The organism is Lacibacter luteus, assembly GCF_004118265.1.
GTDB classification, from domain to species: Bacteria; Bacteroidota; Bacteroidia; order Chitinophagales; family Chitinophagaceae; genus Lacibacter; species Lacibacter luteus.
In genome coordinates this window covers 461,371-519,041 of the sequence record NZ_SDHW01000001.1, presented here as the reverse complement: position 1 = coordinate 519,041, position 57,671 = coordinate 461,371, and the positions used below count along the sequence as shown (strand labels likewise).

Genomic DNA, 57,671 nt, shown 5'->3' with positions numbered 1-57,671 from the left:
TCAGCAGTATACACGATTACTTTAAATGCCTTGATCCTAACAGTTCAGCAACTATCACTGTTTACGTTGACCAGCCAACTGCCAATACTGACCAGTTATGGCAGGACTTAGGTAGCTCAACCGCAAATGTTGGTGATGTTTTTATTGAAATTCAGCAAGGCTCTTATACACGGGTATTTGGTTTTTATCCCTCTTCTCCTGTAAATGAAAACAGCACTCAAACTGCAACGGGAGTATTGCTTGATAAGAGTAACAAGTCTTATGATGTGGCATTGACATTTGGTGTTAACAGCACACAATTTGCAAATATTCTAAATTATGCCAGGCATAGCTTAACTGTTTTCCCAACTTATCATTTTTTTTATAATAACAATGTGGATTACGCTGTAAATATCTTGTTATTGGGCGGCCTTCCTATTAACAAGCCATACGCATACTGGCCGAATATCGGCACTATTAACAGTGCCGGGCTGTTAGGTGAAATATTAAAGGAAACGCAGGTCAACTCTGCGATCCTTACTCAAGGTGGTTCTTCGAACTCATTTAGTACAACGTGCCCATAATTTTTGATGAACTTATAAAAAAATGGCCGTGACAATTGTTGCGGCCTTTTTTGTTATTCAATATAGCTCATGGATTGCACAGGAGAGCCACAGATAAAAAGAGCTATGGCAGGCCCTGGAAAGTAATGATGATGTTGTAAGTGTTTTTGGTTTGGGCAAGGGTTTTTCTGTTGGATTTATACTGCCGATACGCTTTATCTTGGTAGTAAAGTGGGAGTATCCTGCCTTTAACAACGAAGGGTGTGGGCACTAAACAATAGGCAATGGGTAATTGCCAAGGCCGGGAAGGCGGTGAGGCTGGAAGGGAGTTTTAACATCCATTATAAGTGCTCTCTTCACTAACGGAAACAAAGCTGCAAAAGACTCCACTGATTTAGAAAAAAACAGGGGGAAAATACTCCTTTGGCGGTATTGGAATTGCCTCTATTTGTAAATATCTTGTTCTTTCCCAAAACTCTGCATTATGAAGCAACTCTATCTTGCTTTTGTATTTCTGTGTTTTATTTCCTCAACAAAAGCACAATCAGTTATTCAATTTACAGTTAATCAACTCCCGTTACTGAAAGCGGATGCCGGCAAAGACAGTACTGTTATTAAAGGCAGTTCGATCGTATTAGGAGGAATTTCACCAGCAAGTGGAGGTTCCGGTACTTACACTTATGCATGGTCGCCAGCTACCGGACTTGATAAAACGGATATTTCTCACCCAACGGCAACCGTTAACCAGGATATTACTTATACGTTAACCATTAATGATGGTTTGGGTTGTATAAAAACTTCGGCAGTGAATCTGAAAGTTTCATTTGCTACATCTGTTGATGAATTTTCTGCTTTGTATGGTTTGCGCATATTTCCAAACCCGGTAAGTGATCGTATTTATATCAGAACAAGCAGAGCATTCGCTGATAAATTATTGTTGCTTGAATTGTATGATGTGCATGGCCGGAAAGTGTATGCAAGACAGGTGAATGGAACTGCAACGCTCAATCAAACGATTGAACTGGGTTCGTTTTCGAAAGGGCTTTACCTGCTGAAGTTTACGAGCACAAAGATCAATACTGCTTATAAAATAATTGTTCAATAATACCTAAACCACAAGAAGATGAGAAAGCAATTTGTTCATTGGTTATTTTTTTGTTTGGCATTGGTGAGTGCGGGTGTTGTTGAGGCGCAAACAAAAGATTTTACTTTAAAACTAGATAATTATCGTGGAGACGTTCAGTGGGAACAATCGTACGATAAAATAACATGGACCAATATTACAGGCGCTTCAACCGCTAACTTTACGACACAGCCCTCTAAGACAACTTATTACAGAGCTAAAATTACTGAGCAAGGATGTTCTCCCATATATAGCGGTGTTAAAGCGGCGTTTATCCAGGATAAAGCTATTATAAGTGCAAGGTTAATAACGGGCAAAATAGTATTGCCTTCCGGCTCAGTAATAAACCCTGAAAGTTTAACTGCATTTTCTACGCTGGATAGTTGTAAGATAAGACAGGATAGCAGTTTTGAATTACTTATTGCCGACACAATAAAAGAGAATTTGTTATTTGCAGTAGATGGTAAAGGAGATATTTTAATGTTAGGTTATTTTATAGGTAGCCAAACACAATACTTAATTACTACAGAATCAACTGGTATTGCCCTTTTAATGATCTACCCATTTCAAAAACCAATTGCAACAGAAAAAAAGCCAACGCTGATAAATCAATTTAAGTCAGATACGTCGTTTCAAAAATTACAGGATGAAATAAATAAAGTGATAAAAGGAAGCGGAAAGCTTTTTTCAGAAACCAATAAAGATCTTGCTGACGCTTCTTTAGTTCTACTTAAAAGGGATTATAATAAAATAAGACTTCGTAATGCGGAAGGGAAACCACAATTCCGCATTACCGGTTCTACTGTGGCGGTTGACAATTTGGGAAGTTATACTTTTGTAGGTGGTATTTACAAAATGCCGGAGAATATCAATGTAAAGCCGTTTATGGTTGCCGGATCGATCTTGTATAACTCAAGTTTTTTAAAATATGGGAGGCCAGCCGAATATAAATTAGACAAGGATGATATGGATTTTATCAGAACATTTGATTTGAGTTCATTCGGTTATCAAAACACCAAATACGAAATAAGGCTCAGAAGTGGTCTTGCTTTTGACAATTCAGATGAAGATAAACTTGCATTGGATGAAAACACGTACGAACTAACAATGACCTTGTTTGAACTTATTAGCCCTGATATTTCTAACATTACCAACAATGATTGCAGAAGTGCGGTTATCTCAAGCTTGAAATCACATATCAGTTCAGCTGTTGCATTGAATCCTAAAACAAATTTAATTAAGGATGTGTACGATCCGTTTTTGACTGAAACTTATACAACCCTGGTGGATTGCAATAATGATGTGAATCCTTTTTTCAAATTTTTTAAATACGTGTTTAAAGTCATTAACCTGTATAAACAGTTAGAAGGGTTGGAAAAAGTTTCTTTTGGTTACTTTGATTGGGTTAATGGTGATAAAAAACGAGACTACTGTTCTATATTGTATGAAAATAAAGCAGTCGATTGTTTCATCGTGAAGAGCCAGACTTCTCTAAAACAGGAATACTTTACCGGTGATTCCGTAAAGATTGAAATTCTGACCGAAGCAGATCCAAAGTATTATCCTTACGAAACAGGAAATCCAAAAAGTGTTGACTTTTATTGGATTGATTTGAAAGGCGGAGGTGGTTTTGAAAGAGTTCCTTCTGGCCCTGTGTACCAAGGGAAAACAAATCTTTCAGGTAAAGCCAGTATTAATTGGTTTATGCCTTGCACTGCTGGAGAAGTAAAAGCTGGTGTGACATTTGGAATATCGCATCCCTACACGCCACCAGATAACTTATTTGCAACAAAAACAGTAATTCCCGATTTAATTACGGTAAGTTCGAATAATGAGCAAGTTGGATCACCATCCAAGGACTTGGAATACCCCTTGTTTATCTTTGTTAAATATGGAAATGGGCTCACTGATATTTTACCGAAGAGTTACTATTCTGTAAGTTGGAAAAATATTAAAGGGACAGGAAGTGTACGGGAAACCTCTCCTGATAATATCAGTTACTATTGGAAATTGGGGCCTGAAGAAGGAGAACAGGTAATGGAAGCAACCATTACTGCCAAATATTGCAATTGGCCTATAAAAAGCAATGTAATTATATTCAAAGCTACAACTGCTCTCGACACTTTAGCTATTCTGCAATCTCAAACATGGAAATCTACTGAAGCTTTATGGATGAATTTTCAATTAGGAGCCTGGAATGATTTTTCGGACGATGTGGGGCCGTGCGGAACTATATCTTATCAAATGGTATTTGAAGAGATCTACACGACATTTGTTCCTTCCGGCGATTTTAAATGGAGTTTTAAGGGTAGTTATAAAGGAGATAGTTTAGTAAACGATTCAACTTGCCAAATAGTGCGGGTAGAGTGGAATAATAAAACAGAGGCAATACCCCTTGCCTGGAAATGGGAGTATATCCCTTCCTTAAAAATAGTGAGGGTTACAAATACAGATGATGATGATGCTCTGGATTTGGTTAAAGGCGAAAATTTTGATTTTCAAATTATCTCATTAACAGAAACTGAAATTGAAATACTCGGCACAATGCCTTATAGCGGTGCTGTTACCCGCTTAAAACTCAGGCCTAAGTAAACAACGATTACCAGAAATTTCTATATGGAGCTTAGATAGAAAACAATGCTTACGGTTGTGTGGGCTGTTTTGTATTACGATTTTGATTTCCGTTTAGCTTTTTTCTTCTCCTGCTGTTGATACAATTGGTGTACTGCATCGATAAAGAGCAGGCTGTGTTCGTAAAAGAAAATACGGTTGTGGCGGTCGAGGCCTTTTTCCACTTCATCCATGTGATCGCTGGAAAGAACACCAATAGTGAGCATCCAGAGTTCTTCTTTAATGCCTTCCGCTGAATAGTAGCGGATATAATCCTGAATGATTGCCCATAGTTGCTGTTTGGTGGGGTTTTCTGTAAGCTGTTGTTTGTAGTTGCGGAGGGTTTTGGGGAGAGTGCTCATGGGATGTTTTTTGAGATGATGAGAATAATGGTTGCTCACAGATTACACAGAAGATCACGGATGAAATACAGTTAAGGAGTACCGGCTTTTTTGCTCAATATTGTTGTCTTCCCGAGGGTACGAGGGAACTGCTGAAGTGCAAAGGCCAGGCAGATTTCTCCTAACGTCGAAATGACAAGAAGAGGGGGGCTGTTGCTCACGGATTACACTGAAGATCACTGATGAAATACAGTTAAGGAATGCCGGGGAAAGCGGTGATGATATTGCCTGCGGGGCAGGTGATGACGGTGATGAACGAAGTGGGTGTGCCGTTCCGTTCATGACCGATAATGGTGCCTGTGTCTTTGGTGCGGTAATGATTTAATGTGCCGTGTACGGGTTGTGTTGTTTCTTCTTTTGCTTCTTTGATGTGTTGAATGATGTCGTGGATGGGGATGGCGAATTTACCTGTACCTGGATGTCTTTCGATGCGGTAGTAGTGCCTTTCAATAATGTGTGCAAATGCTGTGATGCTGAGATAATAGCTTTTTTGTTTTAGGCGGCTTGAGTTTGGTAACTGAGCAAATAGGTCATGACTCATTTGGGTGAGCCATTGTTGTGTGTCGGAAAGGAGGAAGAGGAGTTTGATGAATTCTTGTTCGGAGTAAGTCATGGGAAAATGTTATGAGTTAAGAGTTATGGGTTAAGTGTGGTGACCACGAATGCCCTCCTGCGTTAAAACTTCGGAGGACGGGGCACTAATTGACACGAGGCCACTGATGAACGCTGATTAACACAGATGTTATTTGTTTTTCTTTTTGGGTTTTGGTTTGTGTTTGATGCTGTGCTGGTTTTGAAACCATGCGGCTTCGATGAAAATCTCCAATTCGTAGTAGAACCAGAGGATGCTGTCTCTTTCTTTGGCATCTTCGAAATGGGTGTTGTTGGTGGTAAGGGCTATCTCGGTGAGTGCGGCGAGTGAACGACGGATCTCGTGGAGATGATAAGCGCCGAAAAATTTTTGGATGAAGTTGCCGGCTAGTTTTGCTTCCTTTTTGCTTAAACGGACAGGTGTGTTGTTGAATTGCGGGGGAAGTTGATGGTATAGCATTGGTTATTTTTTAGTAGTCAGCAAAGAATATGACAAACTTAAAAACAATATTTTACATTGTCAACTTTTAATATGACAATGTTCAAAATTATTTTCAGCACATTGTGCTGTGAAAAAAACAGATTTAAACAAGAAGATCGGACAACGAATTATTGACCAGCGGACAAAGAAGGGTTTTACACAGGCAGATTTAGCAAGAGCCTGCGGTAAAGACAGGCAGGCTATTGAGAAATTGGAAAGCGGAAAAGTAAACCCTACACTTTACACACTTTATGAAATAGCCAAGGCATTGGATATTTCCATTACCTCACTTGTTGATTTTAAAACAAGTTGATGATTTTTTATTTATTTTAGACCTGCGCCAGCATTGTGAAACTGCTAACGTGAACCACCGGAACAGCCAGAGCTAACCCAAACTCCACGCTACACCCCGGACAATTTTATTTTGATTGCTGCGCAGGAGAAGAGTAGGGATGATGTGCCGGGATACTACAAGAAAATTTTAGTGATAATGTTTTTTAATGCAAGTTTCAGTGCTTGTAGGTTTAAAAACGTTTCGAATGGATAATGAAAGAATTGGTTATGCGAACAATGGCACAAAATGTTGAACAATAAATAGTAATCAATAGCACTAATTTTTTAGCTGTAGCGTCTAATAGCATAAATATTTTTGTTAGCGGTAATGCAGCGACAACCCAAAATAATTAAATCATACTATAAATGTCAGTTATCCATTTTTTGAACGTACTTGAAGGTGATTGCAATATTATTCAACACGATACACGCAGAGTTTCTGTTATTGACGTTAGCAATGCTTATAACGACATAGACACCGAAGAAGAAAGACGGGTGAAGGCTTCAGAAGTGAGGAAAATTATGAGATTAAGAACTCAAGTTCCAACTGATAAAATTGACTATGGGCAAAAGAAAACGCCCGACAATCCAATTCTTTACTTAAAGAAGTATGGAATTAGTGATATTTTTAGATTCATCATTACACACCCTGATATGGACCATCTGGATGGCATACAAGATTTGTATTCAGAGTTCAGCATTACTAATACATGGGATACAGATAACAAAAAATCAATTGATGCCGATGCAAATTTTGCAGGCTATAACAAAGAAGATTGGCAATTCTACAGAAAACTAAGAAACGGGCAAGTAAATACAACCAAACGACTCACATATTTTGCTAAAAATGATAATCTTTATTACAATGAAGACAATCTAAAAATTTTGTGTCCAACCCCTGAACTGTTGAGAAACGCAAATGAATGTGGAAATTATAACGACTCTTCCTATGTCTTGCTTTATACGCCGCCTAAATCCAACGGCGGCAAATGGAAGTTTCTATTTGCTGGCGATAGCGAGGACAACTCATGGGAATATATTTTATCTAACCATAAAGAAGATGTAGCAAATGTGGATGTTCTATTTGCACCACATCATGGCAGAGATTCTGGAAGGAGCTATGAGTTTTTAAAAACAGTAAAACCTAAGGTCACTTTATTTGGGAATGCGAGTTCCAAGCATCTTGCATATAGCTCTTATGCTGCATCATTAAGAATAACCAACAATCAAGCTGGATATATTATAATGGACATATCACCTGAAAAAGTAGTTCTATACGTAAAGAATTTTGAATTTGCTCGCAATTTTTTGCATAATCGAGGTTGGAGTGAACCAGTTTATAATTCTAAATTTCAAGCATACGGTATTATACAATACAACGCATAAAAATGACATTCAAAGCTTACGACATATTCTCTTCTTTAGTTCCAGGTTTCATCATGTTACTTGGATTACTTTACTTTTTGAACATACCTTATGACAAAGATTTTGTTATTGGGTACACAGCATTGGCTTTTTTGCTAGGCTACGTCTTAAACACTATTGGCAGTTGGCTTGAACATTTTTATTTTTTTACATGGGGAGGCAAGCCATCGTCACAACTTCTTAGTGGCAAAAAAGTATGGAAAATAAGAGTTTATAATCATGTGCAAATTCATCAGCATCTTTCTCAAAAAACAACTAATGCAAATGCTACTAATGACGAATTGTTCTCGATCGCTATGAGAAATGTCAATGGACAAAAGGATTCGAGAATAGAAGACTTTAATGCTATCTACGCATTTTCAAGAACCTTACTTACTACTGTTATTATTGGGAGTATTTTAATTATGACAAAAAATTATTCTGACTGGAAATATTATGCTGTCTTGATTCCGATTATTCTAACATTGTGGCTTCGCTGTAAACAACGTGGCTACTATTATGCAAAAGAAGTATTGAACGTTTACTGTAAAATAAATAATATATAAAAGAAGCACTACCGCTAACATTGAATTGGCAATATGGCGGGGCGACGTTTTTATTTTCAACTTTTTTTCGATAATCACCTTCAATTTCAACAGACGAATGGTGCCGAACAGAAGAATAAATGTTTAGCTTTAGAATCTTTAATCAGCAACGACAACGGACTGGCAGAACTCAGAATCAAGCCACCTTCCCAATCCTTTAACGTTAGCTTTAATGCAATTGATCCCTTAACTTTATCAGTATGGAAATAGAAAAACATCGAGACTTTAGCAAGTTAAGACTTAAGGAAATTTCAAACCGTATGTCTCAAATACCCCAGTTAAAAGACTCATCCCTTTGCGTATTTGCAACAGGAAGCTACGGACGTTTAGAAGCTTCTGAAAATTCAGACATCGATTTATTTTTGATTGACACTGATGACATAAAACAAACAAGCAATTTAAATAAAACAATAATTAACCTCTCTGGCGCAGGTCTCTGACCTGTGTCCAAGCGTTACTAATCCAACAACAGCATACTATTGCAAAATAAGTAACGGATAAGTACAGGTCGGGAGACCTGCACCAGTAAAAAACGAATCGGTTTACATTAACTTCTCCCGTAACAGTACAGGATGTTCCTTTCTCCCAAGCAACTTATTTTTATCCGATTGCTAAAGTTTGCTGTATGAAACGTTTCTTCTGTGTTGTTCTTCTTTTTGTATTGGCCGTACCAGCGTTCGCTGCCCCAACAAATAACTACAACTTACTCATTGCTCCCGGCACCTTATCCGAAACATCGGTGGTGGTATTGTGGGATAAACAGTTTCGCAACACTGCTGTTGAATACGAACTGCAGCTCAATGGCAAACTGCATGGATCAACTACCAAAACAAATTATAGAATCACCGGGTTGAAACCCGGTGCAAGTTATACCGTTTCACTTCGGTTGAAAGCCGGAACGGGTTATACCGTTTCGCTCCGGTTGAAAAACGAAAAGAGCAAAGCACTGTTTGCATTACACTTTACAACAGCAGCCAAAGGAAAGGTTTACAATATCCTCGACTTTGGCGCAAAGAGCGATTCAACGTTCATCAACACAAAACAAATTCAAAAAGCCATTGATGCCTGCACAGCAGGCGGCACGCTGTATATTCCCAAAGGCAACTTTGTTACGGGCGCACTGTTTTTAAAAAGTAATATGACCCTGCATATTGCAGAAGGTGCTGTGTTGCAGGGTTCCATTGATACAAGCGATTACCTGCCCCTCATCAAAAACCGTTTTGAAGGTTGGGAGATGGACACTTATGCAAGTCTCATCAACGCCGGTACGCTCAACCGTGATGGTTCGTACAATGTAGAGAACCTGCGTATTACCGGTGGCGGCACTATTAAAGGCGGTGGTAAAAAACTGGAGCTTGCCTGCAAAGCCGCAAGAGGCATCCGCAGCAGGGGACGTTTGATCTTACTCATGAATTGCCGGAACGTCAGCATCGATCATCTTACATTAACAGAGCCGCCTTGCTGGACATTGCATTATGTGTACAGCAATAATATCAGTTGTCATGATCTAACGATTAAAACACATGGCATTCACAATGGCGATGGCATTGATCCTGATTCTTCCATCGACTCCTATATTTTCAACTGCATATTCGATACAGGCGATGATTGCATTGCCATCAAATCAGGCAAAAATCCCGAAGGTTATTATGTGGGCAAGCCAACGGTGAATGTGCGTATCAGCGATTGTGACTTTAAACGTGGTCATGGTATTTCCATTGGCAGCGAAATGAGTGGTGGTGTTAGTGGTGTGCTGGTGCAGGATTGTAAAGCAGGTGCTTTGCTGCATGGACTGCAGATCAAAGGCACGAAAGACCGTGGCGGTTATGTAAAGAATGTAACGGTGCTGAATTGCCAGTTACTCAAGATCACTATTTTTTCTGCGGTGAATTATAACAACGATGGGGAAGCGGCACCCGTGTTACCTGTGTTTGAAAATTTTGTGTTTAAGCATATTGATCTGAGCCAGGCGAATACAAAAGAACCGGTGATCAATATCAACGGGTTCAGCGATCCTGCACATAAATTAAAGCATGTTGTGTTTAGTAATATCAAACTTCCTGCAAATGCAAAAGTAGTGATCAACGATGCAGAGCAGGTGAGGTTTGAAGAGGTGAAGATGGTGGATGCTGGGAAGCCGGTGTATGAGGTGAAGAATAGTACGGGGATTGTGTATTAGGGAGCATGAGAAAACCCACCCCCGAACTGTGTTCCTAACCATCGCTATGCTTGGTTACCTCCCAGGAGGGGAGAAACGCCACACTCCGCTGTGGCAAATGGGTTTAGGTTTTTTAAAATGTTTCTTTATCGAAGGATGCAGAAGACTTCAATGTAGTTCCATTCTGTTTGTCATCCCGAGGCACGAGGGATCTGTTGGGCAGTAGTACAACAGTGGGCAGATTCCTCCTTCGTCGGAATGACAAAAAGTGTTGGAGGAGACTGTAACCATTAGGAAAAAAATAAGGCCATGAATTATTAATATGAAGATTCAACAGATCATAAAATCATTCTTTACAATTTGTTTGTTACTGCTTGCGATATTCAGCCATGCGCAACAAACAAAATCCGACAGCAATGTGCATGTGTATTTGCTCATTGGTCAGAGTAACATGGCCGGACGTGGACAAGTTGATGCAGAAAGCAAACAGATCGATCCGCAGATCATCATGCTCGATTCACAAAACAAGTGGCGGCCTGCAACTGATCCTGTGCATTTCGATAAACCCATTGCAGGCGTTGGCCCGGCGATCAGTTTTGCAAAACAGATGAAAGGCAATAACAAGAACATCAAAATTGCATTGGTGCCTTGTGCATGGGGTGGTTCGCCCATAAAAGTATGGGAACCGGGCGCAAGTTATTTTGCAGCACATCTTTATGATGATGCTATTGCAAGAATAAAGATGGCAATGCAAACAGGTGTGCTCAAAGGCGTACTCTGGCACCAGGGCGAATCGGATAATGATTCTGCAAGAGCAAAACTTTATGTAAAGAAACTGGTTGCATTGGTGAATCGTTTACGCAGCGATCTGCAAATGCCCAACCTTCCTTTTGTTGCAGGTGAGATCGGTTATTTCAACAAAGTAAATTTTATCAATAAAGAAATTAATCGTCTGCCGATTGAAGTTGCCAACACTGCTGTTGTTTCTGCAAACAGTTTGGAACATAAAGGTGACAGTCTGCATTTCAATACAGCAGCTGCAAGAGAGTTGGGTAAACGTTATGCAACAGCCATGCTTCAACTGCAGCAAATGAAAACAACAGCAGTTCAAAAACCAGCAGCTGTTGTGTTGTGTTTTGATGATGCGGAGATCAGTCATTATACCATTGTGGCACCGCTGTTAAAGAAATATGGTTTTGATGCCACCTTTCTTGTATGTGAAATGCCTTTGAAAGCAAAAAGCGATACGCAGTATTACATGAACTGGCAACAGATCGCTGCTTTACACAACATGGGTTTTGAAATTGGTAACCACACCGGTCATCATAAGAACATGACCAAACTCAACCGTGAAGAAATGAAACGGGAGATCGGCTATATTGATTCCATGTGCAAACGATACAGTATTCCCAAACCCATTTCATTTGCTTATCCCGGCAACCGTGCCGATTCGTTGTCGCAAGTGGTATTGAAAGAAATGGGTTACCGTTATGCAAGGGCAGGAGGAAGCAGGTATTATCATCCTGCAACTGATGCGGTATTGGAGTTGCCCACCTTTACAATGGGTTCAACAGAAAAACTGCAGGAACGTACATGGAAAGCATTGAAAGAAGTGAAGCCGGGGCAGGTATTGTTATTCACCATTCATGGTGTGCCGGATATTGCCCATCCTGATTATACAACCTCGGTTGAAGTGTTTACGCAGTATCTTGATTTTATGAAGGAACGGGGCTTTAAGGTGGTTGCGTTGAGGGATTTGGGCAAAGAGTAATGATGTGTTGTAGTAAAGGAATACCGGCAGACGGAAATGCTACAATCGAAGCGTCTTTGCGAGCCTTGTTGTTTGGCGAAGCAATCTGACTTTGATATTTCTTGATTGCGTGAGATTGCTTCGTTCCTCGCAATGACGGGCTTCGTGGGGAGCTTTGTTTATTGATGAGGTTTATGATGTTGCTCAATAGAACGTCATCCCGAGTTTAGAACTCCGACTGTAACGTAGGAGGATACGAGGGATCTCTACGTTCTTTGTGAGTTGATAGTTTGTCGGGTTGATTGCAATGGAACAGTTTGCGAATGTAGAGATGTCTCCTCTCGTCGACATGACGGGCTTCGTAAGGAGCTTTGAATTGACGGGATATTTCTTCTTTATCGGTTGTTGTCGCCACCAACCGAAATGTATTTATAGAAGTGATTGGAGGAGACTTCAACCACTAAGAAAAAACAGGAAACATAACAAGTGGTTCGTGAAGACACGAACCATGGCAAAGGTTTGTTATTGCTACGCATGAAGCGGTTGTCATGAAAAAAGCTGCCGTGGTTTGTTCACAATCCTCCTCTGGTGCAGGTCTCTGACCTGTGTCCAGTCGTTACTAATCTTACCACAACATTCTATTCCAAAATAAGTAACGGATAGGTACAGGTCGGGAGACCTGCACCAGTAATGTTTGTTATTGCTACGCATGAAGCGGTTGTCATGAAAAAAGCTGCCGTGGTTTGTTCACAATCCACGGCAGCTTTGTATAACGAATTAGTTTGCGGGTAAGCAGTGCTTTTATCCTTTACTGAATGATCAGTTTTTCTGTATTCTGTTCACCCTTGAGCCAATACATTGCTTTTGCAAGATGGCTTACATTTAAACGATGTGTACCCGGCTCGAGGTAACGGGTTAACAGTAAATATCCCTGCATGTTGTACAGGCGGATAGTTTGAGCGTTACCGGTAACCGTTAATTGAACCTGCCCGTTCTGCACCGGTGTTGTTACAATATGAATGGCTGCTGTTTGTGCTTCAATCCGTATTGTTTTTACTTCACTGTAGAACGTTTTGCCATCCAGATCCTGTTGCACAATCCGGTAATAATTGATTCCGGCAGAAGCGTTGCGATGCAGGTATACATAGTTTTTTACTGTATTGCTGTTACCTGCTGCTGCAACAGTTGAAAGAGTCGTCCAGTTCATTGAATTGAAACTGTGTTGTACCTGAAACGTATGGCCGTTTTGTTCCATTTCAGTCACCCAGTTCAGTAATACATTTTCCCCCTTTTGGCTTACTGCGAACGAACGAAACGTAACAGGTAGCGTGGCCGATACTGTTTGAACAACAAAGCCACTGAAGCCGTTTACTGTAAACGTTACTTCCCAGGCAGAGGCCGTTGCATTCCATATAATGTTTGCATCATCCGGATCGATTACTATTGCAGAGCTGCTGTAAGAAGCCGGCAGACCAGTACCGTTTCCGGAAACGCCGCTGTATTTGCCGATACGCAAATTGGATTTACCTAGGTTGTCGGCAGGGCCTGTTGGCAATTTCATGCCACTGTTGGGATGTGCATTGAAATTGTCGAATTCGGTTTGGGTAAAAAACAGTGTTACTGTACCTGTGGCGGTGCCTGCATTTGTTGTGGGTGTTATTTCGTAATGACGTTGTACAAATGGGATGGATGCATGGGTTGGAACACTGCTTTCAATCCACACTTTGTTGGCAACTTCACCGCTTACCGGGCTTGCTCCTGAGGCAACCACGGCTGTCATTAATTCGCATGTGCCGTTTGAATAGTTATAGTTGTTTACAGGTTGTGTTATCGCTTGGTTGGTTGTTGGTAACGAGTAAGAGCCGGAGCCGGGAGTTAATGCGGGCTGTGTAATGGTAAACGATCTTTCTGCAGTACAACCAATATTGTCTGTTACGGTACAAGTCCATGTACCTGCTGTTAAACCGGTTACGGTTACGGTACCATCACCCGTTGGGTTTCCGGGTGTCCAGTTATAGGCATAGGCGGCAATACCACCTGTTGCAGTATTGACTGTTGCAGAGCCGGTAGCTCCGCCAAAACAGGCCAGGTTGGTTTGTGAAGCAGCGGTAAGCGATGGTGTTGATGCTGTTAGTGTGGCAGCATTGCTGGTTGTAGAGCAGGTGCTGTTTGTTGTAACACAGCGATACGTATATCCATTCATTCCGCTGGTTACCCCTGTTATAGTCAGGGATGAAGTGGTGGCAGTTGAATACACGCCCCCGTTTGAAATATTTGAAAACCCAGAGCCGCTGTTTACCTGCCATTGGTAACCTGTTGCGCCGGTTGCAGTAACAGCAAATGAAGTATTGTTTCCGTTACAAACAGAAGCGTTCGACGGCTGGCTTGTAATGGTTGGGTTAGCGCATGCCGGTGTTTCAAACAACCGGAAGTTGTCGATCAATGTTTCTTCTGCTGCACTGTTGCTGTGCAATTTTACCTGCAGTTCCAGGGTTGTTCCCGTGCCGATAATGTTGGCTGTAAATTCTGCAGCAGTTGTGGTTAAACCTGTTCCTTCTCCCTGCGCAACTGAATCGCCGGTAGTTTCAACAGCTAAAGTACCATTGCCTGCGTTGTTGATAGACGGGAAAAAACGGATAAGATCTGTCCATGCACCTCCATCGATCCGGTATTGTACAATCAAATAATCATAAACAGAAGTGCCGCCGGAATTGACTATTCCAAATCCATCAAATGCTGTAGTAGTGCCTACTGCAAACAAGCCCTTAAATGTTAAACCTGTTTTGCCTGAGATATTAATGGATGACCATGCAATGTTTTGATGTGCAGTGATTGAATTGTTAACACAGGTAGGTCCTTTGTCTACATCTTCTGATGCCCAGAATTTGGAGCCGGAGAAACCAGTATAAACAGTTCCTGTTCAAATAGAAGAAGTAACTACCCGGTTAAAATAGGCTGTTGCCGGCGGCCCGCCACATAAAACGGTAGTGGAAGGAGTTCTGGTTCCGCTGGAAGGTGAACCGGAATCTTCAAAATCATCTGACCAGAATTGCGTTTGAGCAGAAAGCTGCATGTGTGAGAACACAAAGAGGAGTAACAAGCCGAATAACCGAAATGGATTTTGCATGCTATTGGATTTTTTAAATGTGGAACAATTGAGCTGCTGAATAGACTGAATCTGCATTCAGTTTTGTATACTATCCGAAACAATCAATTGCGGGATGGGTTAAAAATAACTGCTGCCTGTTGTTTATGAAAGTGTGTTTGTGTTCAATATATCGTTATTTTTTAAATGTATTGGTAATTGACTAACCCAACTAAGTGTTTTACTCTGTTGGAAATGGAATCAAGTCTTTGCAATTTTTGAAGAGAGGGTAATTGTTGGTAAGAAAGGACGAGGTGAAAGAAACAAAACGGTGTGCAACAATCGTTAAATCTGGCGTTGCAAACTCAGGATAGCGTTCACCAATTTCCTTTGTTTGAGTAGTGATGATGACAGATAAAGTGAATAGAAGACTGAATCGAACGGAGTAATGTGTTATTGAGAAAGCGCTTTCTTGTTTTTACATCATTGCTTACAAAGTTGAACTGGTATGGCATGCCTAAGATCATTCACAGCCCATTGCTTCGGCACAACTCCTGCACAAAGACTGCTCCGCCTGGTTAATGTATTGAAAAGATACCCACTATTCATTGCAGGATGCCGCAGGATAGCTTAGCATTCCTGTGCGTTAAATTTACATGCTGTTTTAAACGATTGTGTATGCTGAAGATTACGAAACTGCTGTTTTGCTCTTGTCTCTTTTTTCTTTTTGTGAATGATGGTTGGTCGCAGACCAATCAGTTAACTGTTTCAGAAAAAACATCTTCCTTTACTTTATTTACTTCTTCGTCTGTTGCTTCCATTTGTGTGGATGAACAAGATGCAAAAGTGGTGAGCATTGCTGCCAATGCACTTGCAAATGATATTGCTTTAATAAGCGGTCGGCAGATGCAGGTATTGTCAGCTGTTCCAACAAAAGATTTTTCCATTGTGGCGGGTACGGTTGGGAGTTCAGCTTTGATAGATGAACTGATCAGATCAAAACAACTCGATGTGTCGTCCATCAACAACAAGTGGGAGAGTTTTCTGATTAAAACATCCGGTAACAAACTCATTATTGCAGGAAGCGACCGCAGAGGAACGGCTTATGGTATTTTTCATTTGTCGAGAATGTTGGGTGTGTCTCCGTGGGTTTGGTGGGCCGATGTAACGCCGCAAAAGAAAAAGCAGTTGTACGTTTCCGGTAGTTATGCGTCGAAAGAACCTTCGGTGAAGTATCGTGGTATTTTTATTAATGATGAAGACTGGGGATTGTTTCCCTGGGCAAAACGCACAATTGATACCGATGTACAAAACATAGGCCCGAAAACTTATGCCAAAGTGTTTGAGCTATTGCTGCGTTTGAAAGCAAACTATATCTGGCCGGCGATGCACGACAGTACGAAAGCATTTTATTATTACAAACAAAATCCGAAGCTGGCCAATGACTATGCGATTGCAGTTGGCGGCAGTCATTGCGAACCGATGTTGCGTAACAACGTAGGTGAATGGGAGCATGGCTATGAAGAAGAATATAAACGCAAACCCGGTGAATGGCGTTACGATGTAAACAAGAATGAGATCTATACCTATTGGGATGATCGTATTAAAGAAGCGGTGAATTATGAATCGGTAGTGACAATTGGTATGCGTGGTGTGCACGATGGTGGTATGCCCGGCCCGAATGATCCGGGTGAAAAAGTAAAATTGCTGGAAACGATCATCAGCGATCAACGTGGAATTTTGCAAAATCATTTTAAAAAGCCTGCAGAAAAACTACCGCAGATATTTGTTCCTTACAAAGAAGTGTTGAGTTTGTACCGCAGGGGTATGAAACTGCCTGATGATATTACCATCATCTGGCCCGATGAAAATTTTGGTTATATCCGTCAGCTGAGTACACCCGAAGAACAAAAACGCAGTGGCGGCAGTGGCGTGTATTATCACTTGTCTTACTTAGGTGGCCCACATGATCATACATGGTTGTCAACAACAGCGCCTTCATTGATCTCTTATGAAATGACGAAGGCTTACCAGTTTGGTGCAAATCGTTTGTGGGTGGTGAATGTTGGCGACATTAAACCTGCCGAACTGGAAACACAGTTCTTCTTAGATCTTGCATGGGACATCCATGCATGGACACCTGAAAAAGCACAGCAGTATGTGTTGCACTGGGCAACGCAGAATTTTGGAAACACATTAGCGCCTGAAATTGCAGCGGTCAAAAATGAATATTATCGTTTGGCACAGGAAGGTAAACCGGAGTTCATGCGTATGCTCACCTATGTGCCTGCTGCAAGAACAGAACGTTTACTGGCGTATGAAAAACTGTTTGCAAAAACAGAAGCACTCAAAAAGAAAATTCCGCAACAGTTGATGGATGCATTTTTTGAATTGATCGAATACCCGGTAAAAGGTGCAGCTCTCATTAATCAAAAAATCATTTATGCGCAGATGAGTTATGAATTTCCTGCACAGGCAAAAGAGTATTCGTTAAAATCGAAACAAGCGTATGAAACAATCAAACAATTAACACTGCACTACAATACCGGTATTGAAAACGGAAAATGGAATGGCATGATGAGCGATATGCCACGCAACCTTTCGGTGTTTGGTATGCCTGCTGTTGCTGCACCTGAAGTGCTGGAAGGCGGCGTAAATAAAACCGTTGTTTACGACAGAAGATATTTAGACAGAACAGTTGACTCCTTTGGTGTGCAAACAGGCAAAGCTTCACTGCTGAGTTTGTATGCTGGTGATTATAAACTGAAAAAAGAAATTGCAACAGAAAAGATCATTACTGTTGCAGGTTTAGGTGCTGGTGGAAAAAGTATTGCACGTTATCCGTTTACAGGCACTTCATTCAAAAAAGAAGAATGGAGCAAAGCGCCGTATGTTGATTATACATTCAACGTAAAGCCGGGTAGTTACAAGTTGGTGTTGAAATGTTTGCCAACGCATGCGATTCATAAAGGAAGAAGCCTCGGACTTGCAGTATCCATCAACAATGCTGAAGTACAATTTGCAGATATTGATAATCCGCAGGAAGATAAGCGATGGAAGACTGATATTTTAAGAGGTTATACCGAAGCCGTGTTGCCGTTGAGTATAACGAAAGAAGGAGTGACAACGGTGAGGGTTTATTTTTTAGATACGGGATTGGCGTTGAGAAAAGTGGAAGTGGAGTAAGTTGAACCACTAAGCCACAAAAGCACAAAGGAACACAAAGACTTTGTGCTGCTTAATGTCTTTCTGTCTTTGTTGTTCAAAAAAATGATACTAAAAACGATACGATGAAGAGAATTTTCAAACTTGGGTTACTCGTAACTCTTAACTTATTACTCATAACTTCTTTGCATTCGCAACAAAAGCAAATTCAATTCCTCTCTGGTACGGATGCTACACATACGGTGCAATGGGATTTCTTTTGCACGGCTGGTCGTAACAGCGGCGAATGGAAAAAGATACAGGTGCCGAGTTGCTGGGAGCAGCAGGGTTTTGGTAATTACAACTATGGTCGTGATTACAAAACCAATGGAAAGAATTTTCGTTTTTATGATGAGAAGGGAATGTACAAGTATCAATTCAACGTGCCTGCTGCATGGAAAGGAAAGAACATCAACATTGTGTTTGATGGGAGCATGACGGATACAGAAGTAAAGATCAATGGTAAGAGCGCAGGTGAAATTCATCGTGGTTCATTTTATCGTTTCAAATATGATATCAGTTCTTTATTGAATTATGATAAACCGAATACGCTTGAAGTAACAGTGAGCAAGATGAGCAGCGATGCCAGTGTGAACAACGCAGAACGCCTCGCTGATTATTGGGTGTTTGGCGGCATTTTTCGCCCGGTGTTTTTAGAAGCAACACCAAAACAATTTATCGACTATGTGGGAATAGATGCAAAGGCTGACGGTAAGTTTGGAATGAAAGTATTGATGAAGAATATTAGCGCTACATCTATTTTGACAGCCGATATTCTTGACAGCAAGGGCAATGTTGTTAAAACAATTCTTGGGAAAGCACTTCGTGGAGATTCTATTACAATACTTGAAGCTAAGTTGGATAACGTTAAACAATGGACAAGCGAAACTCCAAATCTTTATTCTGTCAGAGTTACATTATTAGCCGGAAAAGAAAAGTACCAAGTTGTTGAGAAGTTTGGTTTCCGTACCATTGAAGTGCGTCATGGTATGGGCATTTACATCAATGGTGTGCAGGTGAAAATGAAAGGTGCTAACCGTCATTGCTGGTGGCCTGAAACGGCACGTAGCTTAAGCAACGAACAGCAGTTGATGGATGCCTTGATCATCAAAGAAATGAATATGAATGCTGTGCGTTGCAGTCATTATCCACCGGATAAATATTTTTTGCAGTTGTGTGATTCGTTGGGCATTTATGTAATTGATGAATTAGCCGGTTGGCAAAAAGCATACAGTACAAAAGCCGGTACACCATTGGTAAAAGAAATGGTGACAAGAGATCTGAATCATCCTTCGATCATTTTCTGGAGTAATGGTAACGAAGGTGGACATAACAAAGAGCTGGTAGATGATTATGCACAATATGATTTCTCGAACCGTACGGTTATTCATGCGCATCATCGTCCGGGTAATGCCATTAACGGAATTGATTGCAATCACTACGAAGATTATTACAGCACTGAAAAAATATTGAACGATTCATTGATCTACATGCCAACAGAAATGTTGCATGCGCAGGATGATGGTGGTGCAGGTGCAGCTATGCAGGATTTCTGGAACCTGCATTGGAAATCGCAGAAGAGTGGTGGTGTGTTTATCTGGGCATTGGTGGATGAATCGGTTGTTCGTACCGATCTCAACAATATGCTTGATGCAAATGGACTGAATGCCAACGATGGTATTCTTGGTCCGCACAGAGAGAAAGAGGGAAGCTATTATGCATTGCGTGAAATATTTTCACCCATTCAATTAAAACTGCCAGCACAATTACCTGCAACATTCAACGGCAGCATTGAACTCGACAACCGTTTTCATTTCACCAATACCAAACAATGCAGTTTCTATTGGGCATTGGTTGATTTCAGTAAACCATTCGATCGTTTTGATGGATACATCGTCAAACAAAAAGGAACCATTACATCTCCGGATATTGCTGCAACAAAGCAAGGCACACTGCAATTACAATTACCTGCTGATTATAAAAACTATGATGCCTTGGTGATTGTTGCAAGAGATCAGTTTGGAAAAGAGATCTACAAATGGACAAGCGAGATCAAAACAAAACAGGTACAGCTGAGTGGTTTTGTTACAGCAACGAATGAAGCAGCAACCATTAAAGAAACCGATACGGTTTATGCGATCACCGGGGGTGATGTAACAGTTGTACTCGATAAAAAATCAGGCAATCTTGTTACAACAAAAAATACATCGAACGATTATGTGCTTTCATTCAACAATGGTCCTGTGCTGGTAAAAGGAACGGCCACAGTTGCATCATCAAAAGCATACAAAGAAGGCAATGATGTTGTTGTTGAGTTTACATATACCGGCGATCTGAAAACAGTGAAATGGAAAATGAATGCAAGCGGCTGGACAACGATGGAGTATGAATATGCGGTGCAAGGTGATCTTCCATTTACGGGTATCAGTTTTAATTATCCGGAAAATTATGTGTTGGGTGCACGTTGGTTGGGTAAAGGCCCTTCACGCCAATGGAAAAACCGTATGGCCGGTACACCTGTAAATGTGTGGCAGAATGTTTACAACAATACGCATACGGGTTATTCGCCGGTGGTATATCCGGAGTTCAAAGGTTACTATGGTGATGTTACATGGATGGAGTTGAGTACGGTAGAAGGCAAACTCTACATTGCCTCGCCTGATAATGGTTTGTTTGTTCGTCTCTTTGATTTTTATGCGTTGAGTGCGGCAGCCAAACCACATCCTGAAATTCCTGTTGGTAATATTTCCTTCTTAGATTGTATTCCGCCAATAGGAACCAAGCTGGCAACAGGATTAACTACCAATACAAGAGTGTACGGGCCAATGAGTGAACTGAATCATGTGAGCGGCAGTAAGAAACGTACATTGTATTTTTATTTCGGTTTGCCAAAGACAACAGATTCAAAAGAGAATTACAGTCGGCCTGCAATTGATAATGTATTCTAAGGATCACTCAACAACCTAAAAAAAACTATGACAAAAAGGAAAGAACAAGTAAATCCAACTCGTGCAGATAATATCTTTAAAAAAATGGCTTCTGCACCTACAGAAATGAAGCTGTTTATGTTTTTTGCGTTAGCGACTGTAATAACTCAATTTGTAGTGATGTTTTTTTGTCCGTTTGAAATAAGACTTGCTTACGCAGAAAAGATGGGAGTATCAACAAGTGGCTCGTATATGTTTTCCTTGATATTTGTGTTCTTGCCAATTTCTTCTGATTTCAAGATTAGGCTTGCTGTCATACGATGGGGTATCTTGTCACCGTTAATTTTTGGAGTTTTTCTTTGCTGCTTAATGTATCTAAATATTATACATGATGGCGGGAGATTTATAAAGTCGGGTTATTGGGGACTGGTATGGTCAGTTGTTATACCAATTCTTTGGACTCTTTTGATTTTATTATCTCCTCGAATTAATAAATTTTACGAAAACTTATCAAATTCAGTTGTTAACCCCGTCAGCGGTTTTAAATAAAATAGTACGAATGAAACTTAAAACTTCTTTTCTTCTTTTCGCTTTTTTCTTTCTTAGTGCCTCTGTGGTTCAATCACAAACCATCAACCGTGAAGCAGTCGTTAAACGGCACAATGTAAAAGTGAATAAGATCGATTCGCTTTCTTCGCTTACTGTTGGTAATGGCAATTTTGCTTTTACTGTTGATGCAACAGGTATGCAGAGTTTTCCTGAAGCATATGCCAAAGGAGTTCCATTAGGTACACAATCTGCATGGGGCTGGCACAGTTTTCCCAACACAGAAAATTTAAACGTAAAGGATGCATTAAAAACCTACGACCTGGAAGGAAGAAAAATTTCTTACACGGTTCAGGTAAAGGAACCGGAGCTTGGCAGAAAGACCGTTGATTATTTCCGTGTGAATCCACATCGTTTGCAGTTAGGCAATATTGGATTGGAAATAAAGAAGAAAGATGGTTCGCTTGCAATGGCAAATGATATTCAACAGATCAAACAGGAACTGAATGTTTGGTCAGGAATTATCACGAGCAGTTTTAAAGTAGAGGGTGTGCCTGTGAAAATAACAACAGCTGCACATCAACTGCATGATGCTGTTTCATTTCGTATCGAATCGTCGCTGTTAAATAGTAACCGCATTGCAGTACGTCTGCGTTTTCCTTACCCAAATGGTCAGTTTAAAGATGTTGGCGACAATTACAAAAGCGATGATAAACATTCATCATCCCTTACAAGCAGTACAGGTTCTGCACTCATCAAACGCACACTCGATACAACCAACTATTATGTGGATGTAAACTGGACTTCTTCTGCAACCATCAAAAAAATAGCTGCCCATTATTTCGTATTGCAACCAACAGCAAAAGGTTCCTTTGAATGCAGCTTCAGTTTTTCTGAAAAGAAACCTGTAACCACCATCACCAACTTCTTCAAAACAAAACAAAGCAGTGAAGTGAGCTGGAAGAAATTCTGGCTAAGTGGTGGTGCAGTTGATTTTTCTGCTACAAAAAATCCACGTGCATTTGAAATGGAAAGAAGAGTGGTGCTGTCGCAATATCTCACCAAAGTAAATTGTTCATCTGCTTATCCGCCACAGGAAACAGGTTTAACGTATAACAGTTGGTTTGGTAAACCACACCTTGAAATGCATTGGTGGCATGCGGTACATTTTGCACAATGGGGGAGACCTGAGCTGATGGAAAAAAGTTTAGACTGGTATTTCTCTGTTGCAGAAAAAGCAAAGCTCATTGCCAAACGCCAGGGCTTTGAAGGTTTACGATGGCAAAAGATGACGGATAACAATGGTGATGAAGCGCCATCGTCAGTTGGTGCATTTCTTATTTGGCAGCAGCCGCATTTTATTTATATGGCGGAGATGTTGTATCGTCACAATCCAAATAATAAAACACTCAACAAGTACAAAGAGTTGTTGTTTGCTACGGCTGATTTCATGGCATCATTTCCATCATATAATGAAGCAACAAAAAAATATAATCTCGGTAAAGGATTAATTCCTGCGCAGGAATGTTTTGATGCTGTTTCTACTTTCAATCCTACGTATGAATTATCGTATTGGAGCTGGGCATTGGAAGTGGCGCAGCAATGGCGCATACGTGCAGGTCTGCAAAGAGAAAAGAAATGGGATGAGATCATTAACAATCTTGCACCGTTGCCACAGATCAATGGAGTTTATCTGGCTGCAGGCAACACACCTGATTGTTATGAAAAAGGATCAAAGTATTTAACGGATCATCCGGCAGTGCTGGGTGCTTACAGCACTATTCCTGCTGCAAATGGTTTGGATACGGTTGTGATGAAGAAAACATATTTCACTGTGTTGGAAAAATGGGATTGGAATGAAACATGGGGTTGGGATTATCCGCTGATGGCCATGACGGCTGCACGTTTACACATGGGCGAAGAAGCGGTGAATGCATTGCTGATGCCTGTGCGTACGAATACATATTTGATCAACGGACATAATTACCAGGATGATCGTTTGACGATTTATTTACCGGGCAACGGTGGTGTATTAAATGCAGTGGCGTTGATGTGTACCGGTGCTGATGCAGATAAAGGAATTAATATTGGCTTTCCGAAAAGTTGGAATGTGAAATGGGAAGGGTTGAGGAAAATGTTTTAATAATAGAAAAAGGAAACCTAAGCATGAAATTGAATTACCGATTAATGAGTTTGATCCTTGCTCTGCTATCATTTAATACGAACAACAATGTAACAAAAGAACCTGTTCTCATTTTTAAAGATGATTTTTCTGCTGCAACCCTCTCCGACAAATGGATCATCGAAGCAAGTGAGAACGATAAAGATCCTGCAACAATTGTAAACGGGCAATTGCAATTGAATACGGAATCAGGAATAACCGTTTGGTATAAAAATGAATTAAAAGGAAACATACTAATTGAGTTTGACAGGATCGTTGTGATTGATGGAGGAAAGCATGACCGGTTGAGTGATCTCAATCAATTCTGGATGGCAACTGATCCACAAGAGAAAATGTTTACACGCAAAGGAGGTTTTCGTGAATACGATAGTCTGCAAATGTATTATGTTGGCATGGGCGGCAATTACAATACAACAACACGTATGCGTCGTTACGATGGCAATAAGAATTTAAAAATTGTTGGTGAGTTTACAGACGCTGCACACTTGCTAAAACCGAATTACCGGTATCATGTAGTTATCAAATCAGAGAATGGTATCAATAGTTTTACAGTGAACAATGAAATGTATTTTAGTTTCAAAGATGAACAACCATTTACAAAAGGATGGTTTGCCATCAGGAGTACAAAAAGCAGACAGATGATCGATAATATAAAGATCTGGCAACTAAACTAAGATTGGATGATCTTATGAAAAGAGTAAGTACGATTTGTTTTTTTATTGCTGTTATGTTGTCGGGGTTTAGTCAGCAAACTCCATGGCATGGTATTGAACGGGAGCTTCGTTATCGCCCCGAAGGAAATGATATTGTGATTGAAAATGGAACAAGACGTTTCAATCGTGCATTGTATGGTGGCAACACTGCGTTTCGTACAGAAGCTGGGGACTTACCTGAGTTTGCATTGTACATGCCGGGCATGGGTGGTAATCTGAAATTTGGCATTGTTGCAAATGGTAAAAGTAAATGGCTGATCGAGTGCAAAAAGATCAAAGCTATTTATCGTGCAGGTTCCATGCTGTACGAAATAAAAGATGAATTGCTGGGCAATGGTATTCTTCAATTGCATGTAATTGCATTGTATGATCGAGAAGGAATGATCGTGCAACTGCAAACAGAAAATGTTTCAACCTCTGTACAATTAGTTGCAGTGTATGGCGGAGCAACCGGAAAAAAGTTTTCCCGTGATGGCGATATTGGTGCTGATCCTGAATCCTCCTTTTACCTGAAACCAGAATACTGCAAGGACAATATTTATAAGATCAAACAAAACAGTTTTCAACTGCTGTATGGTTTTGCAAAGCCATTGAGTGAAGAAGAACGTTATGAAGTGCAACATCTTCCTTCAAACGCAAACACAACTGCTACTGCCGATAAAGGCAAAGAACTTGCAGGTGTATTCCCGTCAACTGCAGTATTAAAAATTGCAGATGGAACAAAGCAACAATCGCCCATTATCTTATTACAGTCAGATAGTTCTGTTGCAAGTCCGTTGATCACTGCAAGGCTTTCATTAAAAGATAAACAACCGTATTTCTTTGCCGTACAAAAACCGGAGAAGAATAAGGTTGTAACGTATGCAGCATTACCGCAATTATTTCAACAGGCAGAAACTGCAAGAAAAAAATTAGCTGAACGTATTAAAGTTGTTACACCCGATCCATTCATCAACACACTTGGTTCAGTACTTGGTATTGCAGCCGATGCAGTGTGGGAAGATCCATCATTCATGCATGGTGCTATTGCATGGCGCATGCGGTTGAATGGTTGGCGTGGTGCATACATTGCCGATGTGTTTGGCTGGCATGATCGTGCAAAAAAACATTTTAGCGGTTATGCGTTGTCGCAATTAACCACGCCTGCAACAGGGCCTGTTGTAAGTGATACGGCTTTGCATTTAGGTCGGCAGCAAGAGAAGCTGGGCAATTCATTGTTCAGCAGTGGTTATATTTCCCGAAATCCCGGTGGCGATTTTCGTGCACATCATTATGATATGAACCTGGTGTTCATCGATCAGTTGCTGAATCATTTTAATTGGACAGGTGATACAGCGTATGTGCGACAAATGTGGCCCTTGCTTGTCCGTCATCTTGATTGGGAAAAACGAAATTTTGATGTGGATGGCGATGGTTTGTATGATTCCTATGCAGCTATCTGGGCAAGTGATGCATTGCAATACAGTGGTGGAGGTGTTACACATTCATCGGCATACAACTATCGTTCAAACAAAATGGCGGCACAGCTTGCAAAGATCATTGGTGTTGATGGAACGAAGTATGAAGCAGAAGCAAATAAAATTCTCAATGCGATCAATCAACAATTGTGGTTGAAGGATAAAGGTTGGTATGCAGAGTATAAAGATCTGCTGGGAAATAAACTGCTGCATGAGTCGGCTGCTTTGTGGACGATCTATCATGCACTCGACGAAGGTATTGCTGATCCTTTTCAATCATATCAATCTCTGCAATACGTTAACTACTTCATTCCGCATATTCCCATTCTTGCAAAGGGGTTGAAAGATTCATCGCTGTATACATTGTCAACTACCAACTGGCAACCATATACCTGGAGTCTGAACAATGTGGCGCTTGCTGAATTGTTGCATACTGCATTGGCATATTGGCAAGGTGGCGATAAAGAAGAAGCCTATCGTTTGTGGAAGAGTTCGCTGATGGAAAGTATGTATCTCGGTGCAAGTCCGGGTAGCATTCAGCAGTTGAGTTTTTATGATGCAATCAGAGGAGAGTTGTACAGGGACTTTGCTGATCCGATTGCGATGGCGGGAAGAACATTGGTGGAAGGTTTGTTTGGTGTATTGCCTGATGCGTTGAATGATCGTTTAGTGATTAAACCCGGTTTGCCGAAACAATGGAACGATGCTGCATTAACTACACCTAACATTCAGTTTGTGTTTAAACGTACACGCTTAACCGAAGAATATATCCTGCAACCAACTTTCAGTAAACAGTTGAAATTGCAATTGATCATTCCTGCTTATAGAGAATTTGTTGAATCAATAACCGTAAATGGTAAGCCTGTACAATGGAGAATAGTTGACAGTATTATCGGAACGCCATCGTTACAAATTGATGCTGCGTCTGCAAAATCCTATGTGATTGTGATTAAATGGAAAGGAGAGGAATTTGAAAAGCCGGTTTACAAAGAAGCCTACAACAGTAAAGAATTGGTGCAGGTGAAAATGAATAAGGCGATCATTATAAATAGCTATCAACCGGTAGAAGTGTTGAGTAATATAATTCGCTCAACAAATATCGTGTCTGGTAACCTGAACAAAGCTGGTGTAAACAGTTTGTACCTGCAATTAAAGCAAGGTGATTTCAGTTGGTTTGAACCGTTGACTTTTTCAATGATCATTGATGAACGTTTTGTAGAAGAACCAACAATCACAGCAGCTACTAAATTTGAAACAGTTGATATTGCTCCGCATTTCAATGATGCGGTGACGAATATTTTCAGGAACGAGTATTTATCACCACGACCGGCTGTGCCAACTCTACAGCTGCCGACACAAGGTATCGGTAACTGGGCTTACCCGTTAACTACAGCAAATATCAACGACAGTGGTTTGCGTGTAAAAGCTGGTGTAAAGAATGAAATTGTGATCGATAAAATTCCTTTCAGGACAAACTCAACAGCGGGAAAGAATATCGTATTCACATCCATGTGGGATAATTATTCTGATTCGGTAACGTTGCCGATGAACGGTAATGCATCGTATGCGTATTTCTTAATGGCTGGTAGTACCAATGCTATGCAAAGTCGTTTGGTGAACGGAACTATTGTGGTGAATTATACCGATGGCACATCGTCTGTTCTTGAATTAAAGAACCCGGAAAACTGGTGGCCCATTGAGCAGGATTATTTTACAGATGGTTTCGCCTTTACCACTGATGCGCCAAAACCAACACGGGTGTCGTTGAAAACAGGAGAGGTGATTCCTGCCAATTATAAATACACAAGCATCAAAGGCTTTTCCAATTTTGCAATTGATGGGGGAGCAGCGACAGTTTTAAGTTTGAAGTTAAATCCGCATAAACAACTGAAAAACCTTGTACTGAAGACCATTGCCAATGATGTGGTGATCGGGTTGATGAGTGTAACATTAATGAAGTAAAGTAAACATCCAACTGATCTATGCCTTAAATTGCTGAATAAACCGATAGATATATGTTGCTTGCAAAACGCTTTTCCTTTTTTATTGCTGCATTGTTTATGTTGTTCCTGAGCCATGCACAGACAAAACATCAACCGGATAAAGCATTATTAAAAACGATCGATCAGAATTTTGTTGATGCGGCTGCTCAATACAAAGTGCTGGCGCAAAACCTGCCGGCCGAAAAATTTCCAAAAACTTACTTTCCCACAACTAATAAATATGAATTCAGTAATTCAGGTTGGTGGTGCAGCGGGTTTTATCCCGGCACTTTGCTGTATCTCTATCAGCAAACAAAAGATGAAGCGCTGTACAAAGAAGCCCAACGTATTTTGGAAGTGTTGAAGAAAGAACAGTTCAACACCACAACACATGATCTGGGTTTTATGATGTATTGTAGTTTTGGTAATGCAAACCTGATTCAGCCATCGGCTGCGTATAAAGACATACTCATAACAAGTGCCAAATCATTGTCAACCCGTTTCAGCCCGGTGACAGGCTGCATTAAATCCTGGGATGGAAAACAAAACGAATACCTGGTGATCATTGACAATATGATGAATTTGAAATTGCTGTTCTGGGCAACACAGCTCACCGGTGATTCCTCTTATTATAAAATTGCGGTGACACATGCGAATACAACTATTAAACATCATTTCCGTGCAGATAACAGTTCGTACCATGTTTTGAATTATAATTCACAAACAGGAGCGGTGCAGCAAAAAAGAACAGCACAAGGTTTTGCCAATGAAAGCGCATGGGCACGTGGACAGGCATGGGGTCTCTATGGTTATACTGAAACATACAGGGAAACAAAAGATGCCATCTATCTTGAACAGGCGAATAAAATTGCAGCGTTCATTTTAAATCATCCGAATCTGCCCGCAGACAACATTCCTTACTGGGATTTTAATGCACCTGATATTCCAAACGCATTGCGTGATGTATCGGCAGCAACTATCATGGCTTCTGCATTGCTTGAGTTAAGTGGTTATGTCAACAAAGAATTGTCGGTGAAGTATTTTAAAGCAGCAGAAACGATATTGAAGAACCTGTCAACCGAACAATACAAAGCGGCAGCAGGCACAAATGGTGGCTTTTTGTTGAAGCATAGTGTAGGACATAAACCGGCCGGTACAGAAATTGATGTGCCGTTAACCTATGCCGATTATTATTTTGTTGAAGCAATGATGCGTTACAAAGCGCTGTTTAAATAATTGAATGATGAAGAAGTTTAGTCTATTGGTTATACTGTTGATGCAACTCTTGTATGTAAGAGCTCAATCTGATTCTGTTTACATCTTTGCCTATTTTAAAAACAACGGGCAGGATGGTTTGCACCTGGCATACAGTAATGATGGTTTTAAGTGGAGTGCGTTAAAGAAAGACAGTTCATTTCTAAAACCAACAGTTGCAAAAGATAAACTGATGCGTGACCCTTGCATCATCCGTGGTGCAGATGGTTTGTTTCATATGGTGTGGACGGTCAGCTGGAATGATCGGGGTATTGGTTATGCAAGCAGTAAGGATCTTATTTACTGGAGTGAACAACGTTTTATCCCGGTGATGATGCATGAAGATTCAGCTCGTAACTGTTGGGCACCGGAGATCACTTACGATGGAAAGAGCAAGCAATACATGATCTATTGGGCTACCACCATCAAAGGAAAATATCCTGCTGATCCGAAAGTTGAGAATGGTTATAATCACCGGATGTATTATGTTCTAACAAAAAATTTTTCAACTTTCAGCAAAACAAAAATGCTGTACGATAAAGGCTTTAATGTGATCGATGCAACGATTGTTCCCGATGGAAAACAGTTTGTCATGTTTCTGAAAGATGAAACCAGAGAACCTGCACAGAAGAATATCAAGATTGCCACAAGTAAAAAACTCAGAAGCGGCTACACGGATGCATCTGCACCCATCACCGGTAATTACTGGGCAGAAGGGCCAACCACTTTACGCATCAATGGTACATGGATTGTGTACTTCGATAAATACAGGGATCATAAGTATGGTGCTGTGCAATCAACCGATCTGAAAAACTGGACAGATATATCCGATAAGATTTCATTGCCGAGCGGCATTAGGCACGGAACAATTTTTACAATCAGTAAAGCAGAGTTTGAATTGTTGCCGAAGTAGAACGCATTAGTGCTCTCCGTGTATCCTTTGGGTTACTTTTTTTATTGCACTAAGTACACGAAGATTTTCACAAAGAACTCAAAGAAATAAAACTACGCCAGTTTAATCTTACTAATCATATAACTGATCATGAGGCCAAGTGTAGCTATTACAGCAAAGGAAGAACGTAGTCCTCCCAGTTCAGCAATATAACCGATCAACGGTGGTCCCATCAAAAAGCCCAAGAAGCCAACACCCGATACTGTTGCAATGGCAATACCACTTGCTACTTCTTTTACTTTTCCTGCCGTACTATACACAAGCGGAATAATACTGCTCACACCAAAACCGACGATCATAAAGCCAATGGTGGCGAAAATGATATTGGGCAACAGCACTGCGATCATCATACCCGAAAAAATAAGCACACCACTTAACTGTACCATTTTCTTACGGCCAAAACGTTCTGCTAATTTATCGCCTGTAAAACGTCCCGTTGCCATCATCACCATGAATGATGCATAACCTAATGACACCAGTTCACCTTTTACTTCCACCACTTCTTTAAAATACACACCGCTCCAGTCGAACATACAACCTTCGGCGCTTAAACAACAAAAAGCGATCAAGCCTAATTGTAATAGCAAACCTTTCGGAAACTGGAAACGTTTAAATGAAGAAGCGCTTTTACTTGTGGGCGTAATGATGAGATATTTCTGAAAGAAAATATTCAGCGTAATAACAATCGCCGCAACGATCATAAAATGATAAACAGGCAACAGATCCAAACGCATCATCAATAAACCAACCAATGCACCTGTAAAACCTGCCGTGCTCCACACACCATGAAACGATGCAAGGATAGATCGTCCAAACAAATGTTCAGCATTCACCGCCTGTGTGTTTACCGAAATATTGCAGAGATTACCTGTTAAACCAAAAACATAAAGGGACAAAGCCAGTTGCCACGATGAAGTAGTGGCACCGATCAGGATCAATGTTAACGCATAACCTGCTGCTGCCAATCGCAACACATACTTACTTCCAAAACGTGTAACCAGTTTGCCGCTGAAGGGCATCATAGTTAATTGTCCGGCAGGTAATGCCAACAGAATACTACCCAATGCAGCTTCGGATAATTGTAAAGTAGTTTTAATATCAGGAATGCGGCTTGCCCAACTGGCAAAGCAAATGCCCTGGCAGAAAAAGAAAACGGAAACGGCGATACGCATACGCAGTTTCGAATAGTCAGTGTTTGCTGTAGAAATAGTCGATAATGTCTGTTCCAAGAGGCAAAATTATCCGAAAAACAGGCGGGAATCATAGCATAATCGTAATAAAATCATGTAAACGTTTTCGCAAACGTTTGTACAGGATGCGGCAGGATAGATACCGCTCATTCTATGGCTAATTTGTGAGCAAATAAATTGCTATGCTGCTGCGATTGCCTGTTTCTGTACCAACGGTAAGCTGTGTGCCGAAGGTTCGATCTCCACTTCATTTCCTACCGGTTAGTATTATTCAATGCTCTTTACAGAGTGAGAAACGTATTTACAAATCGAACTGTACACTACAGTTGCAATAGGGTTATGCCTGCTTGTTTGTCAATGAAAAAAGTTCTACTCTTTCTCGTTCTAGCTTTTTGCTTCACTGCAACAGCACAACGTAAAATGGAAAAACTCAACCGTGGTACAGTTGCGGTTCGGGTTAACAGTTCATCCGTATTTATCAGTTGGCGTTTATTCGGCACCGAAACGGCTGCTACTGCATTTAATATTTATCGAAACGGAGTTAAACTCAACGGCACACCCATTACAGGTGCAACAAATTATACAGATGCAGTTACTGCAAATGAAACGTATGTGGTGAAAGCTGTTGTAAATGGTGTAGAAGAAAGCAACAGCATGCAGGCTACTGTATGGGCAAAGCAATATATGCAGATTCCCATTCAGCAACCGGCGGGCGGCACAACGCCTGATGCTGTTGCCTATACTTACACCGCAAACGATGCAAGTGTGGGAGATGTAGATGGTGATGGTGAATACGAGATCATTTTAAAATGGGATCCTACTAATTCAAAAGATAATTCACAATCTGGTTATACAGGTAATGTGTATCTCGATGCATATAAAATGAATGGCACAAGATTGTGGCGTATCGATCTTGGTATTAACATTCGTGCTGGCGCACACTACACTCAATTTCTTGTGTATGATTTTGATAGTGATGGTAAAGCAGAAGTTGCCTGCAAAACAGCCGATGGCACAAAAGATGGTGTTGGTACAATTATCGGAAATGCAACAGCTGACTATCGTAACAGCAGTGGTTATGTTTTGAGTGGTGCTGAATATCTTACCGTGTTCAATGGATTAACAGGTGCAGCAATGGATACAAAAGCATACACGCCGGCAAGAGGAACGGTGAGCAGTTGGGGCGATAGTTATGGTAATCGTGTCGATCGTTTTATTGCAGCGGTTGCATATCTCGATGGCATTTCTCCAAGCATGGTGTTTGGTCGTGGTTATTACACACGTTTGGTGCGAAGTGCATGGGATTTTAAAAACGGGCAGTTAACACAACGCTGGATATTTGATAGCAACACAAGTGGCAATGGAAGTTATGCAGGCATGGGTAATCACCAGATGACGGTAGGTGATGCAAACGGTGATGGTAAAGATGAAGTGTATAATGGTTCGAGTGCAGTAAATTATGATGGCACGGGTTTCTTTGCAAATGGATTAGGACATGGTGATGCGTTACACATGACAGATATGGATCCTGATCGTCCGGGTTTGGAGATTTGGCAGTGTTATGAAGAAGAATCGAAATATGCAGGCAAAGGTTTGCGTATGCTTGATGCAAAAACAGGTCAATCACTTTGGGGCATCAATACTACAGGTGATATTGGCAGGGCTTTAGCAGCGGATATCGATCCCCGTTATAAAGGTTATGAATGTTGGGGCACAGGCACATTACAGGATTGTAAAGGAAATCAAATTGCAACATCACGCCCAAGTATTGACCATGTTGTGTGGTGGGATGGTGATCTGCTAAGGGAAATTCTTGATGGCGATGTATTGGATAAATGGAATTATAATACAAATAGCTCAAACCGTTTGTTAACGCTTTACCAGGCAGGTCTTGGTTATGGCGGTTCAAATAATTCAACCAAAAAGAATCCTTGCTTAACAGCAGATCTGTTGGGCGACTGGCGAGAAGAAATTATTCTACGCAGCACCGATCAACAATTTCTCAACATTTATACAACGGTGAACGAAACAACACACCGCATTTACACACTCATGCACGATCCGCAATACCGCCTGGCAATTGCATGGCAAAACTCTGCCTATAATCAACCGCCTCATCCCGGTTTTTATTTGGGTGAAGAAATGAGTGCGCCACCAACGCCCAATATTCAACTGGTGGAGAATATTACAACAGCTGTAAACAATTTGCAGCGTGAGCTGATAGCAGTTGATGTATTTCCGAATCCCGCTGTAAAAACATTTCGCATTAAAGCCAACGGAAATTTTACTTTCCACATCTATGATGCAGGCGGCAAACTGCAACAGCAGGGCACAGCCATTAATCAAACAGAAACAGGTGCTGAGTTAGGCGCAGGCATTTATTTTATAAAAGTGATGAGTAAAAAACAAACAGCAACCATTAAGATCATTAAACAGTAAAATGAATACAAGTAAACAAAGCAGTTTGATCGTTCTCTTTTTATGTACAGTATTATCAGTAACTGCTCAAACATCAGTTGTTCCCGAGTGGACAAAGAAAGTAGGTGCAAGAAGTTTTCCTTCGGACAAAACAGTTTATTATGTCAACAGTTATGGTGCAGTAAGCGATACCGTTACTGTCAATACAAAAGCTATTCAAAGCGCCATTGATGCATGTGCAGCAAAAGGCGGCGGCATTGTTGCATTTAAACCGGGTACTTATGTTACAGGTGCTATCTTTTTAAAAAGTAATGTTCATTTGCGAATTGATAAAGGCGTGTTGATCCTTGGTTCGCAAAACTTCGATGATTATCCCGATATGGATAGCCGTATTGCAGGGCTTGAAATGAAATGGCCTGCTGGACTCATCAATGCATTGAATGTAAAGAACGTGGCTATTACCGGCGAAGGCATTATCAATGCAAGAGGAAAATTCTGCTGGGATAAATATTGGGCGATGCGGAAAGAGTATGATGCAAAAGGTTTACGCTGGATCGTTGACTACGATGCTAAACGTGTCCGTACATTGCTGGTGCAGAATGCAACCGATGTTTCAGTAAAAGGATTAACGTTTAAGAACGCCGGTTTCTGGACAGTGCAATTATTGTATTCATCTTACTTAACTGTTGATGGCGTGGTGATCAAGAACAACGAGGATGGAAGTGGACCAAGTACAGATGGTATTGATGTGGATTCATCGAGCTGGGTGCTGATACAGAATTGTGACATTGATTGTAACGATGATAATTTCTGTTTAAAAGCCGGGCGTGATTGGGATGGATTGCGAGTAAACAAACCAACTGAGTACATAGTGATACGCAAATCCATTGCACGCCGTGGTGCAGGACTTGTTACACTTGGCAGTGAAACATCAGGCAGCATCCGTCATATTTACTGCACCGATCTCTATGCAAAGAATACCGATAATGGTTTGCGTATTAAATCGGCAACAACACGTGGTGGAGTAGTGGAGGATGTGTACTTCGTTAATTCTGTTTTGGATTCTGTTCGTAATGCGTATCAATTCAATTTGAACTGGTATCCTGCTTATAGTTATTCTGAATTACCCAAAGGTTATACCATGGAAACTGTTCCTGCTCATTGGAAATCGATGCTGCAGAAAGTGACCCCTGCTGAAAAAGGAATTCCTGCTGCAAGGAAATTTGTGATTCAGAATGTAAAGATCACCAATGCACAAAAAGCATTTGAGATAAATGGTCTTCCGCAATCGTTGCTGGAAGACTTCCGCTTTGTCAATTCCATCATCACTGCCAACACGTTGGGCACTATGGAATATACCAAAGGCTGGAAATTTATCAATACAAGTATTGATGTTTCAACAAAACCTGTGGAAAAGAAAAAAGAACCCACAGGGATTGAAGAGCAGGAACGTCTAAAAGGATAGTTTAATAATTTATAGTTGACAATTGCAAAACTGATAATTGATTGTATAATGAATAGAACCCCTTTATTAGTAAGCAGCTCTAAAGAGTCGGCTTACTATTCACCATTCACTATTCACCATTCACCAAAGGTTTTCCTGGTGCTTATTGCATTTTTTTCCTTACTCACATCGCAGGCTCAATACCAGATGGAATTCCTCACCCGTGGCGTACATGCGGTACCTGCAGGTAATGGAAAAGTATTTGTAAGCTGGCGTTTGCTGGGGACAGAAGACCAGGGGCTTACTTTCAATCTCTATAAAACAGTTGGTGGCAAAACAAAAAAACTGAATCGAACCCCATTGCTGAAAGCAACCGGGTTTATTGATGAAGCTGTTGATACAAATGCAGTGAACGTATATACTGTCAAAGCGATCATTAACAAAAAAGAAGAGGCAAAAGGTGAATCGTTTACACTTGCTGCGAGTGCAAAACCATATCTCTCCATTCCGTTACGCACACCACAAGGTTATTCGGCCAATGATGCAAGTGTTGGTGATGTAGATGGTGATGGTGTGTATGAAATTTTTGTACACATGACGGGTCGTGCAAGAGATAATTCACAGGCAGGTATGACTGACCCACCCATCATTCAATGTTATAAAATGAATGGAACATTTTTATGGGAGATCAACCTTGGAAAAAATATTCGAGAAGGGGCACACTATACACAGTTCATGGTGTACGATCTGGATGGCGATGGTAAGGCAGAGATCGCTATGAAAACGGCTGATGGTAGTATTGATGGCAAAGGAACTGTTATTGGCGACAGTACAAAAGATTACCGCAATCAACGTGGTTATATTTTAAGTGGCCCGGAGTTTCTTACTGTGTTCAACGGACAAACAGGTGCTGCTATTTCTACAGTGAGTTATGATCCTCCAAGATTTCCAACATCACTTACTCCATCAGAAGCTGAATTAAAAACAATGTGGGGTGATGGTTACGGCAATCGCATGGATCGTTTTATTGCAGCTATTGCTTACCTCGATGGCAAACACCCATCATTGGTAATGTGTCGTGGATATTATACAAGAACGGTGTTAGCTGCATGGGATCTAAAAGGAAATCAATTAGTGAAGCGTTGGGTATTTGATAGTAATACAGAAGACAATAAATCATATGCAGGACAGGGTAATCATAATATTAGTGTTTCAGATGTTGATGCTGATGGAAAAGATGAGATCATCTATGGACAAATGACGATTGATGATAACGGCAAAGGTTTGTATTCAACAGGCATTGGTCATGGTGATGCATTGCATGTAAGTGATATGGATACAGAACGTCCGGGTTTGGAAGTGTTCGGCATACAGGAACGCTTTGGTGATGCAGGTGCAAATTTTCGTGATGCAAAAACAGGTGAAGTGATCTGGAAGAAAGCATCCGTAAAAGCAGGTGAAGATGGTGAAGGGCCTGGTCGTGGTTTGGCATTGGATATTGATCCACGTTATCCCGGTTTTGAATGTTGGGTGGCAGGTGCAGGTATAACAGGCTTGTTTGATAATAAAGGAAATAAGATCGCTGAAAAGACACCGCCTTGCAATATGGGTATTTATTGGGATGGTGATGCATTAAGTGAAGTGTTGAATGGTGTGAACATCAGCAAATGGGATTATGTCAACAATTCAATGGTAAAATTATTTGATGGAAGAGATTTCGGCTGTGTAAGCAACAACGGCACCAAATCAAATCCATGTTTAAGTGCAGACTTATTTGGCGATTGGAGAGAAGAAATTATTTGTCGCACGACAGATAGCAAAGAACTACGAATCTATTCAACTTCTATCCCAACAGAAATTAAATTATACACTCTTATGCATAATCCGCAATACCGGTTGAGCATTGCGTGGCAGAATGTGGCGTACAATCAACCGCCGCATGTAAGTTATTTTATTGGTGAGGGAATGAAAACACCCGCCAAACCAAATATTGTGATCGTTAATCAAAAATAAAGATGTCTGTTCACCCGAAGGGTGACTGTACATCAACAAAGAGCTTAAATGAACTTCATTAAAAAAAACAAGCGTGCGATGCAGCTGCTGCTGTTGTTCTTTGCAACATCATCATTTATCGTACTGCGCAATCAAAAACCAACCTTGTATATCATTGGTGATTCAACTGTACGAAATACCAACCGTCCGCAATGCGGTTGGGGCGAAATGATCGGGTCGTTTTTCGATACCACACAGATCAGCATCAGCAACCAGGCGATGGCTGGCAGGAGTACAAGAACATTCATTAAAGAAAAGCGTTGGGAGAAAGTTTTGTCAACTTTACAGCAAGGCGATTTTGTCATCATGCAGTTTGGTCATAACGAAGGCAGTAAGCCCGATACTTCACGCAATGGTTACCGTGGTGTGTTGCGTGGCACAGGCGATGATTCGGTAAGTCTTACATGGAAAGACAGCAGCATTGAAGTGGTGCATAGTTACGGGTGGTATTTGCGTAAATTCATTCGTGAAGCAAAAGAGAAAGGTGCTACGCCGATTATTTGCTCTATGATTCCACGCAATCAGTGGACTGACGGCAAAGTTCGTTTGGCGAATAAAGACTTTGGTAAATGGGCGAAAGAAGTGGCAGAGAGTGAAGGCGTTGCTTTTGTTGATCTGAATACCATCACCGCCGAAAAGTATAATGTGCTGGGTGAAACAGAAGTGGCTAAGCTCTTTTACAAAGATCATACACATACCAATGAAGACGGGGCAAAGATCAATGCCGCATCGGTGGTGGAAGGACTTAAACTGCTTAGCGGCTTGCCTCTCATCAACTATTTATTAAATTGATTTCAACGAATACAAAATGAAAAGACTTTTATTAGCTGTAGCTGCAATTGTAACCATGTCGTTTACTTTACTGCAGACAAAGCCGGTGTTTTATATTATTGGCGATTCAACGGTACGTAATGGTTCGGGTACAGGCAGTAACGGACAATGGGGCTGGGGTAGTTTTGTTGCGGAGTATTTTGATACGTCGAAGATCTCTGTTCAGAATCATGCATTGGGAGGACGCAGCAGTCGTACGTTTATTACAGAAGGCAGATGGGAAAAGATCATTGCTAATTTAAAGAAAGGTGATTATGTGATCATGCAGTTTGGACATAACGATGCAAGTCCGTTAGATGATACTGCACGAGCAAGAGGAACCATCCGTGGTATTGGCAACGACAGTTCAGAAATATGGAATCCCATTCGAAAAATAAAAGAAACGGTTTACAGTTATGGCTGGTATATGCGTAAGTATGTGCGTGAAACAAAAGAAAAAGGTGCTGTGCCTATTATTTGTTCGTTGATTCCACGCAACAACTGGAAAGATGGAAAAGTTGGTCGCTCAACTGATAGTTATGCATTGTGGGCTGAACAAATTGCAAAAGAAGAAGGAGCGTACTTTGTTGACCTGAATAAACTGATCGCTGATAAATACGATCAGTTGGGAGAAGCAGAAGTAAGCAAATTCTTTCATGGTGATAAGACACATACCGGTCTTGATGGTGCAAAGATGAATGTGGAGATTGTTATTCAGCAATTGATCTTACAAAACCCAGGTGAACTTGCACATTATATTGTAAAGAAATAATTTCTCTTCGTCACTGCGGTATGTATAGGTTGCTTCGTATCTCCGACGCTTTGGCCGGAGGTATAAACTCGCAATGACGTTTATTTAAACAACACTAAAACTATTATATGCCACGTATTGCATCCCGCATGAAAATATTCAAAGGCCAGGAAGAAGAATACAAACGTCGCCACGACGAACTCTGGCCCGACCTTGAAGAACTGCTGCACCAAACAGGCATCAGCGATTACAGTATTTTTTTAGATGAAGCCACAGGTGATCTGTTTGCTGTATTACAAGCTGAAGATCCTGCAAAGCTCAGCGATCTGCCCAATCATCCTGTGATGAAAAAATGGTGGGCTTATATGAAAGACATCATGGAAACAAACCCGGATAACTCACCCGTAAGTACGCCGTTGAAAGATGTGTTTTATATGCAGTAATTAAAACAGTGTTTTACTGCCGCCATGTTTTGCTTCATGCTCCAGCAGCCATTGCTTGCGATGCAGACCTCCTGCATAGCCGGTTAACTTTCCATCGGCTCCAACCACACGATGGCAGGGAATAATGATCGCCAATGGATTTTTTCCATTGGCAGAAGCCGCTGCACGGATGGCTTTTACATTGCCCAAGCGTTTAGCCATGTGTAAATACGTAATGGTTTCTGCAAAAGGAATCTGTACTAACTGATTCCATACGCTTTGCTGAAAAGCTGTTCCTGCCGGGCGAAGCGGCAGATCAAATTGATGAAGCTTTCCTGCAAAATAAGCATCGAGTTGCTGTAATGCTTTTTGCAGAAGTGGAGTAGGGCTTGTTGCTGCACGTTTTTGTTCATCCATAAATGAAGCAACAGTTAAATAGCCATTTTCATCTGTCAGTTCAATAAAACCGATCGGTGATTTGTAATACGCAATATGAATTGTTGCATCAGCCAATGGAGCCTCCGTTTTGAACAGGTTTATCCGGTGTAACTAAAACTACTTCTTTGTTTTCGTCGTACACACCCAATACCAAACATTCGCTGAAGAAGTTGGCGATTTGTTTAACAGGAAAATTTACAACAGCTATAATCTGTTTGCCCATCAATTCTTCTTTGCTGTAATGATGTGTGATTTGTGCAGAAGAACGTTTTAAACCAAGTTCACCAAAATCGATTGTTAATTGATAAGCAGATTTGCGTGCATTGGGGAAATCACTTACTTCAATAATTGTTCCGGCCCTGATCTGTACTTTTTCAAAGTCGTTCCAGGTAATCAACTCATTCATGGTTATCTGTTAGTTGCGATGCAAGCGAAAGCAAGTCTTGTTTTTTGTAATTATTTTTCTCGTTATCAAAACAACGGGCATATTCACCAAGCATGCGTGCAACAACCTGTTTATTCTCTAATGGTTTAAAGTAGGAGGCCGATGGTGCTACGTTGATGCGTTTAAAATAGGTTTCAACATCTTTATGTGAAAATATCTGCCCGGTTGCGCCATCCATATAAAACTGGATATGCTGTGGCGGAAAGTCGTTGTCTATATCCGATGGCTCATCATCAAAATAAGCAAGAATGAACTGGCGGGGTATATTGATCATGTACAGATTAATATCCAGCAAATGCGAAAGACTCAACAAAAGAATACCGATTGAAATAGCATTTCCTTTTTTCGATTCGATCAATTTATGCAGCAGAAATTCGTCGGGGTGATTGTAATTGATCTCAACACCTTTTACCTTGTAATAATTGAAAATAATATTGTTGAGCACATTTACTTTTTCCAGAGCCGTAAGAAAACTGTTCAGTTCCAGCCATACATTTCTCCTTATTTTTTCCAGCTCCTGGTAGTGCGATGATAGATTGAGATCGGGGTACTGGTAACGGCTTACAAGCAGAGCACCGGTAAACAGATCGTGTTCTTTATCGTTGGCCCATGCATTAAAATCAACCTGCAGATCACGGTAATGCAGACTATGGATCAACATTTCAATCCTTTCCTGGGTGTACTCGTCGGGTGTATTTTCCCAAAGATTCTCCAGGTTAGGGATGATTTGTTTGCCCAACGAGATGATTTTTTCGCTGACGGTAGAGTAAACTTCAGCGTCGGGATCATCAATCAGGTGGAGCAGGGCTGTTATTTCTTTTGTTTGTTCCATATAGGGTTCAAAATCTATGATGCGGTAAAACTGAATTTTAAATTGCAAAATCTGTGAAACTTTACTGAAAAAAGTTGTTCACAATGATGTGAATGGAGTGGATAGTGTTTTGAAAACGAGTTTATAACAACACTAAGTGCAATTACTTAGCCCGGCTTCGTGTTACTATCAAATTACGGAAAATGCTAAGTTGTTAAAAGATTTTGTATTCCCGATTGCGGTAATATTGTTCTATTAAATCCGATACCTAAGAAACCAAGTGGCGAAAGCCCTTAAAATCCAAACAAGAAAGGCCTGTTTTTAAATCCCGACCCAACCCTATGCAAAGCTAACGGCTTCTGTACCTAAAAGAGAACGGACAACGAAACAAAAAATTCTCGAAGCCTGATAAGAATCCCCGACATGTCGGGGATTTTTTATGTACATACCTTATGATTGAAGTGAATGGATGACCAATACGCCTGCTAATCCCAGTATCGAAATAACAGTTTCCATCACCGTCCAGGAAAGAAAGGTTTGTTTAAGCGATAGTTTAAAAAACTCTTTGTACATCCAGAAACCTGAATCGTTGATGTGCGAACCAAACACACTGCCACTGCCTACAGCCAACACCATCAACTCCGGAGAAGCTGCTCCACTTGTTACTAACGGAGCAACAATACCTGCTGCTGTAATACCGGCAACTGTTGCTGAACCAATAGTAACACGCAGCAACGCAGTAACAACCCATGCAAAGATCAACGGCGGCATTTGCCATTTACTGCTGAATGATGCAATGTATGCACCGGTACCACTATCCTGTAATACCTGTTTAAATACGCCGCCTGCTGTAATGATGAGTAAGATCATAGCAATGCCGGAGATGCCATCGCTCAACCATTTCATCAGTTTATCCACTGCAATGTTTCTGCATATACCAAAAAGATAAAAAGCCAGTAACACAGCAATAAGTAAAGCAATGGTTGAATCGCCTATAAACAGTAGTATTGTTTTAAGTATTCCTTCAGCTAAAAAATTATGTGCAATAACTGCAAGAGTGATCAATAACACAGGCAATAATGCAACAAAAAAACTTGGAGCAGCCGCAGGCAGTTCTTTTAATTCTGTTTCAACAGGAGAAAATAAATTGCTTTGTGATGATGTGATTCCTTTTACCATTCGGCCAAGCAAAGGCCCGGCAACAATTACAGCAGGAATGGCAATGAGTATTCCATAGATCAATACCTTACCCATATCTGCTTTGAATGCATTTACCAATACTACCGGGCCGGGATGTGGCGGCAGAAAGCAATGCATAGTACTGAGCGATGCTGCCATTGGAATCGCAATGTACAAAAGCGGCAAGCCTGTTTTCTTTGCTAACATAAAAACAAGCGGCACGAGTATTACAAAACCGGCATTGTAATAAAGCGGAATGCCAATTAAAAAACCGGTGAGCAATACAGCCCATTGTATATTTTTTTCGCCAAAACGTTTAATGAGTGTGATAGCAATTTTTTCTGCTGCACCACTTGCTTCTAAAATTTTTCCCAGTACTGCACCCAAGCAAAGAATAAGTGCAAGTCCACCCAATGTACTGCCCACACCTTTTTCAATTGACTTGAGTAAATCTGCAGCAGGCATGCCTAAGGCAAGACCGGCAACGATCGCTACGATCAGCAGGGATAGAAACGGGCTTACTTTTTTTACGGTTAAGAAAACCTGTAAGGCAATGGCAAGTATGATAATAAGAAAGGTCAAGTAATTATTGCACGGTATTTTTTAGTGTGCCGATGGAATCGATGCTGATGCTGATCTCATCGCCACTTTGCAAAGTGAAATCACTGCCGGGCACAATTCCTGTTCCTGTCATAATAAAGCAACCATGTGGAAACGATGCTTCACGATAAATAAATGAAGCGAGTTCTTCTACTGTACGTTTCATTTGATCGATAGTGATGGTTCCTTCAAAAACAGTTTTTCCATTTCGTGCTATCTGCATAGCAATGCTTGTAGAAGGAGAGAGTGCTTGTTCTGTTACATAAATGCAGGGACCGAGTGCTGCACAGGCATCGTATGTTTTTGCCTGTGGCAGGTACAATGGATTTTCACCTTCAATACTTCGGCTGCTCATATCGTTACCAATTGTATAGCCTACGATTTTGCCTGATGAACTTACAACCAATGTCAACTCCGGTTCGGGTACATCCCAGGTGGAATCTTTGCGGATACGCACTTTAGCCAAATGACCAACCACACGATGAGCAGTTGCTTTAAAAAAACATTCAGGACGATCGGCTTCATAAACCTTTGCATAAAAATCGGCACCACCGCTGGCTTTACTTTCTTCCTGCCGTCCAACCTTGCTGCGTAAGTATGTAACACCACAGGCCCAGAGTTCCTGTTGCGGACCCATTGGTGCTTCAATATCTTTTATTAACGTATCTGTTCCTGCAGGTGATGTTGCAATCAGCTCACTTAGCTGTTGATAAAGATTGTCAACGTTTACCAGCGTTTGCCAATCACGATGAATAGCATAATACAAGTTGTTATGTTCAACTACAGCACAGGTTTTTGTTTTGTAAAGCTTCATTTTAATCTCTTAGTTTAATTCTTAGTAAATACATATCATTCGTAACATACAATGTCTTTTCATCTGGCGATAAAGCACAATTACTTGCGGAGTTCTCCAGTTTAATCATGCCCAGCTTTTTCCCATCACTGTTAAATATATAAACACCACCCGGACCTGTTGCAAATATGTTCCCATTTTTATCAATCTTTAAACCATCTGGTAAGCCGCCCATAGTTTTAGCCTCTTCACTTGCACTGTAAAATATTCTGCCATTATCAATTTCAAATGTGTCAACATTCAGGTCATAGATATACCAATTGGGAAAAGCAGGATCACTGCATGCAACAATAAGCTTTTTCTCTCCTGGTAAAAATGCCAGACCATTGGGTCTTGTTATTGAATCAATAAGCAGCTTAACTGTTCCATCTTTCATCACCTTATAAACACCATTGTGTTTGATTTCTTTTTTTGAATCCGTATCGTCCTGTGTTTGCAAACCATACGGCGGATCGGTAAAAAACAATTCACCGGCTTTGTTATACACTGCATCATTCGGGCTGCTGAAACGTTTGCCTTGATATTTATCTGCAAGCGTACTAAATTTTGCTGTTGGCTTGTCAAGAGGTGCATCCATCCTTGCCATTCTTCTGTCACCATGTTGACATAAAACAAGATTGCCATTGTTGTCGAATGTTAAGCCATTGCTGCCCGGCTCTTTACATACTGAAGGTTCGGAGCCTGTATAACCGGATGGTTTCAGATAAACTTCTTTACCTTTTTCTTCCGTCCATTTATAAATTGTATTCATCGGCACATCACTGAAGATGAGCATTTGTTGTTTCTCCAGCCAAAGAGGACCTTCACTCCATTCAAATCCTTCAGCAATAATTTCAATTTTTGCAGAATCAGAAATGATTGCATTGATAGCAGGATCAAGCCGCTCAATTGTTCTGGTGGTCTTATACATTGTTTCTTGCTTTTGTTCTGATGGGTTGTTGCAGGACAGCAACATCATTGTTGAAAAAAAGAATAGTGATTTATACGGCTTCATGTCATTTGTATTTATCTGTTTTGATCAGTCGCATCAGCGTTATCAGTGTTTCTATCTTAATGTGAATCTCTTGTGACCTCTGATCCTGAACTTCCTTGCAGAAAATCAAGATCAGCACCTTTATCTGCACCCATCACATGTTTAATGTACATGCTCACATAACCACGAGTGGCTGCAGGTTTAGGTAATGCCCAGGCTGCTCTTCGTTTGGCCAATTCTTCATCACTTACATGCAAGTGCAATAATCGCTTCTCAACATTTAGTTCGATCATATCACCATTCTGCACCAATGCCAATGCACCACCAATAGCACTTTCAGGGCTTACATGCAATACTGCTGTGCCATACGCTGTACCACTCATTCTTCCATCGCTGATGCGTACCATATCTTTAATTCCTTTCTGCAAGATCTTTTTCGGCAAAGCCATATTACCCACTTCCGGCATACCGGGGTAACCAACCGGGCCAACATATTTCAACACCATTACACAGTTTTCATCAATATCCAATTCAGGATCATCCACACGTGCATGATAATCTTCAATACTTTCAAACACCACTGCTCTGCCGGTATGTTTCATTAATGCAGGTGTTGCAGCCGATGGTTTAATAACAGCACCATTCTCTGCAAGATTGCCTTTCACCACCACAATGCCAGCTTCCGGAATAAATGGTTTGTTGTATGCAGCAATTACATCAGCATTATAGTTATCTGTTGTGCCAACAATATTCTCCTGGTGATTTTTTCCTGTAACAGTAATAACGTTTTGATGCAATTCTTTTTTCAGTTCATTTAAGATCACTGGTAATCCACCTGCATAATAAAAATCTTCCATCAAATATTTTCCTGAAGGCATCAGGTTGAGCAGGAGAGGGATCTTACTACCGATCGCATCAAAATCATCCAACTTCAGATCAACGCCAATTCTTCCGGCAATGGCAGCGAGATGAATAATAAAGTTTGAAGAACCACCAACGGCTGCATTTACTTTAATGGCATTTTCAAATGCTTCTCTTGTTAATATTTTATCGATGGTTAAATTCTCTTTCACCATTTCAACAATGCGCCTTCCACTCAACTGTGCCATTACTTTTTTACGACTGTCAGCTGCAGGAATAGCAGATGCGCCACTCAATGTTAAACCCAATGATTCAACCATCACAGCCATGGTACTTGCAGTGCCCATCGTCATACAATGACCAATGCTACGGCTCATACAACTTTCTGCATATTCACATTCTTCCTGCGTCATCTTTCCCGTCTTCATGTCTTCATCAAACTTCCACACATGTGTACCACTTCCGATGGTTTGTCCTTTGTAACGTCCGTTTAACATTGGTCCACCCGGAACAACTATCGTAGGCAAGCCAACACTCGCTGCACCCATCACAGTACTCGGAGTTGTTTTATCGCAACCGGTCAATAACACCACGCCATCGATCGGGTTACCACGAATACTTTCTTCTGCATCCATACTTGCCAAATTGCGAAACAACATCGCTGTTGGTTTTAGCAAAGTCTCACCCAAACTCATGATCGGAAACTCAACAGGAAAACCACCTGCTTCCAACACGCCACGTTTCACTGCTTCTGCATGATCACGAAAATGTGCATTGCAAGGTGTGAGTTCACTGAACGTATTGCAAATGCCGATCACCGGTCTGCCATCAAACATATCTGTTGGCATGCCCTGATTCTTCATCCAGCTGCGGTAAATAATTCCGTCTTTGTCTTTGCGGCCAAACCAATCGTGGCTGCGTAATCGTCGTGACATATAATTTATTTATTTACTTAGCTTTTATGCTACTATTAAACTTTTGTTGCGTCGCATGCCGACGCTCTGGTCGGCATCGAGACCGAAAGCGTCTCGACACTTGTACGTTTTGTAATTCAATTGATCCTGAGCGAAGTCGAAGGACCCACCCCAATGTACTATCTTCAGTCATGCTGTTACTCGCCCCTCCCAAGAGGGGATAGTTGAATGTCCACAGTTCTTTATTCACTATTCACCATTGACCATTCACCATTCACTTCTTCGCTAAAGCTACGGAGAGCAAGCACAACTCATCTCTCATCATTCATTACTCATACGGTCACTCTTTTCCCCGTCTTCATTGCTTCATAAATCGCTTCAATGATCTTTACATCTCTTCTGCCCATTTCACCGGGCACAATGCTTTGCTGTTTGTTTTTAACTGACAATGCAAATGCATCCATCTGTTTAGCTTGCTGCGATAATCTTGGATAATCCATTTGTCCACCTGATGTATTGCCTTTCAATCCTGAATAATTAAATGCAGGTTGCAATTCAAACCATCCTTTTTCTGCTTCTGCTTTCAGGAAGTTACTGCTTTCTGAATAACTGGTTCTGCATTCTGCGATCAATCCATTCGGCATTTCCATTTGCCATGCAAGAGTTTCTTCAATGTCTTTAAACTTATCAGGATCGCTGATAGGGAATGTTTGTGCAGTTACTGCAACCGGTTCCATACCTGTAGTGTACATCACAGCCTGCAGACAGTAAACACCAAGATCCATCAACGGGCCACCGCCGGCAATTTTTTTATCCAATCGCCAGATTCCTTTTTGTGCAACAAATGAAAAACCAGAGCTGATCTTTTTAATATCTCCATATACTTTCTGCTGACCCAGCCGTTTCATTTCAAGATTGTACGGATCAAAATGCAAACGATAACCGATCGATAATTGTTTACCTGCTTCTTTGCATGCAGCAATCATCTGATCACACTCTGCAACGGTAATGGCCATGGGTTTTTCACAAATGATATGTTTGCCTGCTTTTGCTCCACGAACTGTGTACTCAGCATGCATGTGATTTGGCAATACAACATAAATGATATCAATATCCGGATTGTCCTTAATTGAATCGTAATTCTCGTAATTGTAAATATTCTTATCAGGGAGATTGTATTTTTCTTTCCATGCAATTGCTTTGGAAGGAGTGCCTGTTACAATGCCTGCCAGATAGCAATGTTCGGTTTGCTGCAAAGCAGGTGCAAGCTGTCCGCCGGCATAACCGCCAAGACCAACCAAGGCAATACCAAGTTTTCCATCTTTGTTTTGCATGCTTTTTTGTTTTGATTGTTGTTCATTACAGTTGCCCGCAGAGATCAACGGAATACTTAAACCTGCTAATCCCAGCGTTTGCAGAAAACTTCTTCGTGATTGTTGCTGACTCATACGAATTTGTTTTAGTTATGACTTCATCATTTTTTATTTTGTTGTTGCCATTGCAGTACATGTTCTGCCACATCTATCATAGGAGCAACCCATATCTCTTTCTCTTTTTGTTTGATGTAGGCGAGAAGCTTACGATGATTTTCAATTGTTACATCCAAGCCATTGCCACCGCCCACACCATGAAACAGGATCACCAGTAATGAATTTGTCTGCATGGCTTTATCAACCCAAGTTTTCATTTCTTCAAAACTGTGATTGTTCACCACATAACAATCGACGTTGTACAGATCCACTTCGTTTATCTTATGCATTTCATTGCGTACTGCTCTTGCAGCAACAAAATCTTTTTTCATACCATTGATAAAGGAAGAGTCAGCGATCTTCATATCGCCACAGGTAAAGGCAAATGTGCGTTTGGTTTTTCCATCCAGCGATTGCAAAAAGAGATTGGTCATCAGCATTTCGTTCTCTATTCGCTTAACAGTATAATTGTTCAGGTCGTTTGTTTTACTCACCCATTCACGACCGGGCATATTACCAACGCAGGGATGAAACAATGTGTGATTACCCAACTCATGACCTCTTACAGAAAGATTCTTCCACTCATTCAATCGCTTTTGCATTGATTGCGAAAAGGCTGTCAGATAAAACGTCGCTTTTAATCCCAATGAATCAAGAACAGGAACAGCATTATCTAAATGCTGATCGATTGCATCATCATAGGTAATTACCACTGCAGCTTTCTTTCCTTTCCATGCAGCATTGGTTTGTGCATGAACTGCATTTAACAAACTGAATGCGCAACAAACTGCAACAAATAATTTCTTCATGCTGTTAAGGTAGTTTCTTTTCATAGTTTAATCCCTTACTTGCCCATGGAATAAAAAAATTAAAATTCGGTGCGTCTGTATGCCCGCCATCATGTTGTCGCCATGCTAAATGACCATTCAGCATATCAGTCAGCATCGGTGGCATTTTTTCAACAAGGTAATCATTGCTTACACCAAGATCTTTTGCACCTAATAATTTAAATACAGTTCCTGCAGCGATGGTTGCCTGGTAACTTCCTTTCTGATCGAGCCAGTTGGCATCACCTTTTTCAGGAATGCCATAACTGATAAATGTAAGACGGGGAGCACACAAAGCGATGAGTTCATGCGAATCAACCGGAAGATCACAACCTGTTTTTTTACCGAATGAAGATTCTTCCGTTCCGTATTTTAAATAATTACCGGCCATCCAATGATAACCGCCACCGCCGGTTAAATTTTCAACTGACTCACCAAACACCCGACGATGCAATGTTGCACCACCTTTTCCTGATGAACCAATTAATCCAATTGAAAAACGTTGATCGAATGCCATTGTTACCAATGCAGCTTTGCCATATCTCGACACACCTTCAATACCCACTTGTTTTGCATTTACCAATGGATCGGTTTCCAAATAATCCAATGCACGACTGGCGCCCCATCCCCATGCACGCAATGCACCCCAATCTTCCGGCTTGCGTGGCTGACCCATATTGGTTAAGCCAATAATACCTCTTGTTAAACCTGCACCATTATCCGGTTGTATTGTTCCCGGATCGATCGTAACATAACCCCAACCAGCAGCTAATAATCTTTCCTGCGGCGTTAATTCATCATCAGGTTTTGCAGGCGCAAAAAAGTTAGGAGCGGGGAGACGAGTGATTGGTTGATAAGCCGGATACTTTTCAAAAATTTCTTTCATTGCAGGATCAGACTTGATCATCATTTCCTTGTACGCTGCATTTATTTTCTCCAGGTCATCGGGCGACGGTTGTGCAGGTGCAGGTAATACAGGCCGGCCAAACATCATCAACACAGGTACAGGTCCTTTTACATTTGTTGGAACAACCAATACCATTTTTATATCAACATTGATCAATGGATAGACACTGTTATCAACATGACCGATAATTTCTTTTGCAATAACAGGAATACGATTCACCACTTCTCTGTCGAGTATCTTCACCGTCCATGTTACTTTCGGAACATTCTTTGGAATGCGGCCATACACTTCACGTTCAAACTCTTCAATTAATTCAGGACGACGTTGTTTCCACCACTGATCAGCAGTAGTGATCTTTGTACCATTCTTTAATGTAAGCACATCGGGTAATTGCGGACAAGGGGTTGCCAAAGCCTCATCGTAATTTGCATGATTCGGATCATTGTCATTGCCACTTCTGCCAGGTCGTAATTTTTTGATGCCAAGTTGTTGCATCATGTTTGCCTGGTCCTGTTGTGCGTTAAAAACGGTAAGCTTTGGATACTTACTGCTATCAATTTGTTGTGCGGTTGTTGTGTAGCTAACAACAACGAGCAGAAGCAGAAGTGAATAGTTTTTTATCATGACGACTGTTTGTGTTTGTTGAATAAATGCGGATGATCTATTGTTCTACAAAAGTTGTAACACTTAACGGTTGCAGGTTGTAGGTAAAGCTGTTGTTTGTTGCGGTAATCTTTGTTCCTGCAGCTACATTGGTAGTTTCAGTTGTACTGTATGGAATAAAATCGCCAACCGTTGCATTGCTGATATTGATGGTTTGCTTTACAATGGCTGCATAACTGTTTACCACTACAATAATTCTTTTTCCTGCACTGGTTCTGTAAGCCGATACACGTGCCTCGGCTTGTGTATTGCCTCCTGTACCTAAACGTACAGAACCGGGAGTAATAAATCTTGCAAACTGCGACATGATGTATCCTCGTTTTGTTACAGTGCCATCTTCACCTATAGGTCCGTAAAAACGTTTGCCATACCACCAGATATACGCACTGAAATTTGCTTTGGTAAAACAGTCGTGAATTTCTGCTGCTGTGCCAATGCTTGCAAAATGTGTGTAATTGGTATCAAGATGTTCTGTCATCCATACCGGTTTATTCAATGTTTTTGCCAAGGCATTTTCGGTAATACCGCTGCCATAAATATGACCGCCGATTAAATCGATATTCGCAGCTGCACCGGCATCACTTAACAAAGTGTTGCTGTAGGTTTGGTTATTGTTGAACGATTCCGGTGCCATCAGTTTTGTACTGCTTATAAGGTGACCATGTGTTTTAAGAAAGTTCAGCATTTCAGCGGCTGTCCAGTCGCAACTTTCATAACTCACTTTAATATCCGGTTCATTTTGTACAGATACTGCATAAACAGGCGCTCCGTTCGCAGACATATAATTTGCAAAACCGTTAAGGTAAGTTGCATAAGCTGCACCACTGTCTGCAATCAGCGATCCGCCAATAAGCGTTTTATTTGTTTTGAATTTTGATGGCGGACTCCACGGTGTAGCCAGTACTAAAGCTCCACGTTGTATAGCACCTTTTGCATTTGCAAGTTCGAGTGAACGCCAGTAATCATCTTCTGCAATACGGATGCGTAAGATGTTTAAACCGATCTGCCCGTTCGCTTTACCAAACAATCTGTCCAGTTCATCATTCGTTAACGAAGCATTCGATGGACGGAAAACAGTAGCACAACCAAATCCGTCAATTGTCTGGTAAGTTTGATTGGCAGAAATTGTTACTTCTGCAATGAGTGTAACAACAGGGCGGGGTGATGGTTCCGGATTTCCTTTCTTTTTACAGGCAGTTATAACGAGCATGAACAAAAGAACATGCATGGTTACGGTAATCCACACAAGGCGGTTTTGCTTTTTTTTCATTTGGCAGTTGAGCGTTAAGTGTTATAGATCGATTGTTTGCTAAGAATTTCTATTGATCGGTTTTAAACGGCGATGCAGGTAAGTTTTCTTTATTGTACAGATTCGGATTCACCGGATTATCGGCCCATGCATAACGTACATACATTGGTTCTTTCACTTCATCATTCCACACAATTATTTTATCGCCTTCAATTTTTGCTTTAGCCCATACAAATTTTTTGTCGGCACCGGCAATAGCAAACTCACTTAATTCTTCACCATCATTTGTGATTAATCCGCTGCCAATATTGGTAAAGGAGATGATGATCTTATTACCTTCTGTTTTTGCTGATTGATAAAGCGGACCTGAATAAACCATGTTTTCGTTGTACGCAAGCTTTCTAGCTGCCAATGCTAAACGAATACCCACATCTTTTTTATTATCCGGATGAATATCGTTCCACTCGCCAAGATCAATGGCAACGGCCATTGCCGTGTTAGGAACAGAAAGTGTTTTTAATTGTTCGTGACGTAATACAGCCCATCCACTTTCTGAAGGCAGGTAATTGTAATCCATAAAACCGGGAAGCTGCACATACAAGAATGGTAAAGTACCTTGCTTCCATTTTGTGCGCCAATCGTTGATGAGTGCGGTTAACAATGCACCATATTCCTGTGGGCGGCCTGCATTGCTTTCACCCTGGTACCAACAAAAACCTTTGATGGTATAATTTATTTCGGGAGCAACCATGGCGTTATACAAAGCTGTTGGTTGATTTTGTGCACTGATGCCGCCACCGAACCCGCCGCCTGCAAACGGTCTGTTTACAAGCCCGACTTTATATTGCCATGTTCCTTTCAGATCAACCGTATCATTGCCTGAAAAAATGCAGTAAGGTTTATCTGTTACAAATCCGCCTTTGCCTGCATTGTTTGTAACACGGATAACAAAAATATTTTTGCCTGCTTTTAATATGTTTGCCGGAACGCTGTATCTCCGTTGCGGATATTGATAAGTTGTGTTGCCGACTAATTTTCCGTTGATGTATAATTCATCTGCATCAATAATTCTTCCAAGAAAAACTTTCGCTACTTTACCAACCATTGAAGCTGGTATGTCAATTTCTTTCCGAAACCAAACAACACCATTCAGATCTTTTATTCCCTGGTCTTCCCAATAGCCGGGAATATTGATTGGTCGCCAACCTTTCGGACTGTAGTTTACATCAAACCATTTTAATGCACCTGCTAAACCTGCATCAACAGGAGGAGCAATGCGTGGCGTATTGCTTGGTCTGCGGTTAAAGCTGTTGATATAAGCTGTGTCTTTATTTTTTGCAATGGTAGTTTGCAAGGTTACAAAGTCTTTTAAGCCTTCTTCACTTGTCCATGCTTCAATGGGTGTGCCGCCAACACTTGCATTAATGATACCGATCGGTACTTTGTATTGTGCATACAAATGCTTTGCAAAGAAATAAGCAACTGCAGAGAAAGGACGAACATCTTCGCCAACTGCTGCTTTCCAGTAACCACTTGGCAACTGCTGTTGTGGCGCATTCATATTGGTGAGTGTCGGTATCCAGAATTGCCGTATCTGCGGATCGTTTGCTTCAGCTATGTCTTTTGCATAGGTTACATCATGAATGTTGAGTTGATGCACCATGTTCGATTGTCCGCTGCAAAACCAAACATCGCCAAATAGAATTTCTTTGATGCTGATCTTGTTGCTGGCAGTAATATCAATGTTATAAGGGCCACCTGCTTTTGTTGCAGGAAGTTTTATGATCCACTTACCTTCGGCATTGCCTTTTGTATTGTAGGTTTTGCCGTTAAATTTTACACTTACTTTTTCATTCGCTGCACTCCATCCCCAGATGTTTACAGGCACATCTCTTTGCAGGATCATACTGTCCCGAACGATCTGCGGAAGTTTTACCTGTGCTTTTGTTGTAAATACTACAAAAACAAGAATGGAAAGAATGCGTAACGATGTTGCTAAATAGTTCATGTTCTTATTCAAATTGAATGGCGAAATACATACAAGGGCTTGTGCCGATATTTTTTATTCCATGTAATACATTTGTTCCTGCATAATAAAAACCACCAGCCGGAATTTTATGAGTTTTGTCCCCTAACAGCATTTCTGTTTCTCCATTGATCATGAGTATGATCTCTTCTGCACGGTGCGTATGTGGTTCACGACTTTTTAATCCTTCTTTCAAGGTGGTAACATGCATTTCAAAACGTTTTTGCTGAACAGTTGGCTGTTCAAAAAAATCACGACGGCCGCCGCCGTTGTTATTGGGTTTAAACGGAATGTTCTCCCAGATTTTTACAAACGACTTTCCTGAACGTTGTGTCCCAGCAGATTTTTTGCTGCTGTATTTCATGCTGAAAAAATCAGCTGTTGTGATTGCAGTATTTGATAAACTGTATTTCTCTCCGGGCATTAAAACAACCACACTATTGGCTGCTAATACAAATGAGGAATCACCCAAGTGAATTGTAATACTCCCGGATTTTACAATGAGCAATTGCTCCTGGTTTGATGGAATAGTTTGTTTTAGTTCTGTTTTTCCGGCGATGCTGTTTGCTGCAAATTGCATCCATTCAAAGTCGTATGCTTTTCCTTCAAGCAACACAACAGAACTGATTTTTCCTTTTTGTGCAGTTGGTTGTTGCCAGCTGTAAGCACCGGATAAAATGGAATCCTTTTGCGCAAAAGCCAAACAGGGTGTAATCAAGAGAATGGCAAGTAGTCGTTTCATAAATGTGTGTTGGTTTATTTTACTTCATACCCTTTACGTTGCGGGCGGGATAACATCTTGTTTGCTTCTGCATCATTGATGAATTGCTCTTTCGCAGGATCCCATTGCAATTTGCGTTTCAGCTTCATGGAAATATGATGCAATAAACAGGCAGAGCATGCACGATGTGCTTCTTCAACTGGTGCAATCGTTTTTTTGTTATCACGAATGGCTTCTAACCAATTGCCATGATGATCTTTACTAACGGTAAAATGAAATTCTTTTTCACCGATCACCGATGTAAGAATAGAAGGATCACTTGCGTCAATTTTTTTCGCCTGTGTTGTTCCAACATTCGGATCGCTTGATGTAGCCTGGTAATCACCTCTTGAAACAAATACCCAGCCTTTTGTTCCTTCAAACTTAATCCCGTTCTGAAATTCATTGCTAACGATCATCGTTACACCGTTTGCATATTTGGCACCTGTTTTAAAAATACCATGCACATCCCACAAGCCACCTGTTGCAAACTCAACATGGTCTGTCCATATTTCAACAGGGCCACTTGCTTCCATACCCATGCCCCAATGAGCACTATCAATATGATGTGCACCCCAGCCTGTGATCATACCTGCACCAAACTGTTCGCAACGTAACCAACCCGGACGATTATACCCAACCTGCGGATGCACCCTTTCTTCAGTATAATACACTTCAGGTGTTGATGCAAGCCACATATCATAATTAAAATCTTTTGGCAACGGCATTTCTTCTTTCTTTCCGCCGGGAGGATCGCCGGGTAAACCAACATACACCGTTTTTAATTCGCCGATACGGCCATTACGAACAAGTTCTGCTCCATAACGGAATTGTTCGGCACTGCGTTGCTGACTGCCGATCTGAAATTTAACGCCGCTCTTTTGCACTACATTACTGATCACTCTTCCTTCGGCAATCGTTAATGATGCAGGCTTTTGCATATAAATATGTTTTCCTGCACGTGCTGCTGCAACACCAATCATGGCATGTGTATGATCGGGTGTACTGATCAACACTGCATCCACATCTTTGTTTTGTAACACTTCTCTGAAATCGGTGTACACTTTCACGCCATCGAAAGGTTTGTTATCACGCTTCGAGTAAAATTCATTCACCAGTTGCTTACCTTCATTTGCACGCTTCAAATCAACATCACAAACAGCCATGATTTGTGCATAATCATATTTCCAAACACCGGGCATATCATGCCCACGTGAAATACGTCCGGTTCCAATGGCTGCAATATTAATGCGGTTACTCGGTGCATTTTTTCCAAACACAGTTGCAGGAACAATGGTAGGAAAGGCAAGCAGGGCAGAAGCTTTCAACGATGTTTCTAAAAACTCTCTGCGTGATTGATTTCTTTTTTTCATGGCATATGATTTAGGTAATCGTTAATAGTAAGTTTAAAGAACTTGTATTGAACTGCTTAATACATTACTTGTTGTTTTATTCTTTACACCCGGCTGACCACCACCCACACTGATCTGCATTTTTCCTTTTGGCTGATAGTACTTGCCCGTTGTTTCATTTACCAGCGATAATTCTTCGGGTGTAAGTTTAAAGCTGATGGTTTTGCTTTCGCCAGCTTTTAATGCAATGCGTTTAAAACCTTTTAATGCACGAACGGGTGCCTTGCTTTTTGTTTGATGTGATACGTACAACTGCACCACTTCATCACCATCACGTTTACTTGTATTCTTTACCGTTACTGTAACTGTAACAGCCTTGTTGGCTGCAGTTGTTTTGGGCAACTGTAATCCACTGTAGTTAAAGTTTGAATAACTCAAACCATGACCAAACGGATACAATGCTTCACCTTTGAAATAACGATAGGTTCTTCCTTCCATTGAATAATCGCTGAAGCCTGGCAGATCGCTATCACTCTTATAAAATGTAACAGGTAAACGACCGGCAGGATTATAATCACCAAACAGTACATCAGCAACAGCAGTGCCTGCACTTTGTCCACCATACCATGCGTTCACAATAGCAGGAAGGTTTTCACTTTCCCAAGGTGTGGCAATGGCACTACCTGTGAGCATTACAAATACAACAGGCTTTCCGGTTGCATGAAGTTTTTTCATCAATTCAGTTTGCACTGTTGGCAAAGCAATGGTTGTACGATCACCGCCATTAAAGCCCGGAAAATCAACACGCATTTCTTCACCTTCGAGCTGTGGGGAGATGCCACCTGCATAAACAATTGCATCTGCATCGCTTACTTTTTTGAGTAATGAAGCATAGTTCAGTTGTGCTAAGTTGCCTGCTTTCAATTTTACATTTGCCTTTCCTTCGCCCTGCCAATATTCCAGAACCAGCTTGTAGGTTTTTCCTTTTTCAGTTTTTAAACGATAGGTGCGTGCACCCCAACGGTTTCTTGTCCAGGCATTCAACACTTCTTTCTCATCAACTGAAAGTTTATAGCCATCATCTGCTTCTACTTCAAACAGAATTGAACCATCATTTGCAGCAGTGAAGTTGGTTGTATAACGTGCAGAGAAATTGTTTGCACGGATATTTCCTAATACCTGTTGTCCTTCCTGCCAGAAATGATCAACGCCTGCTTCTGTTTGCACAACAGCAGGTTCTCCCTGCAAATCTTTGTTCGAATAGTATTCTGCTTTGAATCCTTTTTTTCCTTCATACAAATACTGATCACTCACATCGGCATACACCAACGATGTGTCGTTGGTGAAATTGATCGCTTTTTCATAAACCACTTCAACCGAACTGCCCACTTTATTTTGAATTCCTTTCAGTATGGTTATAATTTCAGAAGGTGTGCCATTGTAGTTTCCCAGCACTGCAATACTGTTGTCGGCGTTAGGACCTAACACCACGATCTTTTTTATTTTTTTACTCAGCGGCAATGTATTGTTTTCATTCTTTAACAGCACGATCGATTGTTGCGCCATTTTTAACGCATGTGCTTTATGCTGTGCACTCTCCAAAACAGAAGAAGGTGTTTGAGCATACTTCACCATCGATACCGGATCGAACATACCTAAACGGTAACGGATGGTAAACAAACGTTTCAACGAAACATCAAGTTGTGCCTCCGTGATCAACCCATTCTTTACTGCATCAACCAATGTTTTGTAAACTGTAACGCCACACTCCAGGTCTGTTCCATGAACCACTGCATCAACGGCCGATACAGTTGCGTCCTTATGTGTTTTGTGATATTTATAAAAATCATCAACAGCCCAGCAATCGCTTGTTACGTAGCCATTAAACTTCCATTGCTTGCGGAGAATATCATTCATCAACTGATCATTGCCGCAGCAAGGTTGTTTATCAACAGCA

At 41.0% G+C, this 57,671-nt stretch carries 44 protein-coding genes (2 of these 44 only partly in view); 23 read left to right on the top strand and 21 right to left on the bottom strand.

What is annotated here, in order from left to right; translation table 11 throughout:
- From ESA94_RS01875 to ESA94_RS01865, 3 genes are all read left to right on the top strand, one after another.
- A protein-coding gene (locus ESA94_RS01875; RefSeq protein ID WP_129129156.1) for a hypothetical protein crosses the window boundary here: on the top strand, positions 1–563 show its 3' portion. The gene continues 388 nt to the left of window position 1, outside the view; 563 of the gene's 951 nt are visible here — the last part of the coding sequence; its start codon lies off the left edge, out of view; its stop codon occupies positions 561–563.
- A 463-nt stretch (positions 564–1,026) separates the two neighbouring features.
- Positions 1,027–1,647, top strand: a complete 621-nt coding sequence (locus ESA94_RS01870) for a T9SS type A sorting domain-containing protein (protein WP_129129155.1) — start codon at positions 1,027–1,029, stop codon at positions 1,645–1,647.
- 18 nt (positions 1,648–1,665) lie between these two features.
- Positions 1,666–4,257 carry a hypothetical protein gene (locus tag ESA94_RS01865; RefSeq protein WP_129129154.1) on the top strand — a complete coding sequence of 864 codons (2,592 nt, stop codon included), beginning with the start codon at positions 1,666–1,668 and terminating at the stop codon, positions 4,255–4,257.
- A gap of 74 nt (positions 4,258–4,331) precedes the next feature.
- Here ESA94_RS01865 and ESA94_RS01860 read toward each other — a convergent pair whose 3' ends face one another.
- The 3 genes from ESA94_RS01860 to ESA94_RS01850 all read right to left on the bottom strand — a co-directional run bounded on the left by ESA94_RS01860 (position 4,332) and on the right by ESA94_RS01850 (position 5,727).
- Positions 4,332–4,637, bottom strand: coding sequence for a hypothetical protein (locus tag ESA94_RS01860; protein WP_129129153.1), 306 nt, complete (start codon positions 4,635–4,637; stop codon positions 4,332–4,334).
- Positions 4,638–4,869: 232 nt separating this feature from the next.
- Entirely contained in the window at positions 4,870–5,289 is a 420-nt protein-coding gene (locus tag ESA94_RS01855) for a hypothetical protein (RefSeq protein WP_129129152.1), read from the bottom strand.
- A gap of 129 nt (positions 5,290–5,418) precedes the next feature.
- Positions 5,419–5,727 (bottom strand): hypothetical protein, encoded by a 309-nt coding sequence (locus ESA94_RS01850; protein WP_129129151.1) that lies wholly within the window; start codon positions 5,725–5,727, stop codon positions 5,419–5,421.
- 109 nt (positions 5,728–5,836) lie between these two features.
- Here ESA94_RS01850 and ESA94_RS01845 point away from each other — a divergent pair, with 109 nt between their 5' ends.
- From ESA94_RS01845 to ESA94_RS01820, 6 genes are all read left to right on the top strand, one after another.
- Complete coding sequence (locus ESA94_RS01845; protein ID WP_129129150.1) at positions 5,837–6,061, top strand: helix-turn-helix domain-containing protein; 225 nt, start codon at positions 5,837–5,839, stop codon at positions 6,059–6,061.
- Positions 6,062–6,447: 386 nt separating this feature from the next.
- On the top strand, positions 6,448–7,467 hold the full coding sequence (locus tag ESA94_RS01840; protein ID WP_129129149.1) for a ComEC/Rec2 family competence protein: 1,020 nt from the start codon (positions 6,448–6,450) through the stop codon (positions 7,465–7,467).
- A gap of 2 nt (positions 7,468–7,469) precedes the next feature.
- Positions 7,470–8,051, top strand: a complete 582-nt coding sequence (locus ESA94_RS01835; RefSeq protein WP_205755895.1) for a hypothetical protein — start codon at positions 7,470–7,472, stop codon at positions 8,049–8,051.
- A 239-nt stretch (positions 8,052–8,290) separates the two neighbouring features.
- A complete protein-coding gene (locus ESA94_RS01830; RefSeq protein WP_129129148.1) occupies positions 8,291–8,530 on the top strand; it encodes a hypothetical protein in 240 nt (79 codons plus the stop codon).
- 185 nt (positions 8,531–8,715) lie between these two features.
- Positions 8,716–10,269, top strand: coding sequence for a glycosyl hydrolase family 28 protein (locus ESA94_RS01825; protein WP_129129147.1), 1,554 nt, complete (start codon positions 8,716–8,718; stop codon positions 10,267–10,269).
- A 301-nt stretch (positions 10,270–10,570) separates the two neighbouring features.
- The gene (locus ESA94_RS01820; protein ID WP_129129146.1) at positions 10,571–12,019 is read left to right on the top strand and encodes a sialate O-acetylesterase; all 1,449 of its coding nucleotides are present in this window, start codon (positions 10,571–10,573) and stop codon (positions 12,017–12,019) included.
- A gap of 787 nt (positions 12,020–12,806) precedes the next feature.
- Here ESA94_RS01820 and ESA94_RS01815 read toward each other — a convergent pair.
- Both ESA94_RS01815 and ESA94_RS01810 read right to left on the bottom strand, forming a co-directional pair.
- Complete coding sequence (locus tag ESA94_RS01815) at positions 12,807–14,759, bottom strand: T9SS type A sorting domain-containing protein (protein ID WP_129129145.1); 1,953 nt, start codon at positions 14,757–14,759, stop codon at positions 12,807–12,809.
- Between the two features lie 159 nt (positions 14,760–14,918).
- Positions 14,919–15,125, bottom strand: a complete 207-nt coding sequence (locus ESA94_RS01810; protein ID WP_129129144.1) for a hypothetical protein — start codon at positions 15,123–15,125, stop codon at positions 14,919–14,921.
- 636 nt (positions 15,126–15,761) lie between these two features.
- Between ESA94_RS01810 and ESA94_RS01805 the strand changes: the two genes are divergently transcribed.
- From ESA94_RS01805 to ESA94_RS01770, 8 genes are all read left to right on the top strand, one after another.
- A complete protein-coding gene (locus tag ESA94_RS01805) occupies positions 15,762–18,269 on the top strand; it encodes a glycosyl hydrolase 115 family protein (protein ID WP_129129143.1) in 2,508 nt (835 codons plus the stop codon).
- Positions 18,270–18,373: 104 nt separating this feature from the next.
- Positions 18,374–21,235 carry a glycoside hydrolase family 2 protein gene (locus ESA94_RS01800; RefSeq protein WP_129129142.1) on the top strand — a complete coding sequence of 954 codons (2,862 nt, stop codon included), beginning with the start codon at positions 18,374–18,376 and terminating at the stop codon, positions 21,233–21,235.
- 27 nt (positions 21,236–21,262) lie between these two features.
- Positions 21,263–21,763, top strand: coding sequence for a hypothetical protein (locus ESA94_RS01795; protein WP_129129141.1), 501 nt, complete (start codon positions 21,263–21,265; stop codon positions 21,761–21,763).
- 10 nt (positions 21,764–21,773) lie between these two features.
- Positions 21,774–23,903: a hypothetical protein gene (locus ESA94_RS01790; RefSeq protein ID WP_129129140.1), complete on the top strand. Its 2,130-nt coding sequence runs from the start codon at positions 21,774–21,776 to the stop codon at positions 23,901–23,903.
- A gap of 23 nt (positions 23,904–23,926) precedes the next feature.
- Positions 23,927–24,616, top strand: coding sequence for a DUF6250 domain-containing protein (locus ESA94_RS01785; protein WP_129129139.1), 690 nt, complete (start codon positions 23,927–23,929; stop codon positions 24,614–24,616).
- 14 nt (positions 24,617–24,630) lie between these two features.
- Positions 24,631–28,074, top strand: a complete 3,444-nt coding sequence (locus tag ESA94_RS01780; RefSeq protein WP_129129138.1) for a DUF4450 domain-containing protein — start codon at positions 24,631–24,633, stop codon at positions 28,072–28,074.
- Between the two features lie 53 nt (positions 28,075–28,127).
- Positions 28,128–29,330: a glycoside hydrolase family 88 protein gene (locus tag ESA94_RS01775; protein ID WP_205755894.1), complete on the top strand. Its 1,203-nt coding sequence runs from the start codon at positions 28,128–28,130 to the stop codon at positions 29,328–29,330.
- 4 nt (positions 29,331–29,334) lie between these two features.
- Positions 29,335–30,261: a glycoside hydrolase family 43 protein gene (locus ESA94_RS01770; RefSeq protein WP_240670960.1), complete on the top strand. Its 927-nt coding sequence runs from the start codon at positions 29,335–29,337 to the stop codon at positions 30,259–30,261.
- A 92-nt stretch (positions 30,262–30,353) separates the two neighbouring features.
- On the opposite strand, the gene ESA94_RS01765 is transcribed toward ESA94_RS01770, so the two are convergent.
- On the bottom strand, positions 30,354–31,529 hold the full coding sequence (locus tag ESA94_RS01765; RefSeq protein ID WP_240670959.1) for an MFS transporter: 1,176 nt from the start codon (positions 31,527–31,529) through the stop codon (positions 30,354–30,356).
- 381 nt (positions 31,530–31,910) lie between these two features.
- On the opposite strand from ESA94_RS01765, the gene ESA94_RS01760 reads away from it, so the two are divergent.
- The 6 genes from ESA94_RS01760 to rhaM all read left to right on the top strand — a co-directional run bounded on the left by ESA94_RS01760 (position 31,911) and on the right by rhaM (position 39,408).
- A complete protein-coding gene (locus ESA94_RS01760) occupies positions 31,911–33,929 on the top strand; it encodes a rhamnogalacturonan lyase family protein (protein ID WP_240670958.1) in 2,019 nt (672 codons plus the stop codon).
- 1 nt (position 33,930) lies between these two features.
- Positions 33,931–35,373 (top strand): glycoside hydrolase family 28 protein, encoded by a 1,443-nt coding sequence (locus ESA94_RS01755; RefSeq protein ID WP_129129136.1) that lies wholly within the window; start codon positions 33,931–33,933, stop codon positions 35,371–35,373.
- Positions 35,374–35,421: 48 nt separating this feature from the next.
- Complete coding sequence (locus ESA94_RS01750; RefSeq protein WP_205755892.1) at positions 35,422–37,365, top strand: rhamnogalacturonan lyase; 1,944 nt, start codon at positions 35,422–35,424, stop codon at positions 37,363–37,365.
- Positions 37,366–37,413: 48 nt separating this feature from the next.
- Complete coding sequence (locus ESA94_RS01745) at positions 37,414–38,196, top strand: rhamnogalacturonan acetylesterase (protein WP_205755891.1); 783 nt, start codon at positions 37,414–37,416, stop codon at positions 38,194–38,196.
- Between the two features lie 16 nt (positions 38,197–38,212).
- Positions 38,213–38,986: a rhamnogalacturonan acetylesterase gene (locus ESA94_RS01740; protein ID WP_129129135.1), complete on the top strand. Its 774-nt coding sequence runs from the start codon at positions 38,213–38,215 to the stop codon at positions 38,984–38,986.
- Between the two features lie 107 nt (positions 38,987–39,093).
- Positions 39,094–39,408 carry an L-rhamnose mutarotase gene (gene rhaM / locus ESA94_RS01735; RefSeq protein WP_129129134.1) on the top strand — a complete coding sequence of 105 codons (315 nt, stop codon included), beginning with the start codon at positions 39,094–39,096 and terminating at the stop codon, positions 39,406–39,408.
- On the opposite strand, the gene ESA94_RS01730 is transcribed toward rhaM, so the two are convergent.
- From ESA94_RS01730 to ESA94_RS01660, 15 genes are all read right to left on the bottom strand, one after another.
- Complete coding sequence (locus ESA94_RS01730) at positions 39,409–39,900, bottom strand: methylated-DNA--[protein]-cysteine S-methyltransferase (protein WP_240670957.1); 492 nt, start codon at positions 39,898–39,900, stop codon at positions 39,409–39,411.
- On the bottom strand, positions 39,893–40,231 hold the full coding sequence (locus ESA94_RS01725) for a tRNA-binding protein (RefSeq protein WP_129129133.1): 339 nt from the start codon (positions 40,229–40,231) through the stop codon (positions 39,893–39,895). The genes ESA94_RS01730 and ESA94_RS01725 overlap by 8 nt, the downstream gene beginning before the upstream one ends.
- A complete protein-coding gene (locus tag ESA94_RS01720) occupies positions 40,224–41,102 on the bottom strand; it encodes a transglutaminase family protein (RefSeq protein WP_129129132.1) in 879 nt (292 codons plus the stop codon). The genes ESA94_RS01725 and ESA94_RS01720 overlap by 8 nt, the downstream gene beginning before the upstream one ends.
- A 429-nt stretch (positions 41,103–41,531) precedes the next feature.
- Entirely contained in the window at positions 41,532–42,842 is a 1,311-nt protein-coding gene (locus tag ESA94_RS01715; protein ID WP_129129131.1) for a gluconate:H+ symporter, read from the bottom strand.
- A gap of 4 nt (positions 42,843–42,846) precedes the next feature.
- A complete protein-coding gene (locus ESA94_RS01710) occupies positions 42,847–43,674 on the bottom strand; it encodes a fumarylacetoacetate hydrolase family protein (protein WP_129129130.1) in 828 nt (275 codons plus the stop codon).
- A 1-nt stretch (position 43,675) separates the two neighbouring features.
- A complete protein-coding gene (locus ESA94_RS01705; protein ID WP_164972596.1) occupies positions 43,676–44,623 on the bottom strand; it encodes an SMP-30/gluconolactonase/LRE family protein in 948 nt (315 codons plus the stop codon).
- A 140-nt stretch (positions 44,624–44,763) separates the two neighbouring features.
- The gene (locus ESA94_RS01700) at positions 44,764–46,482 is read right to left on the bottom strand and encodes an IlvD/Edd family dehydratase (RefSeq protein WP_129129128.1); all 1,719 of its coding nucleotides are present in this window, start codon (positions 46,480–46,482) and stop codon (positions 44,764–44,766) included.
- A 311-nt stretch (positions 46,483–46,793) separates the two neighbouring features.
- Entirely contained in the window at positions 46,794–47,909 is a 1,116-nt protein-coding gene (locus ESA94_RS01695; protein WP_129129127.1) for a Gfo/Idh/MocA family protein, read from the bottom strand.
- A gap of 26 nt (positions 47,910–47,935) precedes the next feature.
- Complete coding sequence (locus tag ESA94_RS01690) at positions 47,936–48,739, bottom strand: polysaccharide deacetylase family protein (RefSeq protein ID WP_129129126.1); 804 nt, start codon at positions 48,737–48,739, stop codon at positions 47,936–47,938.
- 4 nt (positions 48,740–48,743) lie between these two features.
- A complete protein-coding gene (locus tag ESA94_RS01685; RefSeq protein ID WP_129129125.1) occupies positions 48,744–50,288 on the bottom strand; it encodes a glucuronyl esterase domain-containing protein in 1,545 nt (514 codons plus the stop codon).
- Positions 50,289–50,325: 37 nt separating this feature from the next.
- Positions 50,326–51,597 (bottom strand): glycoside hydrolase, encoded by a 1,272-nt coding sequence (locus ESA94_RS01680; RefSeq protein ID WP_129129124.1) that lies wholly within the window; start codon positions 51,595–51,597, stop codon positions 50,326–50,328.
- Positions 51,598–51,646: 49 nt separating this feature from the next.
- Entirely contained in the window at positions 51,647–53,584 is a 1,938-nt protein-coding gene (locus ESA94_RS01675) for a sialate O-acetylesterase (protein WP_129129123.1), read from the bottom strand.
- 4 nt (positions 53,585–53,588) lie between these two features.
- Positions 53,589–54,344 (bottom strand): cupin domain-containing protein, encoded by a 756-nt coding sequence (locus ESA94_RS01670; protein WP_129129122.1) that lies wholly within the window; start codon positions 54,342–54,344, stop codon positions 53,589–53,591.
- A 14-nt stretch (positions 54,345–54,358) separates the two neighbouring features.
- Positions 54,359–55,735, bottom strand: coding sequence for a Gfo/Idh/MocA family protein (locus tag ESA94_RS01665; RefSeq protein ID WP_129129121.1), 1,377 nt, complete (start codon positions 55,733–55,735; stop codon positions 54,359–54,361).
- Positions 55,736–55,768: 33 nt separating this feature from the next.
- Positions 55,769–57,671, bottom strand: the 3' portion of a protein-coding gene (locus ESA94_RS01660) for a glycoside hydrolase family 3 C-terminal domain-containing protein (RefSeq protein WP_129129120.1). Its footprint extends 713 nt past the window's final position; the window shows 1,903 of its 2,616 coding nt (coding positions 714–2,616); the start codon falls outside the window, past its right edge; the stop codon is at positions 55,769–55,771.

Bases quoted from the DNA above. Each gene is read 5' to 3' on its own strand.
- ESA94_RS01870 (WP_129129155.1), top strand. From the start codon at position 1,027: ATGAAGCAACTCTATCTTGCTTTTGTATTTCTGTGTTTTATTTCCTCA.
- ESA94_RS01855 (WP_129129152.1), bottom strand. From the start codon at position 5,289: ATGACTTACTCCGAACAAGAATTCATCAAACTCCTCTTCCTCCTTTCC.
- ESA94_RS01675 (WP_129129123.1), bottom strand. From the start codon at position 53,584: ATGAACTATTTAGCAACATCGTTACGCATTCTTTCCATTCTTGTTTTT.
- ESA94_RS01775 (WP_205755894.1), top strand. From the start codon at position 28,128: ATGTTGCTTGCAAAACGCTTTTCCTTTTTTATTGCTGCATTGTTTATG.
- ESA94_RS01665 (WP_129129121.1), bottom strand. From the start codon at position 55,735: ATGAAAAAAAGAAATCAATCACGCAGAGAGTTTTTAGAAACATCGTTG.
- ESA94_RS01740 (WP_129129135.1), top strand. From the start codon at position 38,213: ATGAAAAGACTTTTATTAGCTGTAGCTGCAATTGTAACCATGTCGTTT.
- ESA94_RS01810 (WP_129129144.1), bottom strand. From the start codon at position 15,125: ATGCAAAATCCATTTCGGTTATTCGGCTTGTTACTCCTCTTTGTGTTC.
- ESA94_RS01835 (WP_205755895.1), top strand. From the start codon at position 7,470: ATGACATTCAAAGCTTACGACATATTCTCTTCTTTAGTTCCAGGTTTC.
- ESA94_RS01695 (WP_129129127.1), bottom strand. From the start codon at position 47,909: ATGAGTCAGCAACAATCACGAAGAAGTTTTCTGCAAACGCTGGGATTA.
- ESA94_RS01840 (WP_129129149.1), top strand. From the start codon at position 6,448: ATGTCAGTTATCCATTTTTTGAACGTACTTGAAGGTGATTGCAATATT.
- ESA94_RS01750 (WP_205755892.1), top strand. From the start codon at position 35,422: ATGAATAGAACCCCTTTATTAGTAAGCAGCTCTAAAGAGTCGGCTTAC.
- ESA94_RS01790 (WP_129129140.1), top strand. From the start codon at position 21,774: ATGAAACTTAAAACTTCTTTTCTTCTTTTCGCTTTTTTCTTTCTTAGT.
- ESA94_RS01795 (WP_129129141.1), top strand. From the start codon at position 21,263: ATGACAAAAAGGAAAGAACAAGTAAATCCAACTCGTGCAGATAATATC.
- ESA94_RS01725 (WP_129129133.1), bottom strand. From the start codon at position 40,231: ATGAATGAGTTGATTACCTGGAACGACTTTGAAAAAGTACAGATCAGG.
- rhaM (WP_129129134.1), top strand. From the start codon at position 39,094: ATGCCACGTATTGCATCCCGCATGAAAATATTCAAAGGCCAGGAAGAA.
- ESA94_RS01705 (WP_164972596.1), bottom strand. From the start codon at position 44,623: ATGTATAAGACCACCAGAACAATTGAGCGGCTTGATCCTGCTATCAAT.
- ESA94_RS01830 (WP_129129148.1), top strand. From the start codon at position 8,291: ATGGAAATAGAAAAACATCGAGACTTTAGCAAGTTAAGACTTAAGGAA.
- ESA94_RS01760 (WP_240670958.1), top strand. From the start codon at position 31,911: ATGGAAAAACTCAACCGTGGTACAGTTGCGGTTCGGGTTAACAGTTCA.
- ESA94_RS01805 (WP_129129143.1), top strand. From the start codon at position 15,762: ATGCTGAAGATTACGAAACTGCTGTTTTGCTCTTGTCTCTTTTTTCTT.
- ESA94_RS01825 (WP_129129147.1), top strand. From the start codon at position 8,716: ATGAAACGTTTCTTCTGTGTTGTTCTTCTTTTTGTATTGGCCGTACCA.
- ESA94_RS01860 (WP_129129153.1), bottom strand. From the start codon at position 4,637: ATGAGCACTCTCCCCAAAACCCTCCGCAACTACAAACAACAGCTTACA.
- ESA94_RS01710 (WP_129129130.1), bottom strand. From the start codon at position 43,674: ATGAAGCTTTACAAAACAAAAACCTGTGCTGTAGTTGAACATAACAAC.
- ESA94_RS01755 (WP_129129136.1), top strand. From the start codon at position 33,931: ATGAATACAAGTAAACAAAGCAGTTTGATCGTTCTCTTTTTATGTACA.
- ESA94_RS01800 (WP_129129142.1), top strand. From the start codon at position 18,374: ATGAAGAGAATTTTCAAACTTGGGTTACTCGTAACTCTTAACTTATTA.
- ESA94_RS01780 (WP_129129138.1), top strand. From the start codon at position 24,631: ATGAAAAGAGTAAGTACGATTTGTTTTTTTATTGCTGTTATGTTGTCG.
- ESA94_RS01680 (WP_129129124.1), bottom strand. From the start codon at position 51,597: ATGAAAAAAAAGCAAAACCGCCTTGTGTGGATTACCGTAACCATGCAT.
- ESA94_RS01820 (WP_129129146.1), top strand. From the start codon at position 10,571: ATGAAGATTCAACAGATCATAAAATCATTCTTTACAATTTGTTTGTTA.
- ESA94_RS01865 (WP_129129154.1), top strand. From the start codon at position 1,666: ATGAGAAAGCAATTTGTTCATTGGTTATTTTTTTGTTTGGCATTGGTG.
- ESA94_RS01720 (WP_129129132.1), bottom strand. From the start codon at position 41,102: ATGGAACAAACAAAAGAAATAACAGCCCTGCTCCACCTGATTGATGAT.
- ESA94_RS01850 (WP_129129151.1), bottom strand. From the start codon at position 5,727: ATGCTATACCATCAACTTCCCCCGCAATTCAACAACACACCTGTCCGT.
- ESA94_RS01685 (WP_129129125.1), bottom strand. From the start codon at position 50,288: ATGATAAAAAACTATTCACTTCTGCTTCTGCTCGTTGTTGTTAGCTAC.
- ESA94_RS01670 (WP_129129122.1), bottom strand. From the start codon at position 54,344: ATGAAACGACTACTTGCCATTCTCTTGATTACACCCTGTTTGGCTTTT.
- ESA94_RS01700 (WP_129129128.1), bottom strand. From the start codon at position 46,482: ATGTCACGACGATTACGCAGCCACGATTGGTTTGGCCGCAAAGACAAA.
- ESA94_RS01785 (WP_129129139.1), top strand. From the start codon at position 23,927: ATGAAATTGAATTACCGATTAATGAGTTTGATCCTTGCTCTGCTATCA.
- ESA94_RS01745 (WP_205755891.1), top strand. From the start codon at position 37,414: ATGAACTTCATTAAAAAAAACAAGCGTGCGATGCAGCTGCTGCTGTTG.
- ESA94_RS01770 (WP_240670960.1), top strand. From the start codon at position 29,335: ATGATGAAGAAGTTTAGTCTATTGGTTATACTGTTGATGCAACTCTTG.
- ESA94_RS01690 (WP_129129126.1), bottom strand. From the start codon at position 48,739: ATGAAGAAATTATTTGTTGCAGTTTGTTGCGCATTCAGTTTGTTAAAT.